Annotated in this window: 55 protein-coding genes and 1 tRNA gene (1 of these 56 running past the window's edge); 34 read left to right on the forward strand and 22 right to left on the reverse strand. The window is 66.4% G+C overall.

The features are described from left to right. Window positions 1-137 precede the first annotated feature (137 nt). The 3 genes from efeB to efeU are packed head-to-tail and all read right to left on the reverse strand — an operon-like array spanning window position 138 to window position 3,360. Window positions 138-1,388 carry an iron uptake transporter deferrochelatase/peroxidase subunit gene (gene efeB, locus ACFV15_RS22095; RefSeq protein WP_378352441.1) on the reverse strand — a complete coding sequence of 417 codons (1,251 nt, stop codon included), beginning with the start codon at window positions 1,386-1,388 and terminating at the stop codon, window positions 138-140. After that, a complete protein-coding gene (efeO, locus tag ACFV15_RS22100) occupies window positions 1,385-2,521 on the reverse strand; it encodes an iron uptake system protein EfeO (protein ID WP_378352443.1) in 1,137 nt (378 codons plus the stop codon). The genes efeB and efeO overlap by 4 nt, the downstream gene beginning before the upstream one ends. Further along, window positions 2,518-3,360, reverse strand: a complete 843-nt coding sequence (efeU, locus tag ACFV15_RS22105) for an iron uptake transporter permease EfeU (protein WP_378352445.1) — start codon at window positions 3,358-3,360, stop codon at window positions 2,518-2,520. Before efeU ends, efeO begins: the two co-directional genes overlap by 4 nt. Before the next feature lie 261 nt (window positions 3,361-3,621). On the opposite strand from efeU, the gene ACFV15_RS22110 reads away from it, so the two are divergent. Further along, window positions 3,622-4,455, forward strand: a complete 834-nt coding sequence (locus ACFV15_RS22110) for a murein transglycosylase (protein ID WP_378352446.1) — start codon at window positions 3,622-3,624, stop codon at window positions 4,453-4,455. A 111-nt stretch (window positions 4,456-4,566) separates the two neighbouring features. On the opposite strand, the gene ACFV15_RS22115 is transcribed toward ACFV15_RS22110, so the two are convergent. Beyond that, window positions 4,567-5,421, reverse strand: coding sequence for an NAD(P)/FAD-dependent oxidoreductase (locus tag ACFV15_RS22115; RefSeq protein WP_378352448.1), 855 nt, complete (start codon window positions 5,419-5,421; stop codon window positions 4,567-4,569). Between the two features lie 58 nt (window positions 5,422-5,479). On the opposite strand from ACFV15_RS22115, the gene ACFV15_RS22120 reads away from it, so the two are divergent. The 7 genes from ACFV15_RS22120 (at window position 5,480) to ACFV15_RS22150 (ending at window position 11,416) form a co-directional block, all read left to right on the forward strand. Beyond that, window positions 5,480-6,052, forward strand: a complete 573-nt coding sequence (locus ACFV15_RS22120) for a helix-turn-helix domain-containing protein (protein ID WP_378352450.1) — start codon at window positions 5,480-5,482, stop codon at window positions 6,050-6,052. A 152-nt stretch (window positions 6,053-6,204) separates the two neighbouring features. Next, on the forward strand, window positions 6,205-6,312 hold the full coding sequence (locus ACFV15_RS22125; protein ID WP_378352452.1) for a keywimysin-related RiPP: 108 nt from the start codon (window positions 6,205-6,207) through the stop codon (window positions 6,310-6,312). A gap of 21 nt (window positions 6,313-6,333) precedes the next feature. After that, window positions 6,334-8,175 carry a lasso peptide isopeptide bond-forming cyclase gene (locus ACFV15_RS22130; protein ID WP_378352453.1) on the forward strand — a complete coding sequence of 614 codons (1,842 nt, stop codon included), beginning with the start codon at window positions 6,334-6,336 and terminating at the stop codon, window positions 8,173-8,175. An 8-nt stretch (window positions 8,176-8,183) separates the two neighbouring features. Further along, complete coding sequence (locus tag ACFV15_RS22135) at window positions 8,184-8,441, forward strand: lasso peptide biosynthesis PqqD family chaperone (protein WP_378352455.1); 258 nt, start codon at window positions 8,184-8,186, stop codon at window positions 8,439-8,441. Further along, window positions 8,438-8,869, forward strand: a complete 432-nt coding sequence (locus ACFV15_RS22140) for a lasso peptide biosynthesis B2 protein (protein WP_378352456.1) — start codon at window positions 8,438-8,440, stop codon at window positions 8,867-8,869. The genes ACFV15_RS22135 and ACFV15_RS22140 overlap by 4 nt, the downstream gene beginning before the upstream one ends. Next, complete coding sequence (locus ACFV15_RS22145; RefSeq protein ID WP_378352458.1) at window positions 8,866-10,632, forward strand: ABC transporter ATP-binding protein; 1,767 nt, start codon at window positions 8,866-8,868, stop codon at window positions 10,630-10,632. Before ACFV15_RS22140 ends, ACFV15_RS22145 begins: the two co-directional genes overlap by 4 nt. A gap of 238 nt (window positions 10,633-10,870) precedes the next feature. Next, complete coding sequence (locus ACFV15_RS22150) at window positions 10,871-11,416, forward strand: LuxR C-terminal-related transcriptional regulator (protein WP_378352460.1); 546 nt, start codon at window positions 10,871-10,873, stop codon at window positions 11,414-11,416. Here the strand turns inward: ACFV15_RS22150 and ACFV15_RS22155 are convergent. Further along, complete coding sequence (locus tag ACFV15_RS22155) at window positions 11,413-11,817, reverse strand: tetratricopeptide repeat protein (RefSeq protein WP_378352461.1); 405 nt, start codon at window positions 11,815-11,817, stop codon at window positions 11,413-11,415. The two genes, ACFV15_RS22150 and ACFV15_RS22155, sit on opposite strands and share 4 nt — an antisense overlap. Window positions 11,818-11,889: 72 nt before the next feature. On the opposite strand from ACFV15_RS22155, the gene ACFV15_RS22160 reads away from it, so the two are divergent. From ACFV15_RS22160 to ACFV15_RS22220, 13 genes are all read left to right on the forward strand, one after another. Further along, a complete protein-coding gene (locus ACFV15_RS22160; RefSeq protein ID WP_378352463.1) occupies window positions 11,890-12,339 on the forward strand; it encodes a VOC family protein in 450 nt (149 codons plus the stop codon). A gap of 89 nt (window positions 12,340-12,428) precedes the next feature. Then, on the forward strand, window positions 12,429-13,715 hold the full coding sequence (eno, locus tag ACFV15_RS22165) for a phosphopyruvate hydratase (protein ID WP_378352465.1): 1,287 nt from the start codon (window positions 12,429-12,431) through the stop codon (window positions 13,713-13,715). Between the two features lie 48 nt (window positions 13,716-13,763). After that, entirely contained in the window at window positions 13,764-14,261 is a 498-nt protein-coding gene (locus ACFV15_RS22170) for a septum formation initiator family protein (protein ID WP_378352467.1), read from the forward strand. A gap of 179 nt (window positions 14,262-14,440) precedes the next feature. Next, window positions 14,441-14,926: a DUF501 domain-containing protein gene (locus tag ACFV15_RS22175; protein WP_378352517.1), complete on the forward strand. Its 486-nt coding sequence runs from the start codon at window positions 14,441-14,443 to the stop codon at window positions 14,924-14,926. Between the two features lie 240 nt (window positions 14,927-15,166). Continuing rightward, complete coding sequence (locus tag ACFV15_RS22180) at window positions 15,167-16,306, forward strand: lytic transglycosylase domain-containing protein (RefSeq protein ID WP_378352469.1); 1,140 nt, start codon at window positions 15,167-15,169, stop codon at window positions 16,304-16,306. A gap of 27 nt (window positions 16,307-16,333) precedes the next feature. Then, complete coding sequence (locus tag ACFV15_RS22185) at window positions 16,334-17,287, forward strand: exopolyphosphatase (RefSeq protein ID WP_378352471.1); 954 nt, start codon at window positions 16,334-16,336, stop codon at window positions 17,285-17,287. Between the two features lie 193 nt (window positions 17,288-17,480). Next, window positions 17,481-19,118 carry an ABC transporter substrate-binding protein gene (locus ACFV15_RS22190; RefSeq protein ID WP_378352473.1) on the forward strand — a complete coding sequence of 546 codons (1,638 nt, stop codon included), beginning with the start codon at window positions 17,481-17,483 and terminating at the stop codon, window positions 19,116-19,118. Between the two features lie 40 nt (window positions 19,119-19,158). Continuing rightward, a complete protein-coding gene (locus ACFV15_RS22195) occupies window positions 19,159-20,085 on the forward strand; it encodes an ABC transporter permease (protein ID WP_378352475.1) in 927 nt (308 codons plus the stop codon). Next, window positions 20,078-20,995, forward strand: coding sequence for an ABC transporter permease (locus tag ACFV15_RS22200; protein WP_378352477.1), 918 nt, complete (start codon window positions 20,078-20,080; stop codon window positions 20,993-20,995). The genes ACFV15_RS22195 and ACFV15_RS22200 overlap by 8 nt, the downstream gene beginning before the upstream one ends. 17 nt (window positions 20,996-21,012) lie before the next feature. Continuing rightward, on the forward strand, window positions 21,013-21,990 hold the full coding sequence (locus ACFV15_RS22205; RefSeq protein ID WP_378352478.1) for an ABC transporter ATP-binding protein: 978 nt from the start codon (window positions 21,013-21,015) through the stop codon (window positions 21,988-21,990). After that, entirely contained in the window at window positions 21,983-22,981 is a 999-nt protein-coding gene (locus ACFV15_RS22210; protein WP_378352480.1) for an ABC transporter ATP-binding protein, read from the forward strand. The genes ACFV15_RS22205 and ACFV15_RS22210 overlap by 8 nt, the downstream gene beginning before the upstream one ends. 91 nt (window positions 22,982-23,072) lie before the next feature. Then, window positions 23,073-24,776: a S8 family serine peptidase gene (locus tag ACFV15_RS22215; RefSeq protein ID WP_378352518.1), complete on the forward strand. Its 1,704-nt coding sequence runs from the start codon at window positions 23,073-23,075 to the stop codon at window positions 24,774-24,776. Window positions 24,777-24,971: 195 nt separating this feature from the next. After that, complete coding sequence (locus ACFV15_RS22220; protein WP_378352482.1) at window positions 24,972-25,922, forward strand: hypothetical protein; 951 nt, start codon at window positions 24,972-24,974, stop codon at window positions 25,920-25,922. Window positions 25,923-26,021: 99 nt separating this feature from the next. On the opposite strand, the gene ACFV15_RS22225 is transcribed toward ACFV15_RS22220, so the two are convergent. Beyond that, the gene (locus ACFV15_RS22225; RefSeq protein ID WP_378352484.1) at window positions 26,022-27,500 is read right to left on the reverse strand and encodes a S10 family peptidase; all 1,479 of its coding nucleotides are present in this window, start codon (window positions 27,498-27,500) and stop codon (window positions 26,022-26,024) included. A gap of 32 nt (window positions 27,501-27,532) precedes the next feature. On the opposite strand from ACFV15_RS22225, the gene ACFV15_RS22230 reads away from it, so the two are divergent. The 7 genes from ACFV15_RS22230 (at window position 27,533) to ACFV15_RS22260 (ending at window position 37,400) form a co-directional block, all read left to right on the forward strand. Further along, on the forward strand, window positions 27,533-28,237 hold the full coding sequence (locus ACFV15_RS22230) for a uracil-DNA glycosylase (protein ID WP_378352485.1): 705 nt from the start codon (window positions 27,533-27,535) through the stop codon (window positions 28,235-28,237). An 84-nt stretch (window positions 28,238-28,321) separates the two neighbouring features. Beyond that, the gene (locus ACFV15_RS22235; RefSeq protein WP_378352486.1) at window positions 28,322-29,647 is read left to right on the forward strand and encodes an NAD(P)/FAD-dependent oxidoreductase; all 1,326 of its coding nucleotides are present in this window, start codon (window positions 28,322-28,324) and stop codon (window positions 29,645-29,647) included. A 64-nt stretch (window positions 29,648-29,711) separates the two neighbouring features. Next, window positions 29,712-30,194 (forward strand): SLATT domain-containing protein, encoded by a 483-nt coding sequence (locus ACFV15_RS22240; protein ID WP_378352487.1) that lies wholly within the window; start codon window positions 29,712-29,714, stop codon window positions 30,192-30,194. A 25-nt stretch (window positions 30,195-30,219) separates the two neighbouring features. After that, a tRNA-Leu gene (locus tag ACFV15_RS22245) sits at window positions 30,220-30,296 on the forward strand. A 137-nt stretch (window positions 30,297-30,433) separates the two neighbouring features. Then, on the forward strand, window positions 30,434-31,132 hold the full coding sequence (locus ACFV15_RS22250) for a hypothetical protein (protein ID WP_378352519.1): 699 nt from the start codon (window positions 30,434-30,436) through the stop codon (window positions 31,130-31,132). A gap of 1,990 nt (window positions 31,133-33,122) precedes the next feature. Next, a complete protein-coding gene (locus ACFV15_RS22255) occupies window positions 33,123-36,389 on the forward strand; it encodes a hypothetical protein (RefSeq protein WP_378352488.1) in 3,267 nt (1,088 codons plus the stop codon). A 273-nt stretch (window positions 36,390-36,662) separates the two neighbouring features. Further along, complete coding sequence (locus tag ACFV15_RS22260; RefSeq protein WP_378352489.1) at window positions 36,663-37,400, forward strand: hypothetical protein; 738 nt, start codon at window positions 36,663-36,665, stop codon at window positions 37,398-37,400. Window positions 37,401-37,524: 124 nt separating this feature from the next. Here the strand turns inward: ACFV15_RS22260 and ACFV15_RS22265 are convergent, their stop codons facing one another. From ACFV15_RS22265 to ACFV15_RS22275, 3 genes are all read right to left on the reverse strand, one after another. Then, on the reverse strand, window positions 37,525-40,137 hold the full coding sequence (locus ACFV15_RS22265; RefSeq protein ID WP_378352490.1) for a S8 family peptidase: 2,613 nt from the start codon (window positions 40,135-40,137) through the stop codon (window positions 37,525-37,527). Beyond that, a complete protein-coding gene (locus tag ACFV15_RS22270; RefSeq protein WP_378352491.1) occupies window positions 40,134-41,090 on the reverse strand; it encodes an AAA family ATPase in 957 nt (318 codons plus the stop codon). The genes ACFV15_RS22265 and ACFV15_RS22270 overlap by 4 nt, the downstream gene beginning before the upstream one ends. A 98-nt stretch (window positions 41,091-41,188) precedes the next feature. Further along, window positions 41,189-41,545 (reverse strand): hypothetical protein, encoded by a 357-nt coding sequence (locus tag ACFV15_RS22275; RefSeq protein ID WP_378352492.1) that lies wholly within the window; start codon window positions 41,543-41,545, stop codon window positions 41,189-41,191. Window positions 41,546-41,673: 128 nt separating this feature from the next. Between ACFV15_RS22275 and ACFV15_RS22280 the strand changes: the two genes are divergently transcribed. From ACFV15_RS22280 to ACFV15_RS22295, 4 genes are all read left to right on the forward strand, one after another. Further along, a complete protein-coding gene (locus ACFV15_RS22280) occupies window positions 41,674-41,904 on the forward strand; it encodes a hypothetical protein (protein WP_378352493.1) in 231 nt (76 codons plus the stop codon). A 223-nt stretch (window positions 41,905-42,127) separates the two neighbouring features. Next, window positions 42,128-42,643, forward strand: a complete 516-nt coding sequence (locus ACFV15_RS22285; protein ID WP_378352494.1) for a hypothetical protein — start codon at window positions 42,128-42,130, stop codon at window positions 42,641-42,643. Window positions 42,644-42,815: 172 nt separating this feature from the next. Then, complete coding sequence (locus tag ACFV15_RS22290) at window positions 42,816-43,091, forward strand: hypothetical protein (protein ID WP_378352495.1); 276 nt, start codon at window positions 42,816-42,818, stop codon at window positions 43,089-43,091. Between the two features lie 65 nt (window positions 43,092-43,156). Beyond that, on the forward strand, window positions 43,157-43,558 hold the full coding sequence (locus ACFV15_RS22295; RefSeq protein ID WP_378352496.1) for a hypothetical protein: 402 nt from the start codon (window positions 43,157-43,159) through the stop codon (window positions 43,556-43,558). A 346-nt stretch (window positions 43,559-43,904) separates the two neighbouring features. On the opposite strand, the gene ACFV15_RS22300 is transcribed toward ACFV15_RS22295, so the two are convergent. Next, complete coding sequence (locus ACFV15_RS22300; protein WP_378352497.1) at window positions 43,905-44,528, reverse strand: hypothetical protein; 624 nt, start codon at window positions 44,526-44,528, stop codon at window positions 43,905-43,907. 347 nt (window positions 44,529-44,875) lie between these two features. On the opposite strand from ACFV15_RS22300, the gene ACFV15_RS22305 reads away from it, so the two are divergent. Continuing rightward, a complete protein-coding gene (locus ACFV15_RS22305; RefSeq protein ID WP_378352498.1) occupies window positions 44,876-45,517 on the forward strand; it encodes a kinase in 642 nt (213 codons plus the stop codon). A 136-nt stretch (window positions 45,518-45,653) separates the two neighbouring features. On the opposite strand, the gene ACFV15_RS22310 is transcribed toward ACFV15_RS22305, so the two are convergent. From ACFV15_RS22310 to ACFV15_RS22365, 12 genes are all read right to left on the reverse strand, one after another. Next, window positions 45,654-47,426, reverse strand: a complete 1,773-nt coding sequence (locus tag ACFV15_RS22310; protein WP_378352499.1) for a hypothetical protein — start codon at window positions 47,424-47,426, stop codon at window positions 45,654-45,656. A gap of 340 nt (window positions 47,427-47,766) precedes the next feature. Beyond that, complete coding sequence (locus tag ACFV15_RS22315) at window positions 47,767-48,516, reverse strand: ESX secretion-associated protein EspG (protein WP_378352500.1); 750 nt, start codon at window positions 48,514-48,516, stop codon at window positions 47,767-47,769. Between the two features lie 9 nt (window positions 48,517-48,525). After that, window positions 48,526-49,737, reverse strand: a complete 1,212-nt coding sequence (locus ACFV15_RS22320; protein ID WP_378352501.1) for a hypothetical protein — start codon at window positions 49,735-49,737, stop codon at window positions 48,526-48,528. Next, the gene (locus tag ACFV15_RS22325) at window positions 49,734-50,333 is read right to left on the reverse strand and encodes a DUF3558 domain-containing protein (RefSeq protein WP_378352502.1); all 600 of its coding nucleotides are present in this window, start codon (window positions 50,331-50,333) and stop codon (window positions 49,734-49,736) included. Before ACFV15_RS22325 ends, ACFV15_RS22320 begins: the two co-directional genes overlap by 4 nt. Next, window positions 50,330-50,860 carry a hypothetical protein gene (locus ACFV15_RS22330; protein WP_378352503.1) on the reverse strand — a complete coding sequence of 177 codons (531 nt, stop codon included), beginning with the start codon at window positions 50,858-50,860 and terminating at the stop codon, window positions 50,330-50,332. Before ACFV15_RS22330 ends, ACFV15_RS22325 begins: the two co-directional genes overlap by 4 nt. Window positions 50,861-51,166: 306 nt before the next feature. Further along, window positions 51,167-51,484, reverse strand: coding sequence for a transcriptional regulator (locus ACFV15_RS22335; RefSeq protein ID WP_378352504.1), 318 nt, complete (start codon window positions 51,482-51,484; stop codon window positions 51,167-51,169). 446 nt (window positions 51,485-51,930) lie between these two features. Continuing rightward, window positions 51,931-52,761, reverse strand: coding sequence for an inositol monophosphatase family protein (locus ACFV15_RS22340; RefSeq protein ID WP_378352505.1), 831 nt, complete (start codon window positions 52,759-52,761; stop codon window positions 51,931-51,933). Next, window positions 52,758-53,108 carry a hypothetical protein gene (locus ACFV15_RS22345; RefSeq protein ID WP_378352506.1) on the reverse strand — a complete coding sequence of 117 codons (351 nt, stop codon included), beginning with the start codon at window positions 53,106-53,108 and terminating at the stop codon, window positions 52,758-52,760. Before ACFV15_RS22345 ends, ACFV15_RS22340 begins: the two co-directional genes overlap by 4 nt. 126 nt (window positions 53,109-53,234) lie before the next feature. After that, window positions 53,235-53,942: a 7-carboxy-7-deazaguanine synthase QueE gene (locus ACFV15_RS22350; protein ID WP_378352507.1), complete on the reverse strand. Its 708-nt coding sequence runs from the start codon at window positions 53,940-53,942 to the stop codon at window positions 53,235-53,237. 11 nt (window positions 53,943-53,953) lie between these two features. Further along, a complete protein-coding gene (locus tag ACFV15_RS22355; RefSeq protein ID WP_378352508.1) occupies window positions 53,954-54,487 on the reverse strand; it encodes a 6-pyruvoyl tetrahydropterin synthase family protein in 534 nt (177 codons plus the stop codon). A 137-nt stretch (window positions 54,488-54,624) separates the two neighbouring features. Next, a complete protein-coding gene (locus ACFV15_RS22360; protein ID WP_378352509.1) occupies window positions 54,625-55,005 on the reverse strand; it encodes an RNA polymerase-binding protein RbpA in 381 nt (126 codons plus the stop codon). An 8-nt stretch (window positions 55,006-55,013) separates the two neighbouring features. After that, window positions 55,014-55,238 (reverse strand): helix-turn-helix domain-containing protein, encoded by a 225-nt coding sequence (locus tag ACFV15_RS22365; RefSeq protein WP_378352510.1) that lies wholly within the window; start codon window positions 55,236-55,238, stop codon window positions 55,014-55,016. Window positions 55,239-55,454: 216 nt separating this feature from the next. On the opposite strand from ACFV15_RS22365, the gene ACFV15_RS22370 reads away from it, so the two are divergent. After that, window positions 55,455-56,400 carry the 5' portion of a multiprotein-bridging factor 1 family protein gene (locus tag ACFV15_RS22370; RefSeq protein WP_378352511.1) on the forward strand. It continues 266 nt past the right edge of the window, so only the first 946 of its 1,212 coding nucleotides appear in the window; it begins with the start codon at window positions 55,455-55,457; its stop codon lies off the right edge, out of view.

The raw sequence follows: 56,400 nt of genomic DNA on the forward strand, positions 1-56,400 counted from the left end.
CCCGGGGCTGGCGAGTCAGTGTTGGTTTTTATCGTGTGGACCTTCGAGAGATCAAAGTGACCCCACGCCAGTTTTGGGGTTGTTGTGTGCTTTGTGGTGGTCTACTGCCGGTGCAACTGCCCAACGACGCCCACCAGCTAGGACTGGAAGAGCCCCTCGCCCCAGAAGCCGCCTTCGCGCACGCCGGGCGGGACCGCGAAGTGGGCCGAACCGGTGTGCTGGACGTACTCCATCATCGCGTCCTTGGTCGAGAGCGCCTGCTGCATCGGGACGAACTGCTTGCGCGTGTCCCGGTTGAAGGCCAGGAAGAACAGCCCGGCCTCCAGGTGCCCGACGCCGTCGGAGCCGTCGACGAAGTTGTAGCCGCGGCGCAGGATCTTCGCGCCGTTGAGCGTCTCGTGGGAGGCGAGGCGGACGTGGGCGTCCTCGGCAACGAGCTTCTCGCCGTCCTTGCCGCCGACGTGGAGATCGACCTCGTCGAACTCGTTCGTCTGGCCGAGCGGGGCGCCGGAACCCTTGGTACGGCCGATGATCGCCTCCTGGCCCGCGAGCGGTTCACGGTCCCAGGTCTCGATGTGCATCCGGATGCGGCGGACCACCAGCAGCGAGCCGCCCGCCATCCACGGCTGGCCGTCCTCGGCGGTCAGCCAGACCTGGTCGCGCAGCACGTCGGCCTCCTCGGCCTTGATGTTGCGCGTGCCGTCCTTGAAGCCGAACAGGTTGCGCGGCGTCGACTGCGTGACCGAGGTCGACGAGCTGCGGCCGAAGCCGAGCTGCGACCAGCGGACCTCCGTCACGCCGAAGCCCAGCCGCACCAGGTTGCGGATCGCGTGCACGGCGACCTGCGGGTCGTCGGCGCAGGCCTGGATGCAGAGGTCACCGCCGCCGCGTGCCGGGTCGAGCTTGTCCTTCGGGAACAGCGGCAGGTCGATCAGCCCGGCCGGGCGCTTGGCCGCCAGCCCGAAGCGGTCGTCGAACAGCGACGGGCCGAAGCCGATGGTCAGCGTCAGCGACGAGGCCGGGAGGTCGAGCGCCTCGCCGGTGTCGCCGGGCGGTGCCTCCTTGGCGCCGCCGAACGCGCCGCCCGGCACGACCTCGGCGCCCGCGGTCATCCGCTTGGCCGCCTCGGTCCAGGTGCGCAGCAGCTTGACGAGCTTCTCGCGGTCCTTGGTCTTGACGTCCAGCGCGGCGAAATGCAGGTTCGGCTGCGCGGGCGTGACGATGCCTGCCTGGTGCTCGCCGTGGAAGGGGACCGTGGTCACCGCGGCCTGCGCCGGGCTCCCGCCGTTCAGCCGGTCGATGCCCAAGCCGACCGCGGCGCCGGTGCCCACGAGTGCGGCGCCGGCACCTGCCATGCCGAACAGCTTGCGGCGGGAGACTTCACTCATTTGGCCACTACCTCCGCGACCTTGCTCAGCGGCTCGGACAACGCGTCGACCGCTGAGGCGAATTCCTTGACCTGGTCCTTCGAAAGCTCCGTGTAGAGCTTGAAACCGTCACCGGCGCGCTGCTTGTCGAGCAGCGCCTGCACGTTGTTGAACTCCTTGTCCAAAGTGGACACGAGTGCGGCGTCCTTGTCCTGCAGCAGCGGGCGCAGCGCGTTGATCGCGCCCTTCGAACCGTCCAGGTTGGCCTGGAAGTCCCACAGGTCGGTGTGCGAGAAGGTCTCCTCCTCGCCGGTGATCTTGCCGGTGGCGACCTCGTCGAGCAGGCCCTTCGCGCCGTTGGCGAGGTCGAGCGCGGTCAGCTCGAGCGCCTTCGACTTGGTGCCGAGTTCCTTGACGTCGGCGAGCAGCTTGTCGGCGATCTCGCCGCTGTCCGGCTGCAGGCCGGTGGTCCACAGGTCCTTCTCCAGGCGGTGGAACCCGGTGAACTTCTGCCCGGCCTCGACGTCGGCCTCGCGCACGTCGATCGCGGGGTCGAGGTCGCCGAACTTCTCCGCGACCGGCTCGATGCGCTCGTAGTAGATCCGGGTGCGCGCGTAGTCGGCCTTGGCCTCGTCGGCCTTGCCGGCCTTGACCGCGGCGACGAACTTCGCGGTCTCCTCTTCGAGCGCGGTGATGTTGTTGGCGACGTAGGCCGCGTAGCTCTTGGTGGCCGCGGCCTTCTGGGCGTTGGTGTCGTTCGCCTTGGCGGCGCCGCCGGTGACGGTGAAGTCGCTGCGGATGCCGGAACCGGCCATGCCCGGCTTGCAGGTCGCCTGGTACTTGCCAGCTTCGGCGACCTCGACGATCAGCCTGCGGCTCAGGCCCGGCGCGATGTTCTCGACCTCGCCCATGATCCGGTCACCCTCGCCGTAGAGGTAGAACTCGGTGACCTTGGCGCCCTTGTTGGTGATCTCGAAGGTCACGTTGCCCGCGGCGGCGGTGTTCGTGGACACGGCGCACGCCGTGTCCGAAGCGTCGACCTTGACCGGGCCACCGGCGGCGGCCCCCGTGTCCTCCTTGCCGCTGCAAGCGGTCAGCGTTGTGAGGGCGCCGACTCCGGCTACGACGGCGAGAGTCTTCTTGAACACGGTCACTCCTTCACGCCCGCGGTCGCGGGAGGTTGCACGGTCTTCGTCGTCGGCCTGAGGAACAGCGGGAGGACGATCACGACGTAGGCCAGCCACGCGATCGCCTGCAGCCAGGTGGTCTGCTGTGAGTAGTTGAAGATTCCCTTGAGCAGCGCGCCGTACCAGGACGTCTCCGGCAGCCTGGCCGACGCGTCGAAGGCGAGCGAGCCGATACCGGGAAGGAAGCGCGCCTCCTGCAGGTCGTGCAGGCCGTAGCCGAGCACGCCCGCGGCCACGAACACGAGCAGCACACCCGTGATCGTGAAGAACACGCTCAGGTTGAAGCGGACGGCGCCGCGGTAGAGCAGATACGCCAGCACGATCGCGACGAGGATGCCCGCCGAGAACCCGATCAGCGGCTGGGCGGTGCCGGACTGCGCGGTCTGCACGGCCGAGTAGAAGAAGACGGCCGTCTCGAGCCCTTCGCGGCCCACCGCGAGGAACGAGAGCAGCAGTACCGCGAGCGGGCCGACGTTGAGCGCCTGATCCATCTTCCCGCGCAGCTCGGCGGCGATGCTGCGCGACGCCTTGCGCATCCAGAAGATCATCGCGGTGACGAACACGACGGCGACGATCGACAGCACGCCGCCGAGCAGTTCCTGCTGCTCGAAGCCCAGCTGCGCGGTGGTGTAGGTGAGGATCGCGCCGACCGCGACCGACAGCAGCACCGCGGCGCCGACGCCGGGCCAGACCCAGCGCAGCGCGTGCCTGCGGTCGGTCTTGACCAGGAAGGCGACCAGGATGCTGACGACGAGAGCCGCCTCCAGCCCCTCACGGAGCCCGATGAGCGCGCTCGAGAACACCACGGCCTTGCCTCCTCACCACCAACACATGTCCAGATGTTTTTAGGTAAGGCTTGCCTGTAAGTCCAGTCGCGGTGGAGGGACAAACCGCGCATACCCGGCGGATTTGGCTGGTTAGGTTAGGGTAACCGCAGGTCAGTGCCCACTTCGTGGCTTCCATAACGAATTCGGCGGGCGGTGTGGCGGACCTGGCATTTTTACCTTCCGCTGACCATGACCTGCGGTGATCACTCTTACGTGTGACGTTCGAAGTAACCTGTTCGGGTGGTCGAGCCCCCGGTTGACGTTCTGCCTCCGTCGTCGCAGCCGCCTGCCCGGCGACTACTCGGCCGCCTCGCGCTCACCGCCGGGCTGATCCTGACCGCGCTCATCCTCATCGTGACCGTCGGGATCACCCGGCCAGGCGGTGAACCGGCTTCGGCCCCCGCTCCGGCACCGGTGCCGCCGCCGGACCCGAGGCCGCGACCGGGCGCGGCCGTCCCGCATCCCGCGCTCGCCGCGCCGGAAGACCGGCCGAAGGTCTCCGACCAGGTCGAGCTCGAAGCCTGGGCGGCGAAAGTGTCCGCGCAGAGCCAGGTGCCCGCGCGGGTGCTCGCCGCGTACGGCCGCGCCGAGATGTGGATGCGCTCGCAGAAGGCCGGTTGCCACCTGACCTGGCCGACGCTGGCGGGCATCGGCAGGGTCGAAGCGCAGCGCGGCAACTTCGGCGCGGTGCCCATCGGCGCCGACGGCCGCGCGGCACCGCCGATCACCGGCCCGGTGCTCGACGGCTCGCCCGGCGTCCCGTCGGTCCCTGACACCGACGGCGGCAGGCTCGACGGCGACCCGCACTGGGACCGAGCCGTCGGCCCGCTCCAGATCCTCCCGACGACCTGGGAACGCTGGGCGGCCCGCGCCGACGGCGACGGCGCCCGCCCCGACCCCCAGAACATCGACGACTCGGCCTTCACCGCCGCCCGCATCCTCTGCGGCTCCGGCGACGACCTGTCCACCCCGGCAGGCTGGTGGAAGGCGCTTTTCGCGTACAACGGGGCCACGGCCTACGGCCAGGACGTCTTCATCGCGGCCGACGCCTTCGCCTCCGCCAGCCCACCCTGACCTGCCGCGATCTTGGGAAAAAAATCCCAATGCGGCATTGGTCAGGTTTCAGCACGCCAATGTGGCTTTCGTCAGCTCTGAGCTGACGAAAGCCACATTGGGATTTTTTTCTCAGGCCGGGTCGAGCAGGTCGGCGTTGAGGTAGGCCCCGGCTCGGGCGCCTGCCGCGGCCGCGCCGATGATCTGGAGGAAGGCGTCGACCGTGTTGCCCGCCGACCAGACCCAGCCGACGCTGGTCCTGCCGTTGGTGTCGACCGTCACCAGGCCGTCGGCGCCGCGAGCGCAGCCGACCTGGTCGAGCAGGCGGTCGCGGGGCCGGAACGCCGGCGCCACGTAGACGGCTTCGCGGGCCACGAATTCGCCGGTCGCCAGGTGGACGCCGTCGGCGCCGACCCGCTCAACCTTGCCAGGCACGATCCGGATTCCCTTGCACGCCAAGGCTTCCAGGTCGTACGAGCCGGTGTGCGGGAAGAACACCAGGTCGGCCGACCATTGCCGGATCAGCGAAGCCTGGTGCGCGGACTGCTCGTGCCCGCCGATCACGCCGAGCGGGCGGTCGCGGACCTCCCAGCCGTGGCAGTACGGGCAGTGCAGCACCGTCGAACCCCAGCCTTCGCGCACGCCGGGGATGTCAGGGAGCTCGTCGATCAGCCCGGTCGTCACGAGCACCCGCCGCGTCTGGAGCACGCGGCCGCCCGCGAGTTCGACGGCGCGGTCGTGCCGCAGGCGGATCGCGACGTCGTCGAGGAACTCGCCGCCGTAGCGCGCGACCTCCTCCCGGCCGAGCCGAAGGAATTCCGACGGCTCGAGGCCGTCTCTGGTCAGGTAGCCGTGCAGATGCGTAGCGGGCGCGTTGCGCGGGCTGCCGCCGTCCACCACCACGACCCGCCGCCTGGCCCTGGCCAGCAGCAACGCCGCGTTCAGCCCTGCCGGGCCACCACCGATGATCACCACGTCATGAGTCATGGCCCCAGGTTCCGTGCGAATCGCCGAAATCGGCAAAGTTACTTGCTATTTTGGCAACATGAACATCGAAGAGGTGCTCGACGAGGTCGGCCCGCGCCTGAAGCGGCTCCGCCGGGAACGCGGCACGACGCTGGCGGCGCTCGCCGAGCAGACCGGCATCTCGTCGAGCACGTTGTCGCGGCTCGAGTCGGGGCAGCGCCGCGCCACGCTCGAGCTGCTGCTGACGCTCGCCAGGGCTTATCAGGTCCCGCTTGACGACCTTGTCGGCGCGCCGCCGCCCGACGACCCACGGGTGCAGATCAAGGCGACCAAGTTCGGCCGGTTCACCGCGTGGCGGCTGACCGCGCAACCGGGCCAGCCGCAGGCGCTCAAACTGTTGATGCACCCCGAAAAAGAGCCGCCCATACAGCGCACGCACGAGGGGTACGAGTGGTTGTACGTGCTCAGCGGGCGCGTGCGGGCGCTGCTCGGCGACCAGGACTTCACCATGGGCCCCGGCGAGGCCGCGGAGTTCGACACGCACTTCCCGCATTGGTTCGGCGCGGACGGCGGACCCGCCGAGGTGCTGGTGCTGTTCGGCAAGCAGGGTGAGAAAGCGCATTTGAAGGCCAGGGCCCGGCGCGGGGCATAGGGCGACCGGCGGCGGGTCGCAGCCTGGCTGCCGCTTGTGGCAGTTGCCGGTTCCGGCAGCCTCGTTCGCTGTAGAACACAGGAACCTCTTGTTACGTTCGGTTACGGCGTGCACGCCGTAACCGGAGGTAATCACACAGAGAGGTGCATGTGATGAAGGAATACGAGACCCCGATGCTGGTCGAGCTCGGCACGTTCGAAGAGGTCACCGGCCTGCTGGCGCGGCACGGCAACGACCGGCTGATCTTCAGCAAGAACTGAGTGCGCTGAACAACGACGCCGATGCCTGAGTCAGGTAAGGGCACGCTGGGTCACGGCGAGGGGTATTTCGCGGTCTTTCCGGACCATGAGGCCGCACTCGCCGTGGCCCGGCGGTTGGACGCACAGGGGTCCCGCACGCTGAACCACGCGTCGGGGCGGCCGTGGCTGACCGGATGCTGGCGCGACGACGAGATCGTCGTCGGCGAGGCGGGCCGGACCCGGCTGGCCGTGATCGGCTGCTGTCCGGTCACCGAATCCGAACTGACCGCCGAAGCCGGACGGTTGCGTGATCTCACGCAGCTGGACGCCTTGGCCCGAACGCTCCCGGGCAGCTTCCACCTGGTGGCCGCGCTGGACGGCCGGTGCCGGGCGCAGGGAACCGGCTCAGGGCTGCGGCTGATCTTCCATGCCCGTGTCGGTGAGATCACGGTCACCGCCGACCGGGCGGACCTGCTCGCTTCGCTGACCGGAGCGGATCTGGACGAGCAGGCGCTCGCGGTGCGCCTGCTGTTCCCGGTGCCGCATCCGTTGCTGGACAAGCCTTTGTGGCACGGAGTGCATGGCGTCCCGCCGGGCAGCGCGCTGGTGATCCAGCCGGACGGCCGCACCACGCGGGTCGCCAAGTGGTGGCAGCCGCCGCGGCCGCGGCGTTCGCTGTCCGGCGGCGCGCCACTGGTGCGCGAAGCCCTCACCGCGGCAGTCGACGCACGTACCCGCGGCGGCGGTGTGGTGGCCTGTGACCTTTCCGGCGGGCTGGATTCGACTTCGCTGACCTTCCTCGCCGCCCGTGGTGCCGCCAAGGTGATCGCGAGCACCTGGCCGGGTATCGATCCGGCCGACGACGACCTCGGCTGGGCCAGGCGCGCGGCCGCGCAGCTGCCCGGCACCGAGCATGTCGTGTGGCCCGCCGCGGAGTCTCCGCTGGTCTATCAGGATCTGCTCGGGATCGACGATCCGATGGACGAGCCGACCATCGGCATGATGGACAGGGCGCGCCTGCTCAGTGACCTGGCGGGGCTGGCGGCCAAGGGCGGCCGGGTCCGGCTGACCGGGATGGGCGGCGACCACGTCGCCTGGTGCTCGGAAGCCCACTACCACTCACTGCTGCGACGGCGTCCCTTGTTCGCGCTCCGGCAGCTGCGCGGGTTCCGCGCGTTGTTCCACTGGCCGCTCGGCGAGATGGCGCGCGTGCTCGGTGACTCCCGGTCCTACCGGCGCTGGCTGGCCGACGCCGCGGACGACCTGGACCTGCCCGCGGCGCCGCCGGTGACGACGGCGCTCGGCTGGGGCTGCCCGCCACGGCTGTTCGACTGGGTGACACCGCGGGCGAAGCGGCTGGCGATCGACGCGCTGCGCGAGGCGGCCGCCACCGCCGATCCGCTCGGCCCCACCAGGGGCGAGCACGCCGACCTCGAACAGATTCTTTCCTGCACCCGGATCATCCGGCAGTGGGAACAGATGAGCGCGCGGGCGGGACTGCCGATCCAGTCGCCCTATTTCGACGATCGGGTGATCGAGGCGTGTTTCTCCATCAAGCCCGAGGAGCGGGTGACGCCGTGGGCGTACAAGCCCGTGCTGGTCGAGGCCATGCGCGGGATCGTGCCGGACGACTGCCTCGGCCGCGCCAGCAAGGCCCAGGCGGCGATGGACGCGGCGGCGGGCCTGCGGGAGAACCGAGGCGACCTGATGACGCTGTGGGACCGCTCGCGGCTGGCCGAGCTCGGCCTGGTCGACGGCGAGCGGCTCCGGTTCCTCGCGCGGCGCCCCGCGACACCCGAGCTCGCCAAAGGGATCTTGTATTCGACCATCGGCTGCGAGGTGTGGCTGCGCACGCTCTCCGTCTCGAAGTCACTCACCAGCTAGGAGGAGAAATGCCGCTCCGGATCCGCGCCGATGTGTCCATTGTGGACACAGAGTACGGCAGTGTGCTGCTCGACGAGCGCAAAGGCCGCTATTTCCAGCTGAATCCGAGCGGCGCGCTCGTGGTCAGGTCCCTGCTCGACGGCGGCAGCGCCGAGCAGGCGATCGGCGCGCTCGTCGAGGAGTACGACGTCGCCCCGCCGCAGGCCCGCCGCGACGTGACCGTGCTGCTGGACGGCCTGCGCTCGGCCGGCCTGGTGACGTCGTGACGACGCCGAGCGCGCTCAACCGCCCCGCCGCGGTCCCGTTCGCGCGCCGGGCGGCTGCCAGGTTCGCGGTGGCGCTCGCCAAACCGCTCGCGTTGCTGCCGCCACGCCGGATCCGCGCGGTGCTCGGGGTGCTCCGCCGCGGCGCCCGCCCGGCGTCCTACGACCAGGCGAAGAACGCCAGGGACGCGGTGCTCGCGGTCAGCTTGACCTGCCTCGGCCCGCAAGGGTGCCTGCCCAGATCACTCGCGGCGACGCTGCTGTGCCGGATGACCGGTGCCTGGCCGACCTGGTGCGCCGGCGCGCGGGTGAAACCGCCGTTCGGCGCGCACGCCTGGGTGGAGGCCGAAGGGCGGCTGGTCGACGAGCACGTGCCGCCGGGGTACTTCGCGAAACTCATGGCCGTCGAGCCGCTGGACCGCGCGAAGTGACTTCCCGCGCGCGCGTCCGTGATCTGCTGCGGCTCGCGTCGGGCCACGGGAAGGTGCTGGCCGCCGCGATCTCACTGACCGTCCTCGCGTCCGGCCTGGGGCTGGTGCAGCCGTTGCTGGTCCGCGACGCCATCGACACCGCGGGCCACCGCCCGCTGTCGTGGTGGCTGATGGCCGGGCTCGCGGGACTGTTCGTGCTGCAGGCCGTCGTGGACGCGGCGGGCTTGTTCCTGCTGGAACGCACCGGTGAGGGCGTGGTGCTCGGCGTGCGGCGCCGGCTGGTGGCGCACCTGCTGCGCCTGCGGATGCGGGTGTACGACGAGCATCGGCTCGGTGACCTGATCGCCAGGCTCAGCGTCGACACCACCGTGCTGCGTGAGGTCGTGGCGCAGGCGTCCGTCCAGCTCGTCGCGGGCGTGCTGGGCGGCGCGGGAACCGTGGTGCTGATGCTCCTGATCGACCCGGTGCTGTTCCTGCTGGTGCTGGCGACAGTGGCGGTCGCCGCCGTCGTGGTCGTCTCGCTGCTCGGCAGGCTCCGCGTGGCGGGCGAGCAGACCCAGCGCAGCGTGGGCGCGATGGCCGCGGATCTCGAACGCGCGCTCGGCGCGATGCGCACCGTGCGGGCCTGCCGGGCCGAGCAGCGGGAGGAGCGGCGGATCGGCGTGCTCGCGGAGTCCGCCTGCGCCGCCGGGGTGCGCGCGGCGAGGCTGACCTCGGTGATGAGCCCCGCGGTCGAGCTGGCGATCCGCGGTTCGCTGCTGGTCGTGCTGCTCATCGGCGGCACGCGGGTCGCCGCCGGTGCGACGACTTTGGGGAACCTGGTGGCGTTCCTGCTCTACGCGACCTATCTGGTGGTGCCGCTCGCCGCCGTGCTGCAGGCGGCCGGGCTGATCCAGAAGGGCATGGGCGCGATGCAGCGCGTGCACGAGGTCGCCGCGCTTCCGCTCGAGGATGACACCGGAGTCCGCTTTCCTGTTCCCGGTGAATCGGCCGCGCCGGTATTGGAATTCGGCGACGTCTGGTTTTCCTACGAAGAGCGTCCGGTTCTTCGTGGCGTGTCGTTCAGGGTTAGCCCACGGTCGATTGTCGCGCTGATCGGGAAGTCCGGCGCCGGGAAATCGACGGTCTTCTCGCTCGTCGAACGGTTCTATGAACCGGCTTCCGGTGCCATACGGCTGAATGGCGCCGACCTCGCGCCGATGCGTCCGCGCGAATGCCGTTCCCGGATAGCGCTGGTGGACCAGAACGCGCCGGTGCTGCACGGCAGCCTGCGCGAGAACCTGCTGTACGCCGCGCCGGGAGCCGATGACGGTGAACTGGCGCGGGTGGTGGACCTGGTGAACCTGACCGAGCTGGTCGACCGGCTTCCCGGCGGGCTCGACACCCCGGTCGGCGAACGCGGGAACATGCTCTCCGGCGGGGAACGGCAGCGCGTCGCCATTGCCCGCGCTCTGCTCACCCGTCCTGAGCTGCTGCTGCTCGACGAGCCGACGGCGAACCTCGACGCCGTCAACGAGCTGGCACTGTCCCACGCGATCGGGCGGATCTCCCGTGAATGCGCGCTGCTGGTCATCGCGCACCGGCTGTCCACCATCCGCCAGGCAGGCCGGATCGTGGTGCTCGACGAAGGCAGGGTCGTCGCCGAAGGCACGCATGACGAGCTCGTCGAGACGTCCCGGCTGTACTGCCACCTCATCGCGGAGCAATTCTCCGGTGATCAATTTGACGCAGGTGTGGCCAATGCGAAAGTAGTTCCCAAATAGGTTTACCCGAATACCGGCAGGCATCCCCTGAATGGACCTGGTGAACCGCAAGACGGTTGCCAAGAATGGTTCGACTGGCAGTTCTTCTGCTCTGTCCAGAGGGGTGGTGATAGTTCAAATGGTGTACAATCAGCTGGTTAATGGCCGCCTGACCGGCCGGGTGGAATTTGTCGAGGTGTTGTCCGGTCGCGGTGAAGTGCGAAGCCGGATCCAAAGCCTCGCCGAAACGGCGAAAATCGTGCACTGCATTCTATCCAACGGCAGCAGGGCCTGTGCCGGTGATCCGCTCTTGCTCGATGCGCTGGCCGGTCCCGGCGGGCGGCGGCAACTGCTCGTCGACCCGACGTTCGCGGCGGCCGAACAGGCGACGCTGCGGGCGATGGCCAGGCAGTTCGAGATCAGGATCTGTGGCGGGGTGCTGCGGCACATGCTGATCTTCGACACCCGGTACGCCGTCGTCCCGCTCGACGAGGCGAGCCTGGACGCCGGGGTGCTGGTGCTGCGCGCGCCGCTGGTGGCCCCGTGCAGTCAGGTCTTCGAGATCATGTGGGCCGAGTCGCGCCCGCTCGGCGGCGGGGACCGGCGCCGCGACGGCCTGTCCGCGCGCCAGCTCGACGTGGCCACCCTGCTGGTGGAGGGCGCGACGGATTGCCAGGTCGCCAACCGGCTCGGGATGAGCAGCCGGACGGTGCGCACGGTGGTCTCGGAGCTGCACAGCCGGTACGGCACCACCTCCCGGATGGCGCTCGGCTTCCGGCTCGGCAGCGCCTGCCGCTGCGGTTAACGGTCTCCGAGCGTGATCCTCGCGTTGAGCTCGGCGATCGCTTCCAGGTATTCGGGGATGGGGTGCATCGCCGCGGCCATCCGCATCTGGGTGAGCGCCTCGGGATACCGGGCCATCCGCTGCAGTGTCCTGCCGAGCACGAACCGCGCGTAGTGATCGGTCGGGTCCAGCTCCAGCACCCTGGTGAACGCGCGCTCGGCGCGGTTGAGCTGCGCGGAGTGGAAGTACGCGCGGGCGGCCAGCAGCTGCACGCTCGGTTTGTCGGATTCTTCGTCGAGCAACGGTTCGAGCGCCTTCAAGGCGTCGAGCGGGCGCCGCCTTTCGACCAGGGCCTCTGCCCGCCGAAAGGCTTGAAACCGGGCTTCCCCGGCCTGCTCCGGTCCAGCCGTCTCGTCAATCATGGTCCCCCCGACTTTACCCGGTGCTCGGGGTGTTTCCCGTCCTCTGAAACCGACATGATGCACTCTCCTGTCATGAGTGACCAGCCGTACCTGGGGCTTGCCCCGTACCTGTACTACGCGAACGCCACCGAGGCACTCGAATGGCTCACCCGTGTCTTCGGCTTCACCGAGAAGGTGCGCTACGTCGATTCGGCGGGCGAGGTGTTCCAGGCCGTGCTCGGTATCGGTGCCTGCGAGGTGCAGATCGCGGGCGTCGGTGACGAGTACTGGGCGGCCAAGGGTGTCGACGGCCCGGTCGGCCAGCTGACCATCGTCTACGTCGACGACGTGGACGCGTCGCACGCCCGTATCTCGGCCGCGCTGGGCGCCGAGGCGTCGCTGCCGCAGGACCAGCCGTACGGCGCGCGGGTGTTCACCGTCCCCGACCCCGGCGGCAACACGTGGACGTTCTGGCAGCAGGTGACCGACAAGGTCGAACTCCCGCCCGGCTGGGAGTGCGTCCGGACTTCGGGATCGATCTAGAAGTTTCGCCGTGCCTCCAACGGGTGAACTGAGCAAACGGCTAGTCTGGGGCCGTCGACGCAGGCACAACCGGTGATGAGGAGCATGGCGTGGCGGTCATCGAGCAGGTAGGCGCGCGCGAGATTCTTGACTCGCGCGGCAACCCGACGGTCGAAGTGGAGGTGGCACTCGACGACGGGACACTGGCGCGGGCCGCCGTCCCGTCGGGAGCCTCGACCGGTGAGCACGAGGCCGTCGAGCTGCGTGACGGCGACACCGGCCGGTACAACGGCAAGGGCGTCGAGCGCGCGGTCGCCGCCGTGCTCGACGAGATCGGCCCCGACCTGGTCGGCATCGACGCCGTCGACCAGCGCATCGTCGACCAGAAGCTGGTCGACCTCGACGGCACCCCCGCCAAGTCCCGCCTCGGCGCGAACGCCATCCTCGGCGTCTCGCTGGCCGTCGCGAAGGCCGCGGCCGAGTCGGCCGAGCTGGACCTGTTCCGCTACCTCGGCGGGCCGAACGCGCACGTGCTGCCGGTGCCGATGCTGAACATCCTCAACGGTGGCGCGCACGCCGACACCGACGTGGACATCCAGGAGTTCATGATCGCGCCGATCGGCGCCGAGTCGTTCCGCGAGGCGCTGCGCTGGGGCACCGAGGTCTACCACGCGCTCAAGGGCGTGCTGAAGAGCCGCGGCTTCGCCACCGGCCTCGGCGACGAGGGCGGCTTCGCGCCGAGCCTCAAGAGCAACCGCGAGGCGCTCGACCTGATCCTGGTCGCGATCGAGAAGGCCGGCTACACCGCGGGCCGCGACGTCGCGCTGGCGCTGGACGTCGCCGCGACCGAGTTCTACACCGACGGCGCGTACAACTTCGAGGGCACGAAGAAGAGCGCCGAGCAGATGGCCGGCTATTACGCCGAGCTCGTCCGCGACTACCCGATGGTCTCCATCGAGGACCCGCTGAGCGAGGACGACTGGGACGGCTGGGTCCGCCTCACCGCCGAGCTCGGCGACAAGGTCCAGCTCGTCGGCGACGACCTGTTCGTCACCAACCCCGACCGCCTCGAAGAGGGCATCTCCCGCCGCGCCGCCAACGCGCTGCTGGTGAAGGTCAACCAGATCGGCACGCTCTCGGAGACCCTCGACGCGGTTTCGCTGGCCACCTCGTTCGGCTACAAGTCGATGATGAGCCACCGGTCCGGCGAGACCGAGGACACCTTCATCGCCGACCTCGCGGTCGCCACCGGTGTCGGCCAGATCAAGACCGGCGCCCCGGCGCGCGGCGAGCGCATCGCCAAGTACAACCAGCTGCTGCGCATCGAAGAGACGCTCGCCGACGCGGCTCGCTACGCGGGTGACCTCGCGTTCCCGCGCTTCTCGCAGGACGCCTGACAAAGCATGGCCGACCGGGGGCGCGCGCGTAGCCGACGAGGCGGACGGGTGGAGGGCACGGGATCTTCTGGATCTTCCCGTGCCCGCCGCCCCGAGCGCGCGCGCCGCGAGTCGGTCGGCAAGGCACGAAGCTTCCGCCGCGGCCTGAACGCGAAACGCGCTTCAGGCGCGGCGAAAGTGCTCGGCATGTCGAACACCCGGCGCGCGGCCGTGGTCGCGATCGTGGTGTGCGCCTTGGCTTTCACGATCGCGGTGCCGCTGCGCACCTACCTGAGCCAGCGCTCGGAGATCGCCGTGCAGGAGAAGCGGCGCGCCGATCTGCTGAAGGACGTCGCGGACCTGCAGGCCCGCAAGGCCGAGCTGTCCGACCCGGCCCAGATCGAGGCCGAGGCCCGGCGTCGCCTGCGCTACGTCATGCCGGGCGAGACCCCGTACATGGTCCAGCTCCCCGAAGACAAGGCACCCGACGCCGCCCCGGCCCCGGCGCCCGACGCGGGCCCCCAGGGTTCTTGGTATGAAAGGCTTTGGTCCCAGGTCGGCGGCTGAACCCCGGCCTGACCCAGCGAAAAAAATCCCAATGTGGCTTTCGTCAGATTTCACCTGACGAAAGCCACATTGGCGTGCTGAAACCTGACCAACGCCACATTGGGATTTTTTTCCCAACCGGGGGTGAGGCGGCGGTCGGGGCGGTCGTTAGGCTGCTCGCCGTGAGTAACTTCGAGCCGGTGACCGAGGCCGATCGCGAGATCATCGCGGAGCAACTGGGCAGGCCGCCCCGCGCGCTGCGGGCCATCGCGGCCCGGTGCCCGAGCGGGCACCCGTCCGTCGTGCAGACCAGTCCCCGGCTGGAGAACGGCACCCCGTTCCCGACGCTGTACTACTTGACGTGCCCTCGGCTGAACTCGCTCGTCGGCACGATCGAAGCGTCCGGGATCATGAAGGAGATGACCGAGCGCCTGTCGGTCGACGAGGAGCTCGCCGCGCACTACCTGCGCACGCACGAGACGTACCTCGCGGAGCGTGACGCCATCGAGTCGCTCGGCACCCAGGTGACCGCGGGCGGGATGCCGGGCCGGGTCAAATGCCTGCACGTCCACCTCGCCGACACTCTCGCGCGCGGTGCCGGTGTGAATCCGTTCGGTGACGAGACACTCGCGATCTTGAAGGCGGAAGGCTGGCCCTCCGGCGACTGCGCCGCAGTGTCCAATTAGGACGAAGTGAAGATGTCGGCGGCCTCGCGTATCGTGGATGCCGTCACGTGACGGGGGTCACCGCCAGTAACGATCAAGCGCCGAAACCGGATACGCAAAGTAATTCGGCTGTTTTCGACGATTTGGTCCCATTGGGGGTGGGCACCTCACGTCAGGTTTGACAGCCTGGGGACACGGAATCTTCACACGCGGTGGACGAGTATCGGACCGCACGAGTGGTTCGACGGGGAGGCTTGAGGCGTGCGCGTACTGCGACTGCCAGGCGCAATCGGCGGAGCGGCTCGAAGATTGAGCCTGCGTCACCGGACTTTCGTGGCCGTGGCCGGGGGCGCGCTGGCTGTCATCCCCGCCTTCGCCGCGAGCGACACCGCCGCCGGGTGGGTGAACCTGGCCAGTTCCATTCACACGTATGACACGCCGTACCAGGGTGGTTACAACCCCGAGGTGGAGCAGATCGCCGTCGACGGCTCGCTCCCGCAGGCTCCGGTTCCCGTCCCGCTGCCCAGCGATCAGCTGCCCAACGGCCCGCTCGGCGTCCCCGAGACCGTCTTCAAGGCCTACCGTGCCGCCGCCGACAAGCTCACCGAGCAGCAGCCCGGCTGTCACATCGACTGGGCGCTCATCGCCAGCATCGGCCGCATCGAGTCCAACCACGCGCGCGGCGGCTACGTGGCCGCCAACGGCGACACCTTGGAGCCGATCCTCGGCCCGGTGCTGAACGGCAAGGGTCCGTTCGCCGCCATCCCGGACACCGACCAGGGCAAGTTCGACGGCGACAAGGTCTGGGACCGCGCCGTCGGCCCGATGCAGTTCATCCCGTCGACCTGGTGGGGCTACGCCTCCGACGGCAACGACGACGGTCAGTCCAACCCGAACAACATCTTCGACGCCTCGCTGGCCACCGGTAAGTACCTGTGCTCCGGCGGGCTCAACCTGGCCGATCCCGGCCAGCTGCGCGCCGCGATCTACCGGTACAACCACTCCGACTATTACGTGAACACCGTGATCATGTGGGCGGAGGCGTACCGCAAGGGCGTCACCCCGACGCCGGACAGCAAGGTCCCGGTCGGCGCGCCGGACGCGGGCGCGACACCAGGCCCCGGCGAGGTTCCGACGCCGACCGTGCCGACGACCACCCCGTCGCCGACCGCGACGGCGACCATCCCGCCGGGCACGAGCAGTAGCAGCAGCTCCTCCAAGTCGAGTTCTTCGCCATCGTCGCCGAGCTCGTCGTCGAAGCCCTCTGAGACGCCCTCGTCGAGCACACCGACGTCAGGGTTGCCGACGTGTCAGTCGCCGACGACCACGCCGACCACCACTACGTCGTCACCGACCACGACGTCGTCGCCGACCTGCACACCGGCTGCCCCGCCGAAGTAAGCCGGCCTGTTCGTTAGGCTGGGCGGCATGCCTCGTGTTGCCGCGATCGACTGTGGGACCAACTCCATCCGGCTGCTCGTCGCCGAGCTGACCGAACGCCACGACGGCACCTACGACCTGCGTGATCTGCATCGCGAGATGCGGATCGTGCGGCTCGGCCAGGGTGTCGACGCGTCCGGCCGTCTCGCGCCGGAGGCGCTGGAGCGCACCCGCGCCGCGCTCGCGGACTACACGATCGCCGCGCGCCGCAAGGGCGCCGAGAAGGTGCGCATGGTCGCCACCTCGGCCACCCGCGACGCCAGCAACCGCGACGAGTTCTTCGCGATGACGCGTGAGGTGCTCGGTGTCGAGGCCGAGGTCATCACCGGCGACGAGGAAGCCAGGCTGTCGTTCACCGGCGCCGTCGGCGAGCAGGACCCCGACGACGGCCCGTTCGTCGTCGTCGATGTCGGCGGCGGCTCCACCGAACTCGTGCTCGGCACCTGGGACGGCAAGCGCGCCGACGTGCTGGCCGCCAAGTCCGTCGACATCGGCTGTGTGCGGATCACCGAGCGCGCGCTGAAGTCCGACCCGCCGACCGCCGACGAGATCGCGGCCGCCGACGGGCTCGCCACCGGTGTGCTCACCGCCGCCTTCGAAGCCGTCGACGTGTCCAAGGCCAAGACCTGGATCGGCGTCGCGGGCACGGTCACCACGCTGTCCGCGATCGCGCAGGAACTGCCGGAGTACGACAGCGAAGCCGTGCACCTGTCCAAGCTTTCGCGTGCGGACATCGACCGGCTCGCCGACGGCCTGCTGACGTCGGACCACGAGACGCGCGCCGCGAACCCGGTCATCCACCCCGGCAGGGTCGACGTGATCGGCGGCGGCGCGGTGATCGTGCGCGCGCTCGCCCAGCAGCTCGCAGCGCGGGGCGGACCGTCCGAATTGGTCGTGAGCGAGCACGACATTCTTGACGGTATCGCGCTTTCACTCGTTTAACCCCTGGTGAGCGCGCGATGACTTCAGGTACGGAGTAGGCCGTTCGCCGGAGTCCCAATACCTACGAAAGTCGTGTTCCAACTTCATTTCTGCCCCGATTGTCATCCGTTTGGCTATGTGACCGCACTCACTGATACCGCTACGGTCGTCTCACTTCCGGGAGGCCCCGGAGGGGAGAGGTGGAGGCGGAAAGATGGGGCGATCGCGCAGAATTTCCGGTGTTGCCGCGGCGGTGACATCCTTGGCGCTGGTGCTGGCGGCCTGTGGAGGCGGCGGCGGTAAAACCGAGGACAAGGGCCAGCCCGCGGGCGGCGAAACCAACCCGGATGGCGCGGTGTCCGTCTACGGCACCGAGCCGCAGAACACCTTCATCCCCTCGAACACCACCGAACTCGGTGGCTCGAAGGTGCTGAACCCCGTTTTCTCCCAGCTGATCGAGTACCGTTCGGACACCGGCGCGCCGTTCAACCTGGTCGCCGAGTCGATCACCACCAATGACGCCAAGGTCTACGACATCAAGCTCAAGAAGGGCTGGAAGTTCCACGACGGCACCGAAGTCAAGGCACATAACTTCGTCGATGCCTGGAACTACGGCGCGTACGGCCCCAACGGTCAGCTGAGCGGCGACTTCTTCGCGCAGATCGAGGGCTACGAAGCGGTCAACCCCGGCAAGGACAAGCAGCCGACGACCGACAAGATGAGCGGGCTCAAGGTACTCGGCGACCACGAGTTCCAGGTGACGCTGTCAGCGCCCTTCTCGGTCTTCCTCTCGAAGATCGGCTACCTCGCGTTCGCGCCGCTGCCCGACGTGTTCTTCAAGGACCCCAAGGCGTTCGCCGAGCACCCCATCGGCAACGGGCCGATGAAGTTCGTCTCCAGGCAGCCGAAGGTCAGTGTCAAGCTGACCAGGAACGACGACTACCAGGGTGAGGACAAGGTCCACTTCAAGGACCTCGACGTCAAGATCTACGCGAGCCTGGAGACGGCGTACCAGGACCTGCTGAGCAACAAGCTCGACTTCATGGAGACGCTGCCGCCGTCGGCCACCGCCGGCGGCAAGTACAAGACCGACCTCAAGGACCGCGTGGTCGAAGGCCACCTGCTCGGCATCAGCACGCTCGGCGTGCCGTATTACCTGCCGGAGTACAACAACCTCGACCTGCGCAAGGCGATCTCGCTGGCCATCAACCGCGAGCAGATCACCAAGACCGTCATGAACGACACCTACGTTCCGGCAGACAGCTGGGTTTCCGCGGGCATCGAGGGCTACCGCCCCGGCACCTGTGGTGAGTTCTGCAAGTACGACGCCACCAAGGCCAAGGAGTACCTGGCGAAGTCCGGTTTCAAGGGCAAGCTGACCATTCAGTCCAATGCGGACGGTGGGCGCAAGGAGCCACTGGTCGCGGCCTGCAACAGCATCAAGAACGCGCTCGGAATCGAGTGTGACTTCGTGCCGGCGGCCGGGTTCAACCAGCACCGCCAGATCGTCACCGGCAAGAAGCTGACCGGTATGAGCCGCTCGGACTGGGCCGCGGACTATCCGTCCATTGAGGACTTCCTCAACCCGATCTACCGCACCGGCGCCGGTTCCAACGACTCCGGCTACTCCAACCCCGCCGTCGACGAGACACTCAAGAAGGCCGACTCGACCGCGGACAAGGCCGAGGCGATCAAGCTGTACCAGCAGGTCGAGGACATGATCGCGAAGGACCTGCCGCAGATCCCGGTGTGGGACGAAAAGGGCGTCGGCGCCAAGTCGAGCCGCCTGAAGAGCGCGAAGCTCGACTTCGGCCGGTACGCCGATTACTCGTCCATCGAAGTCAACCGCTGAGTGAAGCCGGAGAAGCCGTCGTAAAAGGGACCACAGAACCATGATCCGCTATGTACTTCGGCGGCTTCTCCAGCTCATTCCCGTTTTCTTCGGGACGACCTTCCTGATCTACACGCTGGTCTGGTCGATTCCCGGCGACCCGTTCGCCGGGAAATGCGGGCAGGTCAAGTGCCCGCAGACGTTCGTCGACAAGATGACCGAGCGGTACCACCTCAACGATTCACTGATCGAGCAGTACTTCAAGTACATCGGGAAGCTGCTGACCGGCGATTTCGGCGAGACGTTCAACGAGATCCCGGTCGGCGACCTGATCGGCGACGCCTATCCGGTGACGCTGCGGCTCGCGCTCGTCGCGGTCTGCATCGAGGCGCTCATCGGTGTCGGCGCCGGCGTGCTGACCGGCTTGCGTGGCAGGGGTTTCCTCGACAACCTCGTGCTGATGTCGACGTTGTTCCTGATCTCGCTGCCGGTGTTCGTCACCGGCATCGTGCTGCAGATCGTGCTCGGCACGGAGTGGGGGATCATCACCCCCAGCGTCTCGGCCGACGCGACGATCGGGGAATTGATCGTGCCGGGATTCGCGCTGGGCAGCCTGTCCATGGCCTATATCGCGCGGTTGACGAGAACGAGCATCGCGGAGAACCGGCGCGCCGACTTTGTCCGCACCGCGATCGCCAAAGGCCAGCCGCACCGGCGCGTGGTGTGGGTGCACCTGCTGCGCAACTCGGTCATCCCGGTGATCACCTTCATCGGCATCGACCTCGGCGCGCTGATGGGCGGCGCGATCGTCACCGAGGGCGTGTTCAACATCAACGGCATCGGCGGGCTGATCTTCCAGGGCATCCAGAACCAGGAGAGCGCGACGGTCACCGGCATCGTCGTGCTGCTCGTGCTGGTCTACCTGTTCATGAGCCTGGTCGTCGACCTGCTGTACGCCGTTCTCGATCCGAGGATTCGCTATGACTGACCCCAGCGCCGCGAGCCTGCAACTGGACGCGGGGCCGCAGCGCTCGCGCAGCCTGTGGGGCGACGCGTGGCGGCGGCTGCGCACACGGCCGACGGTGATCGCCTCCGCGGTGATCATCGTGGTGATCGTGCTGATCGCCATCGCACCCGGCCTGTTCAGCTCGCGCGACGCCGGCTTCAGCGACTTGAACCTGGCCAACCAGGGGCCGTCGGCCGACGCGTGGTTCGGCTACGACAACCAGGGCCAGGACGTCTACGCGAGGGCGATCTACGGCACGCGCGCGTCGCTGCTCGTGGGTGTCTTCGCGACGCTGCTGACCGTGCTGATCGGCTCGTTCATCGGCATTCTCGCCGGCTACTACGGGCAGATCGTGGACACACTGTTGTCCAGGCTCGGCGACGTGTTCGCCGGGCTGCCGTTCCTGCTCGGCGCGATCGTCATCCTCACCACGTTCAACGCGCCGGGCAGCAGTCCAGGTGGGGTCACGATCATCTCGCAGGTGGTGCTGTCGATCGCGATCCTGACCTGGCCGGTCGCCATGCGCATCATGCGCGGCGCGACACTGGTCGCGAAGCAGCTCGACTACGTGAAAGCCGCGCGAGGACTGGGCGCCAGCACACCGCGCGTCATCTTCCGGCACCTGCTGCCGAACACACTCGCGCCCGTGCTCGTCTACGCCACCATCGCGCTGGGCGCGGCCATCGGCGCGGAGGCGACGCTGGCGTACCTGGGCATCGGCGTGCGCGCGCCGGTCATCTCGTGGGGTGTGATGATCAGCGACGCGCGGGACTATTTCCGCAACACACCGCATATCCTGCTGTTCCCGGCGGCCTTCGTGACCGTCACCGTGCTCGCTTTCGTCATGCTCGGTGACGCGGTGCGCGACGCGCTCGACCCGAAGGGCCGGTGACCATTGTGGATGGTGAGATGCTTCTGGAGGTCGAGGACCTCCACGTCGAGTTCCGCACCGAGGACGGGGTCGCGAGCGTCCTCAATGGAGTCGGCTATCACGTGCGCTCCGGAGAAACCGTTGCGGTGCTGGGAGAATCCGGTTCCGGCAAAAGCGTGACCGCGCAGACCATCATGGGCATCCTCGACATGCCGCCCGCGGTGGTGACCGAGGGGTCCGTGCGTTTCCACGGCGAGGAGCTGCTCACGGCCACGCCGGCGCGCCGCGCGGAGATCCGCGGCGAGAGCATGGCGATGATCTTCCAGGACGCGCTGTCCGCGCTGAACCCGGTGTTCACCGTCGGGTTCCAGATCGAGGAACAGCTGCGCGTGCGGCGCGGGATGAACCGGCGCGAGGCGCGTCAGCGTGCCATCGAGCTGCTGGACCTGGTGAAGATTCCCGGTGCCAAGCAACGGGTTCGCGAGTATCCGCACCAGTTCTCCGGCGGGATGCGGCAGCGCGCGATGATCGCCATGTCGCTCGCGCTCGACCCGGAACTGCTGATCGCCGACGAGCCGACCACCGCGCTGGACGTCACCGTGCAGGCGCAGATCATGGATCTGCTCGCGGAGATCCAGGCCGAGCGGAACATGGGGCTCATCCTGATCACGCACGACCTCGCGGTGGTCGCGGAGGTCGCCGACCGGATCGCGGTGATGTACGCGGGCCGCATCGTCGAGCAGGCGGACGTCGCCGAGCTGTTCCGCGCGCCGGGACATCCGTACACCGAGGCGCTGATGCGGTCGCTGCCGCGGCTGGACCTCAAAGGACAGACGTTGCAGACCATCAAGGGCTTGCCGCCGAGCCTGCTCGACATCCCGCCGGGGTGCCCGTTCCACCCGCGCTGTGAACGGGTGCAGGACAAGTGCCGGACAGAGCGCCCTGAATCACTCGGTCTGGGCTTCGGGCGGGTCAGTGCCTGCCATTTCGCGGAAGAGGTGGTGAGCCGTGCCTGAGCCGATCCTGGCGGTGAACGGCCTCGTCAAGCATTTCCCGGTACGCAGCGGGATCCTGTTCAAGCGCACGATCGGCCACGTCAAGGCGGTCGACGGCGTCTCGTTCGACCTCATGAAGGGCGAGACGCTCGGCGTGGTCGGCGAGTCGGGCTGTGGCAAGTCGACGCTCGCGCAGGTGCTCATGCGGCTCGAGGAGCCGACCGCGGGCGCGGCCGTGTTCGAGGATCGCGACATTTTCACTTTGCGTGGCGCGGAATTGCGGCGGCTGCGGCGCAACATCCAGATCGTGCTGCAGGACCCGTACACCTCGCTGAACCCGCGGATGACCGTCGGCGACATCATCGGCGAGCCGTTCGAGATCCATCCCGAGGTGGCGCCGAAGGGGTCGCGGGCCGCGAAGGTGCGCGAGCTGCTCGACGTGGTCGGGCTGAACCCGGAGCACATCAACCGGTATCCGCATCAGTTCTCCGGCGGTCAGCGGCAGCGGATCGGCATCGCGCGCGCACTCGCGCTGAAGCCGAAGGTGATCATCTGCGACGAGCCGGTTTCGGCACTCGACGTGTCCATTCAGGCACAGGTGATGAACCTGCTCGATGAACTGCAGAAGGAATTCGGCCTTTCTTATGTGTTCATCGCACACGATTTGTCGGTGGTTCGACATTTGTCAACCAGGGTCGCGGTGATGTATCTCGGCAAGATCGTCGAAATCGGAACCGAAGATCAAATCTATAACCGGCCCGCGCATCCGTACACGCAGGCGCTGCTGTCCGCGGTGCCCGTCGCCGACCCTTCCGTTCGCGGGCAACGCCAGGTCATCCGCCTGGAAGGCGACGTGCCGAGCCCCATCGATCCGCCTTCAGGCTGCCGTTTCCGCACGCGGTGCTGGAAAGCGCAGGACATCTGCGCGGTGGAGGAACCGGGCCTGGTCATGCGTGACGGCGGACATCTGAGCGCGTGTCACTTCGCGGAACAGCGTTCTGTGGTCCCCTGACTTAAGTAGCGTTTTACTTGTCTGCGCGATGTTCTCCTCGTAGGTTGCATTCACCGGTTTTTCGGAGGAGGAATCTGTGAAAAGATCCAAAATGGTCATCGCCGTGCTCGCGGTACCGCTGATCGGCGGAGTGGTCGCGGGCCCGGTCGCTGCCGCGCAGCCACAACTCGCGGGGCCGTCGACCGAATTCACCGTTTTGGCCGCGGAAGGCCAGAGTGTCCAGGCCGCCGAGCAGGCGGTCCGCGCGGCAGGCGGCACCGTCGTGGCCAGCAACGCCGCGGTCGGCCTGATCACGGCCACCGCGCCCGCGACCGGGTTCACCGAGCGCGTCACCAAGAACCGCTCGATTTTCGGTGCTGCCAAGGCGAAGCCGATCGGCCGCGCGCCCAAGAGCGACGCCGCGAAGCCGAACGCCGTCGAGAAGGAAGCCCGCGCGGGCGCCGCTTCGTCGAAGCAGCCCGCCGCGAAGAAGCCGGTCGGCATGGACCCGCTGGACGACCAGCTCTGGGGCCTCTCCTCCGTGCGCTCCGACCTCGCGCGCACCGTGCAGCCCGGCGACAAGCGCGTCAAGGTCGGCATCATCGACACCGGCGTGGACGGGTCGCACCCGGACATCGCGCCGAACTTCGACAAGGCCGCGTCCCGCAACTTCGTCCGCGACATCCCGAACGACGAGACCGGCGCGGTCGTCGACGGGCCGTGTGAGTACCGCGGCTGTGTCGACCCGGCCGACCACGACGACAACGGCCATGGCACGCACGTCGCGGGCACCATCGGCGCCGCAGCCAACGGTTTCGGCGTCTCCGGTGTCGCGCCGAACGTCACGCTGGTGAACGTCCGCGCCGGCCAGGACGCCGGTTTCTTCTTCCTGCAGCCGACCGTCGACGCGCTGACCTACGCCGGCGACGCGGGCATCGACGTGGTGAACATGTCGTTCTACACGGACCCGTGGCTGTACAACTGCACGGCGAACCCGGCCGACTCGGCCGCGGAGCAGGCCCAGCAGCGCACCATCATCGAGGCCACGCAGCGCGCGCTGCGGTACGCGCACCGCAAGGGCGTGACCCAGGTCGTCGCGCTGGGCAACCAGCACACCGACCTCGGCGCCCCCAAGCCGGACACCACCAGCCCCGACTACCCGGCCAACGCGACGCACCCACGTCAGGTCGACAACGCGTCCTGCCTCTCGCTCCCGGTCGAGGGCGACTACACGATCGGCGTCTCGTCCTTCGGCCCGTCCCAGGCGAAGGCGGACTACTCGAACTACGGCACCGAGCAGATCTCGGTCTCCGCGCCGGGTGGCTACTTCCGCGACGGCTTCGGCACCGACTGGTTCCGCACGGTCCAGAACGAGATCCTCTCCGCCTACCCCCGCAACGTCGGCGTCGCCGAAGGCAACATCGACGCGGCGGGCAACGTCACCCCCGACGGCGTCACCGCGGGCGTCCAGAAGGCCGTCGCCGCCGACGGCCGCGTCGGCTACTACCAGTTCCTGCAGGGCACCTCGATGGCCACCCCGCACGCGACCGGTGTCGCCGCACTCATCGTTTCCCAGTACGGCAAGGCATCCGGCGCCGGCTTCGGCCTCGACCCCGACAAGGTCCAGCGAGTCCTCGAAGGAACGGCGGCTCACATCGCCTGCCCGGTCCCGGCCACCGTCGACTACCTCAAGGAAGGCCGCGACGCCGACTTCACCGCGACCTGCGTCGGCACCCCCGAATTCAACGGCTTCTACGGCCACGGAGCAGTCGACGCCTGGTCAGCCGTAACCCACGGCAAGCCCTACCTCAACTAACCCCCTCGTCGAACCCCCAATGTGGCTTTCGTCAGATTTCGCCTGACGAAAGCCACATTGGCGGGGTGGAACCTGACGAATGCCGCATTGGGATTTTTTGGCTGACCGGCACGAAAATTCGACGCGAATGGTCGTTCTGCTTGATTTTGTTACTGGTGGGACGATGGTTTTGCGGCGTGCCTGCACCCTGGTCGGGTGGGAAAAGAAACGTGGGCTCGCCATCCCCTGATCACTGGCGCACAGAAGACAATGGACGTGGTCGTCCGGACGGCTACGCTCGAAGAGATCGGCCTGACGCGCGACACCATTTATCAACGATGCCGGCCTGGCCGCCCATGGCGGAAGTTGTTGTCCGGTGTCATTCAGCTGAGCCGTGACAAACCAACTCCGGATATCCGTATGCGTGCCGCGCTGCTCAGAGCCGGGCCGGATGCGATGGTGACCGGACTTTGGGCATTGCGGCTGTACGGGCTCCGGCATTGCCCGGAACCGTCGGATGTCCACGTCCTCGTACCGGACGGATGCCAAGTCTCGACAACGGAGTTCCTTCTCGTCGAGCGGACTACGCGCCTGCCAAAACCGTTGCAGCGGAATAAGATCCCTGTCGCGCCGGTTCAGCGTGCGGTACTCGACGCAGCCCGGCGGCTGACCGATCAGGACACCATCCAGGCGATGTTGGCCGACGTCATCCAGCGTGGCAAGTGTTCACCGGAGGAAATCGGCCGGGAACTCGGGCAGGGGAGCCAGCGCGGTTCCGCGCTGCCTCGGCTCGCTCTCCTGGATTTGATGGCGGGCGCGCATTCGGTTGCGGAAGCGGACGCCCAACGTCTTTGGGAACGCGCAGGTCTGCCTGAGTGTCAACGCAACGTGAAGATCTTCGACGGCGAGGGAAACTACATCGCTACACCCGATTCTTGGGTCGACGCGGTCGCCTTCGCGTGGGAAATCGACTCGAAAGCACATCACGCGGACGATGGCTTCGAAGGCACCGTGGCTCGCAACGCCCGTTACGCCGCCGCAGGTGTGGTCGTTCTGCAAACCACACCCAGACGGCTGCGAGCCGAGCCGGAGAAAGTCCTGGCTGAGCTCAAGGCCTGCTATGCAGCCGCCTGCCGCAGGCCTCGCCCGGACGTCCGGGTCGGCTGAGATTGGGAAAAAAATCCCAATGTGGCTTTCGTCAGCGCTGGCCTGACGAAAGCCACATTGGGGGCCGGAAAACTGACCAAAGCCGCATTGGGATTTTTTTCAGCGGTTGGAGGAGGAGCGGACGAAGGCGGCCAGGTCCTTGGATTGCTGGATACGCGAGGGTTCGTGGACGTACATCATGTGGCCGGCCGGGTAGTAGGCCGACTCGATGTTTTCGCGGAGTTCTTCGGGGATCTTGAGGTGGGCGAGTACGTGCTCGGCCGCGAAGTAGGCGGTCGCGCCGTCGTAGTGGCCGAAGGCGACGTGGATCTTGAGGTGGGGGTTCGCGCGCATCGCGTTGCTCAGTGCGTCCACAGCGGACACCGCTCGGCCCTCGAAGTCCGAATAGGACCAGGCCTTGTTGACGTCCATGGACAGGATCTCGTACGGGAGGTCGCTTTCGTAGCCGAGCTCGGCGCGGACGTAGTGGTTGAAGCCCGCCGCGTAGGCGCCGATGATGCGCGAGATGGACGGGTCGTCGCTCATGTGCTCGCGGCCGCCGTCCGGCTCCCATGTGGTGAACCGGCCGTCCATGCGACCGGCGACCTTTCCCTTGTCGCGCAACAGCTCTGTGAAGAAGCGGATGTGCTCGATCCGGAGGTCGACACGGTCTACATAGGATTCGGAAAGTCCGGTCAGTGAGGCCAGCGTCGAGACGATTTCGGCACGCTCGGCGGTGGAGAGGCGGGCGCCGCGTTGCAGTGCCCATGGCAGGTCGCGGGCGGCGAAGTCCTCGGCGTCGGCGAGTACGTCGTCGAGCGGGCGGTCGCCGTGGAAGCCGTGGTAGTGGGCGATGGCCGCGTAGGTCGGGACGAAGAGGCTGTACGGCTGGTCGTTGCCCTCGGTGAAGTCCAAAGTGGCCAGATCGAGCACCGACGAGATGAGCATCAGCCCGTTCAGGTACAGCCCGTGCCGCTCCTGCAGGTGCGCCGCCAGCGCGGCCGCGCGCAGCGTGCCGTACGACTCGCCCGCGACGAACTTCGGCGAGAGCCAGCGCTGGTTGCGGGACGTCCACAGCCGGATGATCTCGCCGACGGACTCGATGTCGGGCGTGAAGCCGTGGAACTCCTTCGCCTTCTCGCCGGGACGGGGCCGCGAGAAGCCGGTCGACACCGGGTCGATGAACACCAGGTCGCTGTGCGCGAGCAGGGTCTCGGGGTTGTCGGCGAGCTCGTACGGCGGCGGCGCCGGGTCGTCGACGTCGCCGGAGACGACGCGCCGCGGCCCGAGCAGGCCCAGGTGCAGCCAGATGCTCGACGAACCTGGCCCGCCGTTGAAGGCGAAGGTCACCGGCCGCGTGGCGGGGTCGGCGTCGTCGAGGGTGTACGTCGTCAGGAACACCTCGGCCTTGGCCACGTGGCCCTCCGACTTGCCGTCGGTCGTGACCTCCTGGCGGAGCACGACGCGCCCGGTTTGCGCGGTATAGGCGAGCTTGCGGCGTTTGACGGTGATCGTGTGCTGGCTGGAGACCAGGGTGTCGGCGGGTTCGGCGGCCTTCGCCTCGGGCGCGGGGGTCTCGTCGACGGTGTTGTCCGGCATACAAAACAACTTAGCCGAGGTAAGAATGAGGAGTGGGCCAATTTGACACGCTTTCGGACCTCGACGCGGCCGTGACCGGCTGCCGCGCCTGCCCACGCCTGGTCGCCTGGCGCGAGGAGGTCGCGGTCACCAAGCGCGCGGCCTTCCGCGACTGGACCTATTGGGGCCGCCCGGTGCCCGGTTTCGGGCCGGCCGACGCCGCACTCGGCATCGTCGGCCTCGCGCCCGCCGCGCACGGCGCCAACCGGACCGGGCGAATGTTCACCGGCGATCCTTCGGGCGATTTCCTCATCAAAGCGCTCTATGACGTCGGCCTCGCGTCACAGCCGACCTCCACTCATCCAGGTGACGGACTCGAGCTGCGCGGAACCCGGATGACGGCGCCGGTCCGGTGTGCTCCGCCACAGAACAAGCCCACACCGTCCGAACGGGACACTTGCCGCGCGTGGCTCGAGGCCGAACTTGACTTACTGGCTCCCACGTTGCGGACCGTCGTCGTGCTCGGCGCCTTCGGCTGGCAGGCGCTACTGCCGGTGCTCGGCCGGATCGGCTGGGTGGTGCCCTCGCCGCGCCCGGTCTTCGGACATGGCGCCGAAGTGGTCCTGACCGGCCGGTCTGAGCTGCGCGTTCTCGGCAGCTATCACGTGTCGCAGCGCAACGTCCAAACCGGCAGGCTCACGCCCGCGATGCTGCGCTCGGTTCTCACTCGGGCGGGTGACACCGCCGGGCTCAACTGAATCGGTGCCGAAAGGGCAGCGACGCTGGTCACAGCCGGATGGGGTCCACGCGCGATTTCCGCGTGGGGGTGCGAGTATGGACGCATGGCTGCAAGGAAGTCGGAACCGACTCGGATCCTGGTTCTCGGTGGTGGCTACGTCGGTCTCTACACGGCGTTCGGCCTTCAGAAGATGCTGCGCGCCAACGAGGCCTCCGTGACCGTCGTTGACCCTCAGCCGCACATGACTTACGCGCCCTTCCTGCCCGAGGCGGCGGCGGGCGCGATCGAGCCGCGGCACGTGGTCGTCCCGCTGCGTCGCGTGCTGAAGCGGTGCCACGTGCTCACGGCACGTGTCACCAAGATCGAGCACGAGCGCAAGTCCGTCACCGTCGAGGCGGCGGACGGGCACGTCGAGGCGCTGAACTACGACATCCTCGTGGTCGCGCTCGGCGCGGTCGCCCGCGTGCTCCCGATCCCGGGCCTGGTCGAACAGGGCATCGCCTTCAAGACCATCGGCGAGGCGATCTACCTGCGCAACCACGTCATGACCAAGCTCGACGAGGCCGCCAGCACGCTGGACCCCGAGCTGCGCAAGCGGTTGCTGACCTTCACGGTCGTCGGCGGCGGCTTCGCGGGCATCGAGGCGCTGGCCGAGCTCGAGGACATGACCCGCTTCGCCACCCGCTACTACGAGAACATCAGCCCGGAAGACATCCGCTGGGTTCTCGTCGAGGCCGCCGGCCGCATCCTCCCCGAGGTCCGCGAGACCCTCGGCGTGTACACGGTCGAGCAGCTTGAGAAGCGCGGTATCGAGGTCTACCTCTCGACGGCGGCCAAGTCGTTCGAGAACGGCCACGTCGTGCTCTCGGACGGCACCGAGTTCGACTCGGACACCATCATCTGGACCGCGGGCGTCAAGGCGAACCCGGTGCTCGCGAACTCGGACCTGCCGATCGACAAGCGCGGTCGCGTCGAGGCGACGGCGGCACTGCAGGTCGTCGGCCACCCGGACGTCTGGACCGCGGGCGACAACGCCGCCGTGCCCGACCTTTCGCGCACCGAGGCCGACCCGACCGCGACCTGCCCGCCGAACGCGCAGCACGCGGTCCGCCAGGCGCGGCACCTGGCGAAGAACATCATCAAGGTGGTCCGCGGCGGCAAGCCGAAGGACTACTACCACAAGAACCTCGGCGCGGTCGCCAGCCTCGGCCTCCACAAGGGCGTCGCCGACGCGCTGAACCTGAAGATCAAGGGCTTCCCGGCCTGGCTGTTCCACCGCGCGTATCACCTCAAGGCGATGCCGACCTGGAACCGCAAGATCCGCATCCTCTTCGACTGGATGCTCGGCGGCCTCTTCCGCCGCGAGGTCATCTCGCTCGGGCAGATCAACAACCCGAAGGAAGAGTTCGCACGCGTCTCGAAGTCCTAGTTTCTCGCGATGAGGGCCTCCCTTGGCTAGCAAGGGAGGCCCTCATCGCGTTTAAGGTCGGCTGGTGAAGAAGCCGATTCAGTCTGACCTGCCCAAGCCAGGGCTCACACCGGTCGAACTCGCCGAGGATATACTGGCGCGGATAGAGCGTGGCAACGAATACGCCCGCAGTCGCAAGACCCGCTTCCGGCGCCGCTCGGTCATGGTCAAGCTCCTCGCACTGACACTGTCGGCGACCTCGACGATCATTCTGGGCTTGCAGAACCTCAACGGCTGGACCGGCACCGCCTTCGCGTTGGTGGCGGTGGTGACCGTGATCGGCGCGCTCGAACCGTTCTTCGCGTGGCGTTCGCTGTGGGTGCTGATGGAGGAGATCCAGCACCGCTTCTACCGCCTGCGCGACGACGTCGCCTTCTACGTCGCGATCACGCCGGCGGACGAGCTCGACGTGGCGGTCCTGCGGGCCAAATTCGATGAGTACCAGGCGATCTGGGACCAGGTCGGCACCCGGTGGATCCAGTACCGCCAGGCAGACGGGGCGTCCTAGCGCGCCATCGCTTAGGGTGGTCGGTGCCCCCGTAGCCCAATTGGCAGAGGCAGTCGACTTAAAATCGACCCAGTGCGGGTTCGAGACCCGTCGGGGGCACCACACAAACCATCATCACCGCTTGCACCTCTCCTAGCAGGGCATTTGGTGATCGAGGGCAGCTTCGACCTTTCGACGACCTGCGGGAGGTCGCTGTGAGGAGCGTGTCGGACGGCGTCGCACGATTCGTCACGATCGCCATGACCGCGGTGATTGGCCTGACCTTCCTCTTCGGGTTTGGCAACGTCCTGACCTTAGCTTTGAGTCTGGGTGTGCCAACGTATGTAGCCCCCCTGGTTGCGCCTGCAGTCGACTTGACGGTCATCGGACTACTCGTCGGTACGCGGCATCTTGCACTGTCCGGGGCCAGCGACGAGGTGCTGCGGCCGGCCCGACGCCTGCTGCTGGCGGCGAGCGTGGCGACGCTGTTGCTGAACGTGGCCGACCCGGTATGCGCTGGACAATGGGGAAAGGCGGCGTTTGACTCGGTGGGCCCGCTTTTGCTGATTGGGTGGGCTGAGACAGGGCCTGGCTTGCTCCGCGCACTGAGCACCGTAAATACCGGCGTCGATACGACATCAGCGGCACCGATGGTGGACGGCGTAGGAGAGGTAGGGCAGGACGTCGCGGTTGTTCCGCACGACAAGCAGACGGAGTCAGCCTGCGGAGGCGTTGATCTCGATGACAAACTCGTGGAGCGAGCTCGCCGGGCGGATGCTGAGCACTGGCGACGTCTCCGGCGCCCGATTTCCGCAGAGACTCTGCGGAAGCAACTTCGCGTCGGCGCGCGAACCTCTCGGGCTCTGGTGGCGGTCGTTCGCGGTGAGAACGCGCCAGGAGGCCACGAATTGCTCACCGCTGGCGGCGGCCTAGTGCTTGACCAGCCGTCATGCCGTTGAGCCGCGTTGCACAGCGGGAGACCGGAGAGGTTCGGCCGGCGCCGTGAGCTCAAGGCCTGGTCAAAGCGCCGCTAGATCAAGCGCGCGTCTTGCTAGCTGACTTGCCGGGGCTGTGCCGTGCCTACGGCTTGAGTCGACGCCGCGCAGAGGCTGCACCAGTGCCACGCGGTCTCAGAAGCGGCGTGAGCGCCCGAATGATGGCTGCTCTCTCGTGGGGTTTTGTTCCGTGCAGCGCACGGCAAATGATGACTAGCTTCGTCGCGGCGGTGATCAAAGCGATCACCGAGGTGACGGTTATGGCGGTCACAGTGAAAGTGACAGTTGGCATGGCAGTCCCCGGGATACAGCGGCTCGCTCGGATGATCGGGACGGGGCATGCCCCGGGACAGAAGCCATTGTCTGCGGTCCACCATAGCAAGACGCTGTGAACTGGCAAGCGCGGACGACATGCTGATGCCGCCGACTCGTGATCACATCCACGTCTCCAGGTATCGCCTTCGCGGGGCCCGCGAATCTCTGAAACTCGGCTCCCGGTTGGCGGCGCCGTGCCCTCACGAGCGCTTGACCTCGGACTGCAGCGCCAGTGGGTGGTGACGCGATCCTTGTTGCTAGGTCGGCTCCGACGGCATTTTGTCGGTGGTATGTGCGATAAAGGAGGTATGGACCCGTGTCGACACCCGCAGCGCAAGCGGCACGCCCAACTCCGGCATCAGCCGAGAGCGACGCCGCTGTGGGTTGGCGATCCGGAGGACTGGGCGGTCGTTCGGAGAACTCCACGACCTCCGTTGGTGTGCCCTGAGCAGGGTTGCGACGTCGAGCTCGTCTCCCATGAGAACCCCGCGTACAAGCACAGCCCACGGTACTTCCGGTTCAAGTCCGTCGATCGATCCTGTGAGCACTGGATCCACCACGACCAAGGCGGTGGTCCGGAAACCGCTCAGCATGAATGGGTGAAAACCCGTTTGACGAGGATCGCTCGACAACTCGGCTACACAGCGACACCCGAGCATCCGCACACGCGGGCAGACGTCTTCGTTCATGAGCCGGCTTACTGCCTCGAGGTACAGCTCCGCTCCACTCAGTTCCAGAAGAGGACGCAGGCCAGGGAAGCGAAGGGAGGAATGGTCTGCTGGTGGATCGCGGACGGACCCGACACCAAGACCCTGACGAAGTCGCTGTTCTCGCTGCCTGCCGTGCGCTTTCGGGTTGTGGATAAGGACGATTCCCGCGGGCGGCCCCTCACTCCCTGGCATGAGCCCGGTAACCGTGCCGTGGCGTACCGTGCGCGTCTGCAGGTATTCGCCACTGTTGCTCATCCGCCCGTTCGGAACAAGCCTCGCGGCACCTCTCCCGCTGGGGCGGAGTGGTTCCGAACGGGCGTGATGGATGGCTACACCTTTCTCGCGCAGGTCCTATCTGGGCGCCGTCGGTGGTACCCGCCTGGTGCACTCGGTCACCGATCCGGTTTGTGGGCTCTCGATACTGACGTCGCCGCCTACCAGGGCTTCCGCGCCGAACAACGAGCCCGCAAACGAACCCAGGCAATCACGCCCGTCCCGCCGGCACCACCCCAAACAGTTTCACAGCCGACGCAACTCGAGACAGGTTTGTCCAAGGAGCATTCACTTCCGGCCGACATCCCGGATTCGCCGGCAGAGCCACTGGCTACCCCGCCCCTGTCGCTCGGCTCAGCGGATGCCTACCCGCTTCCGATCGCGGGAGAACAAGCCGGTTCTGTGCCGGATTCTGCACAGCGCTCGCAGCCGTCACCGGTGCTGCGTAGACGCCGCCGGTGGCAGTTCTGGCGCCGTCGACAGGCGCCTTTGCGTAGGAGTTGACGAGTACAAGCTCGACGAAAGTCCGCCGTGGCACCCGCCTGGTCGGTGACCTCGGCAGGTCGGAGGGGGTGCACGGCCGCGAAGCCGTAGTCAAGTCGTCGGAGGGCCCGAAGTGAGCCAGAACTGTCGTTGCTCAGCGCTAGGCTCCTTCCATGGGATCCGCTACCGCACCCGGCGACGGAAACGTCGTACCCGCGACCGCGCAATCGCTTCCCGTCGACGCGCGCAACACCGCTCCAGAGACTGTCGCCCGTTACGACTATCAGTACGAATGTGTGGCACTCACGGTCTTACAGCGGTTGTCAAGCGATGACCTCCTTGGCATCGTGGTTGAGCGCACCACCGACGTAGCCTTCATACCCCGCACCGGACCCGCTGAACTCACTTCCATCAAGCATCTTGAACCCAACCAGGCGGTCAAAGGCGGCTGGGCGCTTCATGACCTGAAAGAGCGCGTTCTGGTTGACCTGCATGAAAAGTGGCTCGCGTCTGACCAGAAATGCACAGTCGCTTTCGTCAGTAACATGGGATTTGTTGGCTCCGGCTACCAGCTGTACCGAGCCTGCGTCGAGCGCTCGGTGAAGCACCGCCGACAGATGCACGGTTATCTTGTCGACCACGTCGCGGTCGCTCCTGAGAACGCCGCCGCCTTCCTCGACGCCATACACCTGCCAAAGTCGCCACTCCCGTCACGGGCGAACATTTCGGATGTCGCCGTCGCGGAGCTTCGCCGACTGCTGACGGCTCACGGCCGAGACGGACGTTTCGCTGACAAATGCTACGCAGCGCTCGTGAACAGGATCCGCGAGGCCAGTACGGACACACCGGACACGCGTAGCATCGTCATACCGGTTCGTTATGCGACGTTGCGCGGCCAATTGGAACACTCCGACGAACACGAACTCAGGAAGAGATACCTGGCGGCCGACGACCTGCGGGATTTGGTTCTGACCGTGCACGACCAGCATGCCGCTCAAACCGATGAGCCAGAACGACAGCAACTGCTACAGGATCCCCTGTTCACCGGTAGGGGCAATGAGTTGCGCGCCATCGAAGCCGCCATTCGCCCAGGGCTGCCGCATCCGGTCGCCCCCGTCGTACTGCACGGACTAACCGGATGCGGGAAGAGCAGCCTTGCGATGCACTTCGCGTCGACTCAGTCGGCCCGAATGACGATCAAAATGATCGACGCCAGCAGTCGTGCGGGCCTGGTGCAAGCCCTGAGTGCATCTGGGGAGCCACATGACCAGGCAGATGAACTCGGGAACATGCTCCGAGGACAGGGGAGTCCCGTAACTCCGCCATTGCCAGGCAACTCGATGACCCTGCTCATCCTGGACGGCGTGGAGAGCATAGACACTCTGCGGGGAATCATCCCCCGGCTCGCACTTACTCGAGTCCTGATCACGACAACCGCAGCTCACCTCGACCCGGGATACACCCACATCGAAGTTATGAGCTGGACAAGAACTGACTCGACTTCCTATGTGACGAAAGTCCTGCCGGCCGCAACAGTCGATGAAGCCGATCTGCTAGCCGGTGCGCTGTATGACCATCCGCTCGCAGTGGTCCAGGCCGCGAACTACTGCAATACGCTCGATATCGACGTGCGTGGTTATCTAGACCGCTTCGGCCGCGAGCCAACCTTGACGTTGAACCGCGGCGAGGCGCCTGGCCACTCCGAGACCGCAGGCACAGCTATCCGCTTGACCCTGGCGACGCTCGCCCAGCGTGCGCCAGCCGCGTGTGCTCTGCTGAACGCACTGGCGATAACGGCCGATGCTCCGCTAGCCGAATCGCTCTTCGATGTTCCCGGCGGCGCGGCTCATGTCGTAAAGCCCGATCTGGCACGACAGCGGCCGCCTCGCAAGGCACGGTGGATACCGCGACTTCGAAACAGCAAAGGCTTCACTGGTGAGTCTTTCCGCGTGGTTGCACCGTTGCCGGCCGCGACGTCCTGGCGCGCCGCGCTGCGCGATCCTGATACCCGAGACCAGGCTATCGTCGAGCTTCGAAAATTCTCGTTGCTGAGACGACAGGCTGGTGGGCTGGTCGTGCACCCATTGGTGAAACGCATTGTTCGCGAATCAGCTGAACAGAATCGTGTGTGGACAGAAGTGGTGCTCGGGCTTTTCGACCCTTACCTCTCGCCGAGTGACGCAGAGGCGAACGAGTCGCTGGCACCTCACCTGGTTCATGTCATCGCCGTCGCCGAGCACGCGATGGCCGAAAACTACTGTGGTCCTACCGTAGTGGCGGCCTGTGCCTACCTTGGTCGAGCCCTTCCCAGCTACGGCGACAGTGCCCGAGCTGCCGTGTTCGCGACTTTCGCGGCCGACGTGGTCACGAGCCTGAACTATCACGATGAGGCGCCGTCGTTCTTTATCGCGGAGGTCCGCCTCGCGGCCGCACTGTCCGCAGCGCTCAGTGGCCGGATTGATGAGGCTGTCCAGCGATTCCAGCAGATTGCGCAAGAAGCCCAAGAAGCGGGCGATGAGACTACTTACCTTGACTGCCTGCGCTATCTGTCTGAGATCGCAACGCTAACTGAGCGGCGAGATCTCGCCGAGCAGGTCCTCAACTCTGCATCACCGTTTCTCATGCTCGAGGACCAGCCGACAAACGCCATGCTCTATTTTACCCGGGCTATGACACAGTTGTTCAGGATGGTTGGAAAGGCAAGTGAGGCTTCGGTTCAAAGCGAATGGGTCCTCCGTCACGTCATGAGCAATCCAACCGCGCATCACGTTCTCGTGGAGAACGCTTTCGGTGACGCAGCCACGCTCGCGCTTGACCGCGGAGACTCCGCTGCGCGCCTCCGCTACGCCGTGGCGATGCTCGACATTCGTCGCGCTTACAGGGCGAGTGTCGGTGGACAACTTCGTCCCGACATCTGGTTCATACGTATGCTCATCGGCGTCGCCGATCCCGCCGTCGACTGTGCGTCAGATCTGAGGAAAGTGGACCGGCAACGAGCCGAGGCCCATCTCGGCCATGCTGCGGGCCTGCTCGACGAGGCTCGTGAGCTACTGGCGACGTACTTTTCCCCAGATGACCCGACGCAAGGCTACCTGCTGTCTGTTAGTGGCAGGCTGAACTTCATTGCATGTCGATATGAGGAGGCCTTTCGGGAGCTTGTCCAAGCCGAGAAAATACTCAGAAGTGCTCCTGAGGCTTTCTCGCGAGAGCTGATACCATGCCTCTATCATCTGGCTCAGCTGCACCTGAGAAACGGTGACGAATCCGCAGCCAAGAAGCTTGCCCAAGAAGTCTATGAATACGACCTCGAAACATATGGCAAGGGTCATCCTGAGGTAGAAAAAGATCTAGAGATTGTCGATCTGATACATCAGGCGAGTTCGCTGCGTTGTGCGATGAGTATTTCCTACAAAGACTTCTTCCCCGGATCCCTCGGTTAATGCTCGACAAGCGCCTAGGGTTCCGCGACTCTGATCTCTCTAATTCGCGTTGTAGACATTCGGCTTCTGCTGCCGCCGTAGGTGCCTGGCAGAATTTTGTTCACTTCAAGGTGCAGCGGTAAGGTCGGCGGTCGCGGAACTGCAACGCCGTCGCAGGTTCGAATCCTGGGCAGGACTACCAAAGGATGGGAACGGGGCTGACCAGGAGGTTTTCGGCGGCACGTTGGTGATCGAGGCAAGCTTCGAGCTTCCGGCCTCGGGTGGGAGCCCGTCATGAGCGCTAACTCGCAGACAGTTGCTCGGTTTGTCACGGTCACGATGGGGCTGGTGATCGGGCTCACATTCCTGTTTGGGTTCGGGAACGTCTTGAACCTGGCCTTGAAGCTGCAGGTGCCGGTATTCGTGGCGCCGCTGGTGGCGCCGGCCGTCGACTTGACGGTGCTGGGCCTGCTGGTCGGAACGCGGCACCTTGCGCTGTCCGGCGCCAGTGACGAGGTGCTGCGGCCGGCGCGGCATCTGCTGCTGGCGGCGAGCATGGTGACTCTGCTGTTGAACGTTGCTGACCCGGTGTTCGCTGGTCAGTGGGGCAAGGCCGCGTTCGACTCTCTCGGTCCGCTCCTCCTTATCGGATGGGCGGAGGCGGGGCCTGGCCTGCTCCGCGCGCTTGGCGCCGCAAGTGCTGCTCCCAGACCAGCGCAGCCGTCCAGCCCGTCGTCCTCAGAGTCGAAGTGCGGCGGCGCGGAGCAGGATGCGTGCGGGCCTACGGCCCTTCGGCATGACCGGCAGGTAGGGGCGCAACCGCACCGGGCTGCTGCTCTCGACCAGGGACTCGTAGAGCGCGCTCGCCGCGCGGACGCCGACCACTGGCGACGTTACCGGCGTCCGATCTCCGCGGAGACACTCCGGAAGCAGCTTCGGGTTGGCGCGACAACATCGCGGGCTCTGGTGGCGGAGGTTCGACCGAAGAACGCTCCGCCAGGTTCGACGAGTACTGAGCTAGTGCTCGCCTAACAGGCGTGGCTCACTCCACCGTCCTGGTGACCCGATGGTCCCAGCTCGAGGAAGGAGCAGAGCGGCAACAGCGGTGGGCACTCGTCCTCACCCGGAGGGACGGAAGGTGATATTCGCTAGCGAATCAACTCTGCACTCGCCCACGAGCGCGATCGCGTGCCCGAAGCTGCAGTCTTGTCCGTACCTCATCGTGGATGGTGGTCGAGGTCTCAACGGCGGTTTCGACGGAGACCACGAGCGCGTAGCGCACGCTCTTGCCTGCTCGGAGCCGTTGGGCATCGTCCATGCATTCGACGTGGATAGGAAACGTATCGCCCTCGCCGAACACCATTGCTCGTGTCCCCTGGACGATCTCGTGTTGGAGGCTGCCTCGCCGCACGGTGTTGTGCTCGGCGTCGCTGCGGTCGCCGCCGGCAAGGTTGGTGTCGGGCGTGGTGAAGTAGACCTTGGTTTCGCGATACCGGGTAAGGCGGCTGACCGTGGGGACCATGTAGGCGAGGGTGATCGTGAAACGGTGCCATTCCGCTCGTGACCGGAGGGAGGGCGGCAGCGGCAGCTCGTACGTGTGGCGCTCGTTTCGGGCGATGCGCCCTCCGGCGACCAGCACGGCCCGGTTCGTCGCAGCCGTGCCGAGCCGTTCGACGTTGAGGCACCCGTAACCCAGGAGCGCGGTGAGTTGACGGCGGGCCTGTTGGCTGTCGAGCCCGAGTTCTCGCCGGAGTCGGATGTCCCATGCGCCCCAGCTGCTGGCGTGGGCGAGGAGTGCGCGGACGAGCAGCGGGTGGTACTGCCCGTCAGGCAGGGGCGCGTCTTGGGCATCGATGGCACCGGCTTCGAGGACGTCGAATAGGCGGCTGGCTTCGCGGCTCACCAGCGCGGTGGCGTTGCTGGTGCCTGTGGTGAAGACGGTGTTGTTCGTTGCCCCTGCCCGTCCCGGGGCGGCGACTTGGAGGCCGGGGCCGGTGGTCGCCGTCTGTGCGAGCGCAACTGCGACCGTGTCCTCGCCGGGCACGATGACAGGGCGCGCGTAGAGCGCCCGCCCGCCGACGTGGTGAAGATCTGGCTTGACAGAGCGGTCGACGCCGGGCCCTGTGGAACCGTAGTGGGCCGGTGCGCCGGGGTGGGTGATGTCCCAGACGGTGTCGGGCACGTCGATGTCGCCGAGCCCGTCGTCATGGGTAGCGCCGATGGTCAGGGCGTTGAGCGCGTCGCCCGGGGGCAGGATGCCTCGTCGGAGCGTCGCCTCGTAAACTGCTCGTATCATTGCTGACCGAGCGGCGTCGGGGTCGTTCGCAGCGTCTGCGGGGATCGTGATCGTGTCGGTGTGGTTGCCCGAGCTGACCACGAACAGCAGATTGTAGGAATGGGCGAGCCAGTCCAGCAGACGTCCGACCGGGCTCATTCTCTGTGCTAGGGCTCTGGCCTGTGCGCCGATGGAGAGGTTGACGATTCGTACGCTGGGCGCAGCCGCATCCCGGCCGCCGTCTCCCTCCACGATGCGCTTGACAGCGCGGTGCAGAAGGTCGGTGAGCAGCCGGTGCGGGATGACCTGCTCGTACTGAGCGGCGAACTCATGGGGGCGCATGACGGGCCGCACGTACAGCGGCCGGTCCAGCGGTTCGCCGGGGGCGGACAGGTCGCCGTGGATGATGAGCGACGCCATCGCCGTGCCGTGATTGCGTGATGACACCGGGTAGTTTTCGCCAAGTCCGTCGGGGTCGTCGATCAACAGTCTGCCGGCCAGGGCGTCGTGGTTCGGGAACGGCAAACCGTCCAGCAGCGCGACCCGGGGCAGCCCGTCCACGCGCTCGCCGGGAGGAAGCCGTACCTCGGTTACGGGGTCGAGCGCGGCCGGCGCCACGCTCATCGGCGTGAACGGGCTGACGAACATGACCTCGTCGGTGGTGAGCAGTCGGATCGACGCCGCACCGTCGTTCAGCACTGAGCGGACCTGCTGGACCGGCAGTTCCGCCAGCAGCGCGTGGTATCCGATGGCGCCGATCTCCGAACGGTCGAGGACCCTCCCGCTGCTGGTCGTGATGATCTGTTCAACGTGCGCTTGCGCCGCGGCGCGCAGCGTGGCGTCCCGTCGGTACCACAACTCGACTTCGACCATGACCGTACTAACGGACTGGCCGATCATGTCGAGGCTCTCCTGCCACCGCTGGTAGAGGCCGGTTTCCCGGATGCGGTCCTCGGGTCCCCAGCGTCGGATCGAGGTCAACTGCTGGAACGCGTCCTTGAACTTCCCCAGCCCGTGCTCGAACGACGCCGTCGGGTCTTGCTGCCACAGGGCGAACAGCCGGAGCAGCTCGTCGATTGCCCTGGCGTTCGACATCACCAGATACAGCGAATGCGGCACGGGTTTGTCGGTGCGCCCTTTGACGCGTTCGGTCATGTGGAAGTCGTCGTCGGGATCGGTTCGGTCGCCCAGCAGCTCGGACAGAAATTCCAGCCCGTCGATTCGGTCGATCGCGTTGCGGAAGTCCTTGACGCTGCCGGCGAGGTCGAACACCACAACGAGGGCGGGATCGACCTCGTCGGCGGCGCTGTCGGCCAGGCGGACGCGCTCGGCGTCGAATGCCGCGGTCAGTTCGCGGAACTGCGGTGTCAGCCGTTCGCCCTGCCTGCCGGCGGCGGGCTTGGCCAGACGCGGCATGTCCCGCGAAGTCTGGGTGGGCCGCTTCGCGACGACTGGCGGTCCGAATGCCAGGAGCGGCTTGCGCTCCCCGGTCACCCCGCCGCCTGATCGTGCCTGTGTTCGAGACGTTCCTGGACGATGCGTCGCAGGTTGCTGTCCGGCAGCTCCAGCACCGCCCGGCGGCGCACGTCCAGGGCAAACTCTTCCAGCTCGGAGAAGCTTGCTCCGGCGAGTTTGTCCGCGAGGGTCCTGGGGGCGAAGCCGAGGTCGCCTCCCAGTCGTGCGGCGAGTCGTTCCAGGAACCGGGTCGCCTGGGCGCGGCTGGGCGGTTCGAGCTGGGCGCGAATCTGGAAGCGCCGCCACGCTGCGCGGTCAAGCAGTTCGCTGTGATTGGTGGCGCCGACGAAGATCACGTGTGACGGGAGTCGATCGATCTGGAGCAGCAGGGTCGCGACGACGCGCTTGATCTCGCCGGTCTCGTGCTCGTCGGACCGTTCCTTGGCGATCGTGTCGAGTTCATCGAAAAACAGGACACACCTGCGCGTTCTCGCGAACTCGAACGCGTTGTCGAGCCGTGCAGCCGTCTCGCCGAGGAAGCTGGACACCACGCCCTCATAGCGGACGACGTAGAACGGGAGCATCAGTTCGGAGGCGATGGCCTCAGCGGCGCTGGTCTTGCCGTTTCCCGGAGGACCGGACAGCAGAAGCCGACTACGGGGTTCAATCCCGTAGCTGCGCAGCAGCTCGGCCCGCTTCTGCTCCTCGATCAGTTCGGTTACGACCCGGTATGGCACCGGCGCGAGTTCGAGGTCGTCCAGGCGACGATTCGGAACGATCTCCTGCACCAGATCGCGAATCGCCGCGGCACGGTCGTCGCGGACGAGGCCCTGGCCCGTCGTCGTGATCAGCTCGGAGAGTCGGTCGGCCAGGAGATGGTGCTGATTGGCGCGCTCTTCGGAGATCACGGCCTCGACCAAGACCCGGAAGCGGTCGCGGTCGCCGCGGCGCTCGGCCTCCACGAGGTCCAGCAGCAGGTCTGCGCGCGCCACCGGCCCGCCTCCCTCAGTCGTGTCCAGTCACAGGCCGCCCTATCCTATCGTCGGCACCCTTGAGAGCGCCGAACCGCGCCGAGGTGTAGTCAAGGCAATCAGGGGCTGTGTCGCCACCGCAGTGTGCCTTCGACCAGATCGGCGTCCCAGCCCGGTTGGTCGAGGTCTGGCTCGAACGCGACGCCTTCGGCGGCATCCTCGACGTAGAAGCCCTGCTCGATTTGCCCGAAGATGAACGCGCCGGCTGAGCCGTGTCGACGGCGAGTGACCCACCCCGGGAACCGGGCCCGCGGCAGCTCCTCCTCGATCCAAGCTCGCGCCTCGGACGCACTGCCGTGCTCGGACACCACCAAGGTGCCGACCGTGTCGTCGTCTCCGATGCCGACCGCGATCGATGCGGGAAACGCCCGCTCATCACCCGGGCGGCGGCCCGCCAGCTGATGCACCGTTCCCATACAGATCAGCATCGCACCGTGACCGCCGTCCGGCTACCGCCTCGGCGAGTGACCAGCCACTATGCACCAAAAGGTGCGAACATGTGTTCCGCGGTCAAGGTCGGTTGGGTGGCTGATTGCAGCGGGACGTGCAGATCAAGGAGGTGGCAGGACTGAGCTGGCTGGTGCGAGAGCGCGTCAGTGGGCGCGAATGGCGCGTCGAGACGAGCGATATGGCCTGGGAGGCCGGCGGCTACGACCCGGCGCGCTTCGAAGTTCACGTAATTGGCGAACGGGTGCTCGGCGCTCCAGACGGCTACCCGGACCTGACCTCCTCGGCGCTGCCGAGCGACAATCAGCCTAGCCAATGCGACTGCTGATCTGGTCACTCCTTGGTCATGCGACACGGAACCTGGCCAAGCGCTTGCCGGAACGGCGCGGCCTGAGCCAGCTCCCGCCCATGGCATTGTCGCTGTTCGTCCTCTTGCGCGGGAACACCACCTTCCGCCTCGGCGGTGGCATGCTGACGGAATGGGCAGAGGTCCGCGCCGTCAACGGGTCAAGTTCAGAACTGAGCCCGAGGGAGCGAGCACGCGCGAATTCGTGCGCCGGGAAGAAGTTGATCCTCTGAACGCGCGTGACGAGCATGGCAACCCGCTCCGCACGCTGGAGAACCGACGCAGCTGGCAGGCCGAGTCAGATCGTCTCGCCGACTGGATCCTCGCGCTGTATCCGGCGACGCAGCGGAAAATGACGGCTTTCGTGGTCCGATGCCCGGTCAAAGGCTGCCTCCTCGGCCGTGTGTACAGGCGCGGAAGTCCTAAAACCGGCGTCCGCTACCTCTGGCTCGGTGTCACATGGGCTGGCCGCGGCACCGCCGGGATCCTGAACTGGGCCTGGGACGGTGGTCGTGGCTCGAAGGAATTCATGGTCACTGGCTGCAACCACGGAACCGAGAACGTCGAGATCGGGATGCTGCTGAGCATGATGGAGGCGTTAGACTTTCCACCGCCGCTTACGCACGACGACTGGCTTCGGCACTACCCAGACGCGGTCCAACGTGGGTACGCGCGCCGAACGATAATCTTGCCCGAGGCGCACTGGCAGTCAGGGCCCTGACGTGGCGGTGCTCGGTGCTACCCTTGAGTTCACAACACCAGATCGCCTGCTCGAGCTACACGGGATCTAGACGGATCCCTGGCGACTGAGCGCCCCAGCAACACAGGTAGAGCGCCGGCCGTAGCCGCTTGGAGATGAGCACCAGGACCATCCCCTGGAGGGTCCTGCAAGCATGCTCACAAACGTCCTCACCGTCGCAGCCTCGGCGCTCGCGGGTTTGGCGATGTCGGCCTTCGGCTTCCTAAAGTACCGCGCCTACACGCGGACGGTCCGGCACATAGTCGACAAGCTGGGCGTCGACGGTCTCAAGAGCGTCGACGCGATCGTTCCACCGTCGAACCTTGCCCGGCCTGCTCCGGCGAAGACCGACGCTGGGCCACTCGCTCCGACAGCTGATCCACCCGCCCGTGAAGGCCGCGGCTCGGACGGGGGTGATGCGCTCCGCTGATCTTCGCCGGGCGGCGCCGCATCGAGCCCGCGCCCGGCTGCCCCCTTACCCGGCAGAATGTGCCAATGAACCTACAGAACGCAGCCTGGCTGGTGGCCATAGCCGGTGGTGGCGGGCTGGCCGGCTGGCTGGCGGGCGCCCGCTCGAAGCTCGGCGCGATCCGGCAACGTCGGCGAGACCGGCGGCTGCGCACCTGGAACGGCTACATCGACAGGGGCATGATCGCCAGCTGGTACGTAGGCCTCGTCGAGGAACCCACCACGCCAACCGCCCGTGTGGTCCTGGAGGTGCGCCAGGGCGGCCCGAACGGCAAACCGGACGTGAACCAGGCGCACGCGCTGCGCCAGCACATCAAGGCGGACGGGATGCTGGCGCGCGTACCAACGTCGGCCGAGTACGAGTTTCTGGGTGACCTGCACAAACATCGCGGTTACGGCAACGGCCCGGATGCCCGGCCGGTTCACTGAACCTGTGGCCGTCGTCTTCATCGCGGCATCCGACACCGGGCCTCGCTCGGCGGTGGACAGTGGATCGTGACAGCCGATGACGCGGCCTACTTCCGCTCCATCAACGGCGATCTTCGCCCATCACTGATCGCCACGCACACCCTGCGCGATCGCCCAACTTGGCCGAGGCCGCCCAGGAGTAGAGCCACCGAGGCGTCCCGGCCAGGAGTCGGCTGGTCATACGAATTGGGCCACGTCGTTTGACGGAGAACCTGGACTGCTGCGACAACATACTTGGTCGCTCCGCAGCTCGGACCCGGCGACAGGCCTAGATCGTTATCGCTCGACAGGCGCGTTCCTCTAAGGGTTAAGGCCTGTCGCCTCCTGCGGAAATCCGTGCGGTCCTGGCGCGGGTGGCCGTAGCAGGTGCAGCGACGCGGCCGGGTTTGCAGCTTGCTGGGAGGTCGTCGTCGGCGGTGACCCGGTGCAGGGTGGAGGCCAACACCGCAGACTCGTGTGCGATGGCGCGTTGCGGCGGGAGTTGGGTTCCGCTGGATCGCCTCGACGATCGAATGTGACGAAGACGCGGGCCGACGCGCCGAGGGGGAGGGAGCGCGCCGGCCCGCGGGCTTGACGCTACCTTGGCCGATACGCTCGCGTGGTTTTCGAGTCCGAGCGCGCGCATGAGCGCAAGGGAGGCGTCGGTGATCGCGTCGGCGTCGCCGTGTCCACCGATGCGCCACAGCAGCTCAGCCAGGGTCACACCGGATTGCTTGCCCATGGCGGTGAGGAACCGGGCCATGTTGGGCGCCCACATGCCGTGCAGGGTGGCGAGCGGTTGGTTGAGATCGGTCGCAATGACGACAATCTCAGGTCCGCTGTCGTCGATTCGCCAGAACGGGAGCGCGGCGGCGATGCTCCGCCACTCCTCGGCCAGCTCGCCGATTCGGCGACGGTTCGCACGGTATTCCTGCTCGGACTGGCTGACCATGGTCGTGCTCCTCGTGCTGGGTGTCGGGCGGGATCTTCCCCATCCCGCCCGACCTAGCCACGTTAGAACGCATGTTCGACTATGTGCAAGCTGGGTCGGCAGCGTCCTGGTCGTGGCGGGTTGCAAGGAGCCTCCCGTGGCGGTGACCGCTGCTGAGCTCAAGCTCAGGCGTTCAGGACGGGCCGGGAGAGGGCAGGCCTGGAGGTCTACCCTGACGCACTCGCGCAGCATCGCCGACCTGGTCGACGGCGCCGCGCTGGTAGCCGCGCGGGCCCGCCCGACGGTAGCCCTGTCCGCCGCGCGACAGGCTCGTCGTGGAAGGTTGGCGGCTGTCTACACTGCCGAGGATGGCACTTACGGGATCGGCGTTGACACGCCTGGTGATCGTGCGCGGTAACTCGGGTTCAGGGAAGAGTTCCGTCGCGCTGGCGGTGCGTTCGCAGCTCGGCCGGACCTGTGCTTTGGTCGCCCAGGACGTCATCCGCCGGACCATCCTCAAAGAACGCGATGTGCCCGGCGGCGCGAACATCGGTCTTATCTCGACCGTGGCGCGCTACGCTCTCGACGCTGGTTTTCACGTGATTGTGGAAGGCATCCTGCACGCCGAGCGCTACGGCGACATGCTCGCAGCCCTGGCCGCCGATCACCGTGGCCGCACCGGCGTCTACTACCTGGACGTCTCGTTCGACGAGTCACTGCGTCGGCATGCGACACGGCCACGGGTGAGCGAGTTCGGCCCGGAACACATGCGTGAGTGGTACCGCGAGCGGGACTTGCTTGGACTGCCCGGCGAGCAACTCGTCCCGCACGCCTCCGGCTTGCAGGACACTGTCGGGCGGATCATCTTCGACGTGTTCGACCAGCCCCAAGAACGGTACGCAGCCCCGGATGCTCCCGTCTCGCTGGCATCGCCGTATGTGAGTGAGCACCTTGATAGTTGCTCGGGCGTGTCGCGCCGCCTCGCCAGACCGGTCAGCGACACGCAGTGACGGATGCGGAATCCGACGCGGCAACTCGGGCTCGCGTAAAGGCTGACTGGTCCTGATCGCATGCGCGGACGAGCCTGCCTTGACGTGCTCTTGTTATCGATCTTCCCGCGACGACGGCGAAGCTGCCATTGTGGGATCACCTGCCGCCCGGCTCACCGTCTCCGACTTCGTTGTCGTTCTCGCTATCGGAGGAGGCCAACTGCGAGGACTCGGGTGCTGTGCCGTTCTCCCGTTCGGTGTCGGTCTCGACCGTGTCGATATCGGTTCGTGCTTCCGTCGGCAACTGCGTCAGGTCCACCCCATCGAATTCGACGCGCAGGCCGTAAACGGTGTCGTACTCGCTTGGGAGAATTTCCCAATGCATCGACGGTACCATTATGGGAATATCTCGTTCCAGGTTGGCGAGATAGGTAGCTGCCCTCTGCAGCAGCTCGGCCGCTGAGTTCCCGGCGAACTCGACCCAATTGCTGGTCCCGCGACGGAAGCCCGCAGTCCTCCACTCGGGTTCTCTCGGCTCGAGCTCGTTGGAAACCATGACTGGTACAGGTGTAGGCATGGCTGCGCGTGCCGCAGCAAGACTCGTACGCATCGGGTCCGAGGAGAGAATCGAGTAGAACAACGTCTTCGTCATTGCGGCCAGCGGAAGATATTGAGACTCATCGAACTCACGTGGCGTGGAAGCCTGGCTGTCGAGCGCCTGCTGGGCGTCCCGCTCGAACATGTTCAAGCCGTGAGTTGTCATGTTCCGGAGTGGAGCGCGGGGATTCGCCTGGGCGGCTGCCGCTGCGGTCTTGGCAGCCTTCCACCCCAGGTAATAGGCGAAGCCTAGAGAGTGCTCGGCCACGAGCCGTTCAACGGCCTCGGTCAACCGTGGAGCGTGATTCTCAGACACTTCTGGCAGGTTGTGTCGCTCCAGTTCTCGCCTGAACCAGCGTGTCGCCTCGGCCACGAGGATCTCGTGTGCAAAGGTTAGCAGATCCTCCTGGCGCTGCGCGGTCATGTTCGCCGGATTTAGTCGCTCGCACAAATGTGCGTCCAGTAGCGCTCTTCCCTCGTCTGAGTTTGACCCGAAAGGGATCCGCAAGAACGTCCGGTGCGGGTAATACGAGGTGGTGAGTTTCGGCAATTCAAGTTTATCTGGGTTGCCACCTGCTTCCGACCATGCTTCCTCGAAGGAGGGCGGATCCCAGACAAATGCATTCGACGGCGTGCTGGAATCGGGAAGGACAAGTCCAGCGCCTTGGGCTTCGTTGATCAACGGTCCGATACCGATGCCGGAATGGAACGGGAAGGGGTGATGCCACTGATCCATTGGTGGCATCGGGTCAACCTGGGCTGCGAAGCGCAGCAGTGCCAGGGTTGTCAGTTCGGCCCGCACTGAGGCTAATGGAATCTCGCCTCTGCGTCGCTCCTCCAGGAAGTCTGTCCGGATCACGTCCCGCTGGTGGCTGTGCCACAACTCGAGACCCCGCTGGTAGCCCTCCCGGAGCTGCCGCTCCTGCTCTTTCCGTCTCTGTTGCTCCACACGGCGCTGCCGAGACTCCTCAGTCTCTGGCGCCACGACAGCCGCAGCCCGCTGCATCAACTTCGGATCGCAGTCCACGCACTGCGTAGCCCTACCCGAAAGCACATCGCTCAGGCTAGACCGGCTACGAAGACGAAGCGGCTCGCCGCATCCACCGCACTGGACGTCTGGCAGGACCGCCCGCACCGCCGCGGCGGCCACCACGTTCGCCTGCCCGCGACCACGGGTATCGATGCTCTTCACCGACGTCTCCCAAGTGGGTTCACCGTACTGATCGACGCCCGTCAATGACCAATACTGCACGCCGATCTCCACCAGTTCGGCATCCAGACCAGCGATGGGCTCCACATCGAGCTTGTACTCGCCCGGCAGATCCACATGCACCTCAGCTCACTCCTCGTGACAGCCGCCGTAATCGCGCGAAAAACCGTAGCCCACGAGGCTAGCCCACGCCGTGCAGGCGATCGGCAACCAGCTCTCTCGGACCGACTTCACCTGCGGGCGCTCCCGAGCAGTGAGTGATCCGCCCGGCTTCGCCAGCCTCACTGGAAGACTCGACGTCCGGTCTGGCGGGACGCGAGCTCCGCTCCAACTGGAGCGGAGAGGATCGCAACGTTTCTCGCCGCACGGTTTCAGCTCTCATGAAATTCGGTTCTGGGTGTCGAGGTCCATAGGGAGGACTATCTGGCCGCTACTGCCGAGGTCACACGATGATGCTGGCGGCCTATCGTCGCTGTAAGTGATCCAACAGCTCGTAGATTTTGGCGACCATCGTTTCCGGCCGTCCTTGTGCGACGTTGGTGTACCGCTCGTATCCGGGTTCTTCGGTGAACGAGAACAGGTACCGTCCTTGCTCGGTGTCGTAGAACGTGCAGCACTTGTCCGCGGTCGTCCGATAGCCGTGAACGCCGTCGCGGAAGCCCGCGTAGATCTGGCCACCGCCGGTTCGAGGCAACGCCGCGAGTTCCAGGATGCGGCGGACGTCTCGCCGTGCTGGTTCTCCGCTGATGGCTTTGCGCAGGTCGGATTCGGGCACGGACAATGCCACGCCCTGCCCCGCTGTGACGTCGGGTAGCTCGGCGATCAGGTCTTCGGCAAGAGCGTCTGGCCTTGCCGGGCGAAGCAATACTTGCCCGCTGGAGGGTACGAAACACGCGAACACGGCGTCCCTGCCGCTGGCTGCGACGTGCAGGACGTAGCGCATGTTCGGAGACTCGACGATGGCTGAGAACTCCCGTCCGCCGCGTCCGAGCACGGTCAGTGTCGCGCTGAACTCCTCGCTGAGCGAGCCGCCCGCGAGCAACCCTTCCGCGGCGAGGGTCTCCCGCACGGTGCGCCGATAGGCGAGTTGCTCGTCGGGGTTTCGCCAAACCGCTTCGGGTCTGATCAGGGGCGGCAGTGCCACTTGTGCAAGTTCCGCGCCGAGGGCGAGGCAGTCGACGGGAATGATGACTTCACGGTTGATGATGCGCATGGTCTGCGGCTACAGACCGATGACCGGCGGTGTGGTGCGGGGCAGTTCCCCGACCAGAGCCGCGTCGGGGTCGTCTTCGAGCAGGTACGCCGGGCGTTGGTGTTCGATGTCCTCGTCACCTTCGCCTTTGCGCCCAGCGGCTCCGGGGCCGCCCATGCCGGATGCGCCCGTGCGACCTGGTGTTCCGGCGTTGCCGCTGACGCGGCTGCCCGCACCCGGTTCGCCGAAAGCGCCCGCGCCGGAACCTTTACCGCCGCCGAGGTTCCCGCTGCCCGAGCCGGGAGCACCCGAACCGGGGCCACCTGTGCCGGAGCCAGGGCCGAAGCCACTGCCGGGGCCGAAGCCGGTTCCGGGGCCGAACCCGCCCGGCGTCCAGTTGGCGTCGCCGTAGCCGCTGCCGGGCGCGGGGATTCCAGGTGGCATTCCGCCTGGAGGGAATCCGCCGGGGTTGTTCGGTGGGGTGTAGCCCGTCGGCGCGGTGCCGGTCGAGTGCGAAGGCGGGGTCTGATCCGGTGTGGGCGAGGGGTTCGGCTGCGCGGGTCCGCCGCTGTTGTGCGGGCCACCGCCGATCTGTGACGGGCTGCCGCCGCCGGGCACGGGGGTACCACCGGAGCCGCCGCGGATGTGTCCCCCGGTGTCGCCAGGACGACCGGGACCACCCGGCGGGCCGCCCGGGTCCGCCGGGGGCGCGATGTCCACCCCGCCTGGCGGCAGGCCGAGTGCGCCGTAGTTCGCTTGCGCGGGCCAGCGGCCGGAATTGTCGGCCGACTGCCCGTGATAGAGACCGTAGTCGGCCACCACCTGATCGGCTTTGGCGTTCCACTGCTGAATTTCGTTCGAACGATTCGACATGAACGACAAAGGGGTGTTGCTGACCCAGTCATCCTGCGGTTTGTTGCCGAGATCCCCGACGGCCGCAACCTTGGTGTGCAGGTCGTTGAAGGAGCTTCCCTGGCCGGTGTAGAGGTTCTGCGTCTGCGTGAGGTGCTCGCCGCTAACGTGGGAGGACTGCACCAGCGGCCCGGCACCGGCATAAGCTTGGCCGGCCGCGTTGCCCTGCCAGTGCTCACCCATGCCACCCTGCAACTGCAGCATGTCGTCAGCGATCTCCTTGTGCAGCTTCGCCAACTCGGCAGAGCTGTTACCACCGCCGTACATGTCCTTCGGCCCGTCGCCGCCGTTGACCAACGCGATGATCTGCTGCGGGGTGTACGCCATCACGAACCGCCCTTCAGCGTCGCGATCGCCGCCTCAGCAGCCTTCTGCGTCACCGAACACGGATCACTATAGAGCGGCGAAGACTTGTCGAACGACGAGTTGACCACCATCTGCACCGTCTCGCTCACTCCGACCGACATCTGGCAGCCACCCTTGGAGCGATCATCCGTAATCCCGGCGAACACCGCCGGATACCCGGAAACATCGGGAGCGACTTTGAAGTAACCGGAATCGTCATCCTGATTCGAATAGGTGTCACTCAAACCGCCACCACGGATGAAACTAAAGGAAATACCGCTGTAGTTGTCATCCTTCCACTGACAGATCTTGAACTGGCCACCGAAGGGCTCGCCAGCTTTTGTGAGGTTGGCAACTTGGCTGGCTTGCGCAGGATTGAGAACGCCGCAGGGGTTTTGTTCGTATTTGGCCGCGTCCAGTGGGTTGGTCACTGGCGGTGCGGTCAGCTTCGTCTTGCTCGTCCCGGTGGCGGGACCGGCCGTAGACGGCGAGGGGGTCGCGGTGCCGCCGGTCGAAGTCGAGCATGCCGCCATAGTGAATCCTGCGGCCACCAGGACACTGAAGATCGTCGCCCGCTTCATCGCTGCACTCCATGCTTGCGCACGGTGTCCGCCGTGGCCTGGTCTCGCTGTTCGTACTTCTCGATCGCTGTTTTCAACGCGTTGGCGTAAGCCCTGGCGTAGTCCCGTTGCTCGGTGACACTCGCCACGTAGGCGTCGGCGTGCGCGTCGGCCGCCTTCTTCTGCAAGAGGCTGCCCTCATCCTGGGCAGGCGGACGCAGTGCCTTGAGGTGCGTACCCAAGAGCCGCGCCTGCTCCAGCTTGTCGGCGATGGACTGCCACTTGGGCAGGAATTTGCGCATAGCGTCGGCGTCCATCACGAAACGGCCACCTGATGCGGCGGCTGTCGCTGCCTCGTCCTGTTCATGCTGGCGCTTGTAGGCGTTCGCGGTGCCCATGTTCATGCCCTGGTCAGCCCGCTCGTCCAGCGCTTTGCGCTTCGCCAGCTCCTCCGGCGTCAGATAGCCCGGCGGTCCGCTCGGTGCGGGCTGGCCCTGTGTGGGCGGCCCTGGCGGTGTGGCCGTTGGCGTGTCCGATCCTGCGGGCATGACTGTAGAACCTCCCCGTTCCAGCCCCACGCCCATGCGCACGGAGCTTTCTCACCGTACTACGACGGTGATCACCCCGTGATCGGTTCCGCGCTAGGTGTGACCACCTTGACCATCTGGCGCAGTGGCGGGAATGTCCGTCAGGTCGGCGTGCTCGTGTCGCAGCTCACCAACGTGGACCAGCAGGAACGCGTGTTCGTGCTGGTGAGAGCTGGGCAGCGCGTTTGGTCAGCAGATCGTTCACCATCCGGGCATATGGTGGTTCATCGCGCCGAAAGCGCGGATAAGCTCACGAGTCTTCCAGCATTACTCGTCCACCTGCCGGAACCACTCCGGGTGGGTTTGCCGTGCGGCGGCGACCGGGGGATTGGCCCCTGTGGCGATGGTTCGCAGGGCGTCGAGGTGCTCGTTGAGCCGGAGCCGCCCTGCTGCTGTCAGCCGCAGCCACCTGGTGCTGTCCGTGGCACGCTCGGTCCTGACGTATCCCGCCCGCCGCAGTGTGCCGAGCTGACGCGATAGCGTCGACGCGGAGACAGCGAGCGTTTCCCGGAGGAAGGCGACACGGCACCAGCGCGTCGTGTCCAGCAGCGTCACGATGCCGAGCCGGGAGGGTGCAAGTAGCAAGGGATCAACCCGAGGGGCAGATGCCGTTATCCCGCGCCACCGCTCCGATGCTGGCACAATTCTTCTCCGTTTCGATTGTGTCTGTGAACAGGTTTGGTACCCGGTCGCACTATTCGTCGTCGTTTCCGCGATAGACGCCAGTGCTAGAGACGTCGGCCGACGTGCCGACGGGGGGGCCTGCGGTTCGTCGACCGACTCGTCTTGGTGCTGGCCTGTCCATGGCTCGTCTTTTGTTGACTGGTAAGGCATAGCGCAGGTTGGACAGGAATCCTCGACCCGCGTGGCTGGCGGTGTTGGCCCGGCGTCGTGCACACATCGACGCTGGCCGCGGCTCAGGGTTCTGACTGTCGGACCCGACACTCGCGTGCCCTCGTCTCTGCTCAAAGGACGCGGGGTGTCTTGGCGAGGACCGACGATGTTGTCTCCGGTGGGAGTCGGATCGCAGGTCAGCATGGTGTTGCACCAGGTTGCGGCCAGTATGGCGTTGCCTTGGCTACGCTCATGAGCGGCAGCAGGGAGTCTGCCAGCCCAGGAGCCGCTGCAACGAGACAGCGCGATCGAGTGTTGTGCGGCTTCCCATCGGCGTCGACAACTCGCGCACCCGCCTCGCGGGCGATGATCGCGCCAGACGCGGTGTCCCATGGACGATCGCCGAACAGGATGCAGGCGTCCAGCGTGCCATCGGCGACCCACACCAGGTCCAGCGCGGTAGAGCCGAATCGCCGAAGTCCACGGGCCTGAGCTGTTACTTTGCCGTCGACCTCGGCGCAAAGCCGGTCTCGGGTTCCGGCGTCGGGGCCGCTGCCGTAGTCGCAGAAGCCGACGAGCGCCTCATCAAGGTTGTGAGCGGATGAAACGGTGATCGGCTTGCCGTCTCGGAAGGCTCCATGTCCATCAGCAGCCCAGTAGCGGGTTCCCAGCGCGGGAAGGGCGGTGACGCCCAGGATGGGCTGGTCTTCGCAGACCAGCGCGAGGGCGATCGCGAACAGCGGGTTGCCGTGCGCGAAGTTGATGGTGCCGTCGACCGGGTCCAGCACCCAGTGCGTGGTCTGGTCGCCGATGGCGCCGTGCTCTTCGCCGAGGAAACCCACGTGAGGGTCCTTCGCGAGCAGGAGGTCGCGAACGATGCACTCGATGTCCACGTCGGCGTTGGTCACGATGTCGCGGTCGCCCTTGGCGCTGATATGGAGTGGCGTGCGTTTGAGCAGGTACTCCACGGCGAGGTCGACAGCTTCGTGTGCTGCGAACAGAGCAGACGAGAGGTCCGAGTGAGTCATCGGACGAGTTCGGATTCTCGGAGCGCCGGCCCGCGGGCAATGACGAGCCGAGGCGCTGTGCGCTCGCTAGGCAGGGGGAGACTGACAAGTCCGTCGACTACATCCGTCAGCGTGCCCTCTCGTTGCCAGGTGACTCCGCCAGCGTGGTCGGCACGGAGCCCGGCGGCGTCGGTGACGTAGCGGACGCGCAGCGCGTCGACCCAGCCGTCCGGCCACCTTCGCAGTCCGTTCACTTGGATCACTACGCCGTCGCGGATGACCGGTTCGAACTGCCAGCCTGCATCGTGAAGCTCCGCCAAGCGTGTGAGTTCCGGAAATTCAGCCATTGCGGCGACTACGTCGTCCATGGCTGCCCCTGCTCGTCAGCCGCGGCCGATTGCCCGAAGCGACGATCCGAGTGATGCTCGTGGAGTTCGGTCATCGTCATCCTCCAGTTTTCGTTGGTGCGGCGCGGCAGAACGGTCGGCATAACGTCAGCGGGCACGCGTGTTCTCCCAGAGCAAGATGTGCAGCCGAGTCGAGAGGTTCCAGCCGCGGGCCAGGACCGGTTCTGACAGCTGGCGCATTCTGGCCAGGACGGTCTCGCTGTCGGTTCCTTCCGGCATGACCCAGATCGGGGCGAGTTCGTACGCTGTGGCCAGCTCGTCGATTTCGTCCAGGTCGTCGACGCTGGCAGCCACGAACTTCCAGACTGCTTTCCCGCTTGCAGAAAGGGATTCGATGGCCGTGGGGCGAATCCGCCGATGACGACGTAGTCCCGAGTGTGCGAGTTTCGGTGAGACGTTGAACCGCGAAACCGCTGTGATGATGCCGGTCGATGGTGCGATGGTGCCCGAGGTCTCGAGCTCGATTTCGGTGGCAGCTTGACGATCGCGAATCCCGCGCACCAGTCGCTCAACGGAGCGTTGCTGCAGCAACGGTTCTCCGCCGGTCACCACGACCACGCCAGGTTCTTCGCTGGCGAGCCAACCCACGATGTGTTCGATTTCTACGATGCGCTGTTCGGCGGTGAGGTTATAGCGATCACCGTCGTGGGTCTGCGCGCTGTCGCACCACGTGCAGGATAGGTGGCAGCCGAAGAGCCTGATGAACCTCGCGTAGCGACCGATGCTCGGTCCTTCGCCTTGGAACGTCGGCCCGAACAGCTCGTTGATCACGATGCCGTGCTCGGCGTCCTGCATGGATGGAAGCTTCATCGTTCGCCAGCCGATCCGTAGGCTGCCGTGTTGTGCCTCGTTTCGTGCACAACGACTTCGCCGACAAGCGCGCCTGTCGTGTGGGGCAGATGGGCAAGAACCTGCTGGCTTACGCGGTGCAGTACTACCGCGACGGCTTCCACTGTTGGCCATGGCAGGTCGCTGGCGAGGCTCTCGGCCGGGGAGTGAGGGTCGGCATATCCAAAGCGAAAGACTTTCGTCTTGGCCTCAGTCAACGGTGTCAGGAGTACGTCGCCGCTTCCGAGCATCGTGCCGTGATCGAAGTAGGTGTCGATCCAGCGGCGAATTCCGGCTTTGAGCGCACCGAACTCGACGATGGTCGCGTCCTCGGTCAGGCCTGGTGCTGTGACTGAGACGGCGACTTGCCACGAATGACCGTGCAGGCTGGCGCACTTGCCGTCCAGGTTCGGTAGACGATGTGCGGTCTCGAAGGTATGGACGACGGCAATGCGATGGCGCGGCTTCACACTGGGAGCGAGATCGAGCTTTTCGGGCGTCAGCTTCTTCACCTCCACGAGCCGGATGAGTCGGTTACCGCTCAGTCAACGATGGCCGCTCATCAAGATCCAGAGCGTGTGCCTGGCGTCGATCAGGCGTAAATGAGGCGTTGGGCGCCTGGACCTGCGAAACGGTCGAGCGGCGGCGTTCACAAGCGGTACGCGTACGGGCGCCCGCCGAGCAGCACACAACCCGGCTGTGCGCCGCCTTGCCGTCTTATCGCCTTCAGCGTGCCGGCCAGCAGCTCGTCCAGCTCGGCTTGTGTTCGTCGTTCGTGCAACCTGGACAGATGCGAGCGCGCCGGCTTGGCTGGTGACGGTGTTGTTCGGACCCGTTGCAGGCTTTCGATTCCGTGTCGGCGGCATCGCCAACTCGTCGGCAGGTCCGCGTCGATCGAGAACATCACGTCGAACTCGTGGCCGCGTGGGCACGAGAACAGGACGGAGACTCGCGCGGCCAACTCGATGTCGCGGTCGTTCTCCAGGCCGATATGCCCTAGGCGGTAGCCGCTGAGAGTTCGGGTCGACATCGTGAGACCTATCTGGTTGTGCGCTTCATCGAGCGCGTATCTCCGCCGCGCCCACGAAATTGGACCCCGTTCTCAGCCAAGATCCGGTGTACGAAACCGTACGAGCGCCCTGTCTCGTCGGCAAGGCACCGGATACTGCTTCCCTTCGCATATCGCTTCTTCAACGCGGCTCCCAGACGCGTGCGGGCGGAGCCAACAACCCAAGTTCCTTTCTGGCGTGCCGTCGTCTCCATCGTTTTCCTTTCCGGGAGGCTGGATAACGCAAGATTTCGAGTAGAACAGTCACTCGGGCGGCCTTGCCAGAGCGTTGACAAGGCGCTGATCGGGCGTTCCTAGGGCGTTGACTTGGCTGACCTGTGAGTTCCCAGGTCGGTTTCATGATCGGTCTGCATCTTGGATGAACTGCATAAGCGGTAAGCTGGCGGTGAGCAGAGTCGGGAGTGACGAACATGGCCACACCACGCGAAGAACTGGCGCTTCGACGGGAGTCTCTGGGCTATACCCAGGAGACTTTCGCGCACGAGATGGGCGTGGAGCTGTCGACTGTTGGGCGCTGGGAGCGAGGAGAGCTGACACCGCTACCGGGGCGCCGTCGCAGGCTTGCTGAGGCCCTCGAGGTGTCCTTGGTTGAACTCGATGGCCTGCTGAACCCGCCGTTAGGTGGCGGTCAGAATGTGTTGGTGAGGCAGCCCGATGCCGCGTTGAGTCGGCAACGGTATTCCGCCGCAGCAAAAGTGACACAGCAGGTCAGGAATGTCGCGGAAGCGTCGGTGCTGGTCTCTGGAGTCCATCACGCGTATCAAGCGGCGCGCTATACCGAAGTCGCTCGCATGCTGCCATCTGTATCCGATGCTTTAGTGGCTTTGAAACATGAGCGACCTTCAAACATCCAAACTGACTTGCTCAGCTTGCAATGCAGTCTGGCCGTCGTCGAGGCGAAACTGGCCACCAAAGTCGGCGATGCCGACGTCGCCTGGACCGCGGCTCAGCGGGCTCACGACTTCGCAGAGCAGGCTGACGATGAGTTCGCACTCGCCGCCGCGGCCTACCAAACGACCTGCGCGTTGCTGAGAACAGAAAACTCAAGCGCACCTGATACGAAGCGATCCCCGGACGCCGAGCAGGTCGCGGTTACGGCCGCAGAGGCGATCAAGGGTGACGATCCGCAGAGCTGGACATGGCGAGGCGCTCTGAACCTGATCGGGGCGGTCATCGCTGCGCGCCGCGGCGACCTCGTCGAGGCTGACCGGCGGCTCGCTGTCGCTGATGACCTGGCGTCTCGTCTCGGGCAGGACGGCAACATCGGATGGACCGCCTTCGGGCCGACCAACGTCTCTATCCACCGGCTATCCGTGGCGATCACAGCGGGCGACACGTATCGGGCGTTGTCGGTGG

Origin of the sequence: Amycolatopsis sp. NPDC059657 (genome assembly GCF_042734395.1) — a bacterium.
Taxonomy (GTDB): domain Bacteria; phylum Actinomycetota; class Actinomycetes; order Mycobacteriales; family Pseudonocardiaceae; genus Amycolatopsis.

What these genes read in the sequence shown, in the direction of transcription:
- efeB (WP_378352441.1), bottom strand. Translation starts at nt 1,388, where the DNA reads ATGAGTGAAGTCTCCCGCCGCAAGCTGTTCGGCATGGCAGGTGCCGGC.
- ACFV15_RS22115 (WP_378352448.1), bottom strand. Translation starts at nt 5,421, where the DNA reads ATGACTCATGACGTGGTGATCATCGGTGGTGGCCCGGCAGGGCTGAAC.
- ACFV15_RS22120 (WP_378352450.1), top strand. Translation starts at nt 5,480, where the DNA reads ATGAACATCGAAGAGGTGCTCGACGAGGTCGGCCCGCGCCTGAAGCGG.
- ACFV15_RS22125 (WP_378352452.1), top strand. Translation starts at nt 6,205, where the DNA reads ATGAAGGAATACGAGACCCCGATGCTGGTCGAGCTCGGCACGTTCGAA.
- ACFV15_RS22130 (WP_378352453.1), top strand. Translation starts at nt 6,334, where the DNA reads ATGCCTGAGTCAGGTAAGGGCACGCTGGGTCACGGCGAGGGGTATTTC.
- ACFV15_RS22135 (WP_378352455.1), top strand. Translation starts at nt 8,184, where the DNA reads ATGCCGCTCCGGATCCGCGCCGATGTGTCCATTGTGGACACAGAGTAC.
- ACFV15_RS22155 (WP_378352461.1), bottom strand. Translation starts at nt 11,817, where the DNA reads ATGATTGACGAGACGGCTGGACCGGAGCAGGCCGGGGAAGCCCGGTTT.
- ACFV15_RS22160 (WP_378352463.1), top strand. Translation starts at nt 11,890, where the DNA reads ATGAGTGACCAGCCGTACCTGGGGCTTGCCCCGTACCTGTACTACGCG.
- ACFV15_RS22185 (WP_378352471.1), top strand. Translation starts at nt 16,334, where the DNA reads ATGCCTCGTGTTGCCGCGATCGACTGTGGGACCAACTCCATCCGGCTG.
- ACFV15_RS22190 (WP_378352473.1), top strand. Translation starts at nt 17,481, where the DNA reads ATGGGGCGATCGCGCAGAATTTCCGGTGTTGCCGCGGCGGTGACATCC.
- ACFV15_RS22195 (WP_378352475.1), top strand. Translation starts at nt 19,159, where the DNA reads ATGATCCGCTATGTACTTCGGCGGCTTCTCCAGCTCATTCCCGTTTTC.
- ACFV15_RS22200 (WP_378352477.1), top strand. Translation starts at nt 20,078, where the DNA reads ATGACTGACCCCAGCGCCGCGAGCCTGCAACTGGACGCGGGGCCGCAG.
- ACFV15_RS22205 (WP_378352478.1), top strand. Translation starts at nt 21,013, where the DNA reads ATGCTTCTGGAGGTCGAGGACCTCCACGTCGAGTTCCGCACCGAGGAC.
- ACFV15_RS22215 (WP_378352518.1), top strand. Translation starts at nt 23,073, where the DNA reads ATGGTCATCGCCGTGCTCGCGGTACCGCTGATCGGCGGAGTGGTCGCG.
- ACFV15_RS22225 (WP_378352484.1), bottom strand. Translation starts at nt 27,500, where the DNA reads ATGCCGGACAACACCGTCGACGAGACCCCCGCGCCCGAGGCGAAGGCC.
- ACFV15_RS22235 (WP_378352486.1), top strand. Translation starts at nt 28,322, where the DNA reads ATGGCTGCAAGGAAGTCGGAACCGACTCGGATCCTGGTTCTCGGTGGT.
- ACFV15_RS22250 (WP_378352519.1), top strand. Translation starts at nt 30,434, where the DNA reads ATGACCGCGGTGATTGGCCTGACCTTCCTCTTCGGGTTTGGCAACGTC.
- ACFV15_RS22255 (WP_378352488.1), top strand. Translation starts at nt 33,123, where the DNA reads ATGGGATCCGCTACCGCACCCGGCGACGGAAACGTCGTACCCGCGACC.
- ACFV15_RS22260 (WP_378352489.1), top strand. Translation starts at nt 36,663, where the DNA reads ATGAGCGCTAACTCGCAGACAGTTGCTCGGTTTGTCACGGTCACGATG.
- ACFV15_RS22275 (WP_378352492.1), bottom strand. Translation starts at nt 41,545, where the DNA reads ATGGGAACGGTGCATCAGCTGGCGGGCCGCCGCCCGGGTGATGAGCGG.
- ACFV15_RS22290 (WP_378352495.1), top strand. Translation starts at nt 42,816, where the DNA reads ATGCTCACAAACGTCCTCACCGTCGCAGCCTCGGCGCTCGCGGGTTTG.
- ACFV15_RS22295 (WP_378352496.1), top strand. Translation starts at nt 43,157, where the DNA reads ATGAACCTACAGAACGCAGCCTGGCTGGTGGCCATAGCCGGTGGTGGC.
- ACFV15_RS22300 (WP_378352497.1), bottom strand. Translation starts at nt 44,528, where the DNA reads ATGGTCAGCCAGTCCGAGCAGGAATACCGTGCGAACCGTCGCCGAATC.
- ACFV15_RS22305 (WP_378352498.1), top strand. Translation starts at nt 44,876, where the DNA reads ATGGCACTTACGGGATCGGCGTTGACACGCCTGGTGATCGTGCGCGGT.
- ACFV15_RS22315 (WP_378352500.1), bottom strand. Translation starts at nt 48,516, where the DNA reads ATGCGCATCATCAACCGTGAAGTCATCATTCCCGTCGACTGCCTCGCC.
- ACFV15_RS22325 (WP_378352502.1), bottom strand. Translation starts at nt 50,333, where the DNA reads ATGAAGCGGGCGACGATCTTCAGTGTCCTGGTGGCCGCAGGATTCACT.
- ACFV15_RS22330 (WP_378352503.1), bottom strand. Translation starts at nt 50,860, where the DNA reads ATGCCCGCAGGATCGGACACGCCAACGGCCACACCGCCAGGGCCGCCC.
- ACFV15_RS22340 (WP_378352505.1), bottom strand. Translation starts at nt 52,761, where the DNA reads ATGACTCACTCGGACCTCTCGTCTGCTCTGTTCGCAGCACACGAAGCT.
- ACFV15_RS22345 (WP_378352506.1), bottom strand. Translation starts at nt 53,108, where the DNA reads ATGGACGACGTAGTCGCCGCAATGGCTGAATTTCCGGAACTCACACGC.
- ACFV15_RS22350 (WP_378352507.1), bottom strand. Translation starts at nt 53,942, where the DNA reads ATGCAGGACGCCGAGCACGGCATCGTGATCAACGAGCTGTTCGGGCCG.
- ACFV15_RS22360 (WP_378352509.1), bottom strand. Translation starts at nt 55,005, where the DNA reads ATGTCGACCCGAACTCTCAGCGGCTACCGCCTAGGGCATATCGGCCTG.
- ACFV15_RS22365 (WP_378352510.1), bottom strand. Translation starts at nt 55,238, where the DNA reads ATGGAGACGACGGCACGCCAGAAAGGAACTTGGGTTGTTGGCTCCGCC.